Source organism: Streptomyces sp. PA03-5A, assembly GCF_033792725.1.
Lineage (GTDB): Bacteria > Actinomycetota > Actinomycetes > Streptomycetales > Streptomycetaceae > Actinacidiphila.
On record NZ_JARAVL010000006.1, the window covers coordinates 170,991 to 228,661 of the forward strand.

At 73.8% G+C, this 57,671-nt stretch carries 34 protein-coding genes and 1 pseudogene (2 of these 35 cut by a window edge); 15 read left to right on the plus strand and 20 right to left on the minus strand.

Annotated elements, in window-relative coordinates:
- Positions 1 to 600: the 3' portion of a GNAT family N-acetyltransferase gene (locus PV410_RS09475; RefSeq protein ID WP_500323591.1), read on the plus strand. The gene continues 309 nt to the left of window position 1, outside the view; the window shows 600 of its 909 coding nt (coding positions 310–909); its start codon lies beyond the left edge, outside the window; it ends in the stop codon at positions 598 to 600.
- 151 nt (positions 601 to 751) lie between these two features.
- Here the strand turns inward: PV410_RS09475 and PV410_RS09480 are convergent, their stop codons facing one another.
- The 3 genes from PV410_RS09480 to PV410_RS09490 form a co-directional block, all read right to left on the minus strand.
- Complete coding sequence (locus PV410_RS09480; protein ID WP_500323593.1) at positions 752 to 1,144, minus strand: hypothetical protein; 393 nt, start codon at positions 1,142 to 1,144, stop codon at positions 752 to 754.
- Positions 1,145 to 1,286: 142 nt separating this feature from the next.
- Positions 1,287 to 2,006, minus strand: coding sequence for an FAD binding domain-containing protein (locus PV410_RS09485; RefSeq protein ID WP_500323595.1), 720 nt, complete (start codon positions 2,004 to 2,006; stop codon positions 1,287 to 1,289).
- Between the two features lie 193 nt (positions 2,007 to 2,199).
- Complete coding sequence (locus PV410_RS09490) at positions 2,200 to 3,021, minus strand: siderophore-interacting protein (RefSeq protein ID WP_500323597.1); 822 nt, start codon at positions 3,019 to 3,021, stop codon at positions 2,200 to 2,202.
- A 78-nt stretch (positions 3,022 to 3,099) separates the two neighbouring features.
- On the opposite strand from PV410_RS09490, the gene PV410_RS09495 reads away from it, so the two are divergent.
- Genes PV410_RS09495 through PV410_RS09510 form a run of 4 tightly spaced genes read left to right on the plus strand, consistent with a single transcriptional unit; the run spans position 3,100 to position 7,359 of the window.
- Positions 3,100 to 3,972: an ABC transporter ATP-binding protein gene (locus PV410_RS09495; RefSeq protein WP_500323599.1), complete on the plus strand. Its 873-nt coding sequence runs from the start codon at positions 3,100 to 3,102 to the stop codon at positions 3,970 to 3,972.
- Positions 3,969 to 4,940 (plus strand): iron-siderophore ABC transporter substrate-binding protein, encoded by a 972-nt coding sequence (locus PV410_RS09500; protein WP_500323600.1) that lies wholly within the window; start codon positions 3,969 to 3,971, stop codon positions 4,938 to 4,940. The genes PV410_RS09495 and PV410_RS09500 overlap by 4 nt, the downstream gene beginning before the upstream one ends.
- A gap of 6 nt (positions 4,941 to 4,946) precedes the next feature.
- Positions 4,947 to 7,013, plus strand: a complete 2,067-nt coding sequence (locus PV410_RS09505; RefSeq protein ID WP_500323601.1) for an iron ABC transporter permease — start codon at positions 4,947 to 4,949, stop codon at positions 7,011 to 7,013.
- Between the two features lie 16 nt (positions 7,014 to 7,029).
- Positions 7,030 to 7,359 carry a maleylpyruvate isomerase N-terminal domain-containing protein gene (locus tag PV410_RS09510; RefSeq protein ID WP_500323603.1) on the plus strand — a complete coding sequence of 110 codons (330 nt, stop codon included), beginning with the start codon at positions 7,030 to 7,032 and terminating at the stop codon, positions 7,357 to 7,359.
- A gap of 140 nt (positions 7,360 to 7,499) precedes the next feature.
- Here the strand turns inward: PV410_RS09510 and PV410_RS09515 are convergent, their stop codons facing one another.
- Positions 7,500 to 8,843: a lysine N(6)-hydroxylase/L-ornithine N(5)-oxygenase family protein gene (locus PV410_RS09515; protein WP_500323605.1), complete on the minus strand. Its 1,344-nt coding sequence runs from the start codon at positions 8,841 to 8,843 to the stop codon at positions 7,500 to 7,502.
- Between the two features lie 84 nt (positions 8,844 to 8,927).
- Here PV410_RS09515 and PV410_RS09520 point away from each other — a divergent pair, with 84 nt between their 5' ends.
- Positions 8,928 to 9,875 carry a methionyl-tRNA formyltransferase gene (locus tag PV410_RS09520; RefSeq protein WP_500323607.1) on the plus strand — a complete coding sequence of 316 codons (948 nt, stop codon included), beginning with the start codon at positions 8,928 to 8,930 and terminating at the stop codon, positions 9,873 to 9,875.
- Complete coding sequence (gene argB / locus PV410_RS09525) at positions 9,872 to 10,732, plus strand: acetylglutamate kinase (RefSeq protein ID WP_500323609.1); 861 nt, start codon at positions 9,872 to 9,874, stop codon at positions 10,730 to 10,732. Before PV410_RS09520 ends, argB begins: the two co-directional genes overlap by 4 nt.
- 36 nt (positions 10,733 to 10,768) lie before the next feature.
- Here the strand turns inward: argB and PV410_RS09530 are convergent, their stop codons facing one another.
- From PV410_RS09530 to PV410_RS09545, 4 genes are all read right to left on the minus strand, one after another.
- Positions 10,769 to 11,044 carry a tautomerase family protein gene (locus PV410_RS09530; RefSeq protein ID WP_500323611.1) on the minus strand — a complete coding sequence of 92 codons (276 nt, stop codon included), beginning with the start codon at positions 11,042 to 11,044 and terminating at the stop codon, positions 10,769 to 10,771.
- Between the two features lie 228 nt (positions 11,045 to 11,272).
- Entirely contained in the window at positions 11,273 to 12,118 is an 846-nt protein-coding gene (locus tag PV410_RS09535; RefSeq protein ID WP_500323613.1) for an ABC transporter ATP-binding protein, read from the minus strand.
- Positions 12,119 to 12,122: 4 nt separating this feature from the next.
- Positions 12,123 to 13,184 carry a FecCD family ABC transporter permease gene (locus PV410_RS09540; RefSeq protein WP_500323615.1) on the minus strand — a complete coding sequence of 354 codons (1,062 nt, stop codon included), beginning with the start codon at positions 13,182 to 13,184 and terminating at the stop codon, positions 12,123 to 12,125.
- A 2-nt stretch (positions 13,185 to 13,186) separates the two neighbouring features.
- Positions 13,187 to 14,212: a FecCD family ABC transporter permease gene (locus PV410_RS09545; protein WP_500323616.1), complete on the minus strand. Its 1,026-nt coding sequence runs from the start codon at positions 14,210 to 14,212 to the stop codon at positions 13,187 to 13,189.
- Between the two features lie 202 nt (positions 14,213 to 14,414).
- Here PV410_RS09545 and PV410_RS09550 point away from each other — a divergent pair, with 202 nt between their 5' ends.
- The 3 genes from PV410_RS09550 to PV410_RS09560 all read left to right on the plus strand — a co-directional run bounded on the left by PV410_RS09550 (position 14,415) and on the right by PV410_RS09560 (position 37,473).
- Positions 14,415 to 36,308 (plus strand): non-ribosomal peptide synthase/polyketide synthase, encoded by a 21,894-nt coding sequence (locus PV410_RS09550; protein WP_500323713.1) that lies wholly within the window; start codon positions 14,415 to 14,417, stop codon positions 36,306 to 36,308.
- On the plus strand, positions 36,305 to 36,511 hold the full coding sequence (locus PV410_RS09555; RefSeq protein ID WP_500323618.1) for an MbtH family protein: 207 nt from the start codon (positions 36,305 to 36,307) through the stop codon (positions 36,509 to 36,511). The genes PV410_RS09550 and PV410_RS09555 overlap by 4 nt, the downstream gene beginning before the upstream one ends.
- Positions 36,512 to 36,621: 110 nt before the next feature.
- The gene (locus tag PV410_RS09560) at positions 36,622 to 37,473 is read left to right on the plus strand and encodes a tetratricopeptide repeat protein (RefSeq protein WP_500323619.1); all 852 of its coding nucleotides are present in this window, start codon (positions 36,622 to 36,624) and stop codon (positions 37,471 to 37,473) included.
- A 106-nt stretch (positions 37,474 to 37,579) separates the two neighbouring features.
- Here the strand turns inward: PV410_RS09560 and PV410_RS09565 are convergent, their stop codons facing one another.
- Genes PV410_RS09565 through PV410_RS09575 form a run of 3 tightly spaced genes read right to left on the minus strand, consistent with a single transcriptional unit; the run spans position 37,580 to position 42,165 of the window.
- Positions 37,580 to 38,653 (minus strand): iron-siderophore ABC transporter substrate-binding protein, encoded by a 1,074-nt coding sequence (locus PV410_RS09565; RefSeq protein ID WP_500323620.1) that lies wholly within the window; start codon positions 38,651 to 38,653, stop codon positions 37,580 to 37,582.
- A 60-nt stretch (positions 38,654 to 38,713) separates the two neighbouring features.
- On the minus strand, positions 38,714 to 40,486 hold the full coding sequence (locus tag PV410_RS09570; RefSeq protein ID WP_500323621.1) for an ABC transporter ATP-binding protein: 1,773 nt from the start codon (positions 40,484 to 40,486) through the stop codon (positions 38,714 to 38,716).
- Entirely contained in the window at positions 40,483 to 42,165 is a 1,683-nt protein-coding gene (locus tag PV410_RS09575) for an ABC transporter ATP-binding protein (RefSeq protein ID WP_500323622.1), read from the minus strand. Before PV410_RS09575 ends, PV410_RS09570 begins: the two co-directional genes overlap by 4 nt.
- A 218-nt stretch (positions 42,166 to 42,383) precedes the next feature.
- Here PV410_RS09575 and PV410_RS09580 point away from each other — a divergent pair, with 218 nt between their 5' ends.
- From PV410_RS09580 to PV410_RS09590, 3 genes and pseudogenes are all read left to right on the plus strand, one after another.
- Positions 42,384 to 42,827 (plus strand): MerR family transcriptional regulator, encoded by a 444-nt coding sequence (locus PV410_RS09580; RefSeq protein ID WP_500323623.1) that lies wholly within the window; start codon positions 42,384 to 42,386, stop codon positions 42,825 to 42,827.
- Positions 42,828 to 42,840: 13 nt separating this feature from the next.
- Positions 42,841 to 43,032, plus strand: a pseudogene (locus PV410_RS09585) (NAD-dependent epimerase/dehydratase family protein); the annotation flags it as partial.
- A 68-nt stretch (positions 43,033 to 43,100) separates the two neighbouring features.
- The gene (locus tag PV410_RS09590; protein WP_500323624.1) at positions 43,101 to 43,880 is read left to right on the plus strand and encodes an NAD-dependent epimerase/dehydratase family protein; all 780 of its coding nucleotides are present in this window, start codon (positions 43,101 to 43,103) and stop codon (positions 43,878 to 43,880) included.
- 13 nt (positions 43,881 to 43,893) lie between these two features.
- Here PV410_RS09590 and PV410_RS09595 read toward each other — a convergent pair whose 3' ends face one another.
- On the minus strand, positions 43,894 to 44,478 hold the full coding sequence (locus PV410_RS09595; RefSeq protein ID WP_500323625.1) for a hypothetical protein: 585 nt from the start codon (positions 44,476 to 44,478) through the stop codon (positions 43,894 to 43,896).
- A gap of 200 nt (positions 44,479 to 44,678) precedes the next feature.
- Here PV410_RS09595 and PV410_RS09600 point away from each other — a divergent pair, with 200 nt between their 5' ends.
- Positions 44,679 to 45,521, plus strand: a complete 843-nt coding sequence (locus PV410_RS09600; RefSeq protein WP_500323626.1) for an aminoglycoside phosphotransferase family protein — start codon at positions 44,679 to 44,681, stop codon at positions 45,519 to 45,521.
- Positions 45,522 to 45,540: 19 nt separating this feature from the next.
- Here the strand turns inward: PV410_RS09600 and PV410_RS09605 are convergent, their stop codons facing one another.
- From PV410_RS09605 to PV410_RS09640, 8 genes are all read right to left on the minus strand, one after another.
- Positions 45,541 to 45,936, minus strand: a complete 396-nt coding sequence (locus PV410_RS09605) for a YciI family protein (RefSeq protein WP_500323627.1) — start codon at positions 45,934 to 45,936, stop codon at positions 45,541 to 45,543.
- Positions 45,937 to 45,987: 51 nt separating this feature from the next.
- On the minus strand, positions 45,988 to 48,981 hold the full coding sequence (locus PV410_RS09610) for a glycoside hydrolase family 2 TIM barrel-domain containing protein (protein WP_500323628.1): 2,994 nt from the start codon (positions 48,979 to 48,981) through the stop codon (positions 45,988 to 45,990).
- Positions 48,982 to 49,070: 89 nt separating this feature from the next.
- Positions 49,071 to 51,800 carry a glycoside hydrolase family 38 N-terminal domain-containing protein gene (locus tag PV410_RS09615; protein WP_500323630.1) on the minus strand — a complete coding sequence of 910 codons (2,730 nt, stop codon included), beginning with the start codon at positions 51,798 to 51,800 and terminating at the stop codon, positions 49,071 to 49,073.
- A 75-nt stretch (positions 51,801 to 51,875) separates the two neighbouring features.
- Positions 51,876 to 52,673 (minus strand): carbohydrate ABC transporter permease, encoded by a 798-nt coding sequence (locus PV410_RS09620; protein ID WP_499517036.1) that lies wholly within the window; start codon positions 52,671 to 52,673, stop codon positions 51,876 to 51,878.
- A gap of 56 nt (positions 52,674 to 52,729) precedes the next feature.
- Positions 52,730 to 53,680, minus strand: a complete 951-nt coding sequence (locus PV410_RS09625; protein WP_500323631.1) for a carbohydrate ABC transporter permease — start codon at positions 53,678 to 53,680, stop codon at positions 52,730 to 52,732.
- Between the two features lie 7 nt (positions 53,681 to 53,687).
- Entirely contained in the window at positions 53,688 to 55,025 is a 1,338-nt protein-coding gene (locus tag PV410_RS09630; protein WP_500323632.1) for an ABC transporter substrate-binding protein, read from the minus strand.
- A 277-nt stretch (positions 55,026 to 55,302) separates the two neighbouring features.
- A complete protein-coding gene (locus PV410_RS09635) occupies positions 55,303 to 56,307 on the minus strand; it encodes a LacI family DNA-binding transcriptional regulator (RefSeq protein WP_500323633.1) in 1,005 nt (334 codons plus the stop codon).
- Between the two features lie 148 nt (positions 56,308 to 56,455).
- On the minus strand, positions 56,456 to 56,932 hold the full coding sequence (locus PV410_RS09640) for a MarR family winged helix-turn-helix transcriptional regulator (protein WP_500323634.1): 477 nt from the start codon (positions 56,930 to 56,932) through the stop codon (positions 56,456 to 56,458).
- A gap of 134 nt (positions 56,933 to 57,066) precedes the next feature.
- Between PV410_RS09640 and PV410_RS09645 the strand changes: the two genes are divergently transcribed.
- Positions 57,067 to 57,671: the 5' portion of a sigma factor-like helix-turn-helix DNA-binding protein gene (locus PV410_RS09645; RefSeq protein WP_500323635.1), read on the plus strand. Its footprint extends 175 nt past the window's final position; the window shows 605 of its 780 coding nt (coding positions 1–605); it begins with the start codon at positions 57,067 to 57,069; the stop codon falls past the right edge of the window.

The window sequence follows — 57,671 nt, forward strand, 5'->3', positions numbered from 1 at the left end:
CTGGGGCCCGGCTGGCGCGACGTGCCCGCGGTCCGGGAGCAGGCCCAGGCCCGGATCGACGCGGCCGTCGCCGCGGGTCTGTCCCCTCTGGTCGAGCGCTTCCGCTACCGCTGGACGCCGGACTGCGGCGTGCCCGCGCGCCCGGGCCGCCTCGAATTCCGTCCCGAGCCCGACGACGCGGCATTCCTCGATGTCTTCCGCCGCATCCACCGGGGCAGCCTCGACGCCCATGTGCGCCGCACCGTCGCCACCTCCGGGCTCGAGGCGGCCGCCCAGGAGGAACTGGATTATCTGCGCTGGTTGCCGAGCCCGCGCGAGTGGTGGCGCCTGGCCTACGACTCCGCCGGGGAACTCGTCGGGCTGAGCGTCCCCGGCCGCCACTACGGGGACCCCCTGATCGGCTACATCGGCGTCGTGCCCGAGCACCGAGGCCAGGGATACGCCTACGACCTGCTCGTCGAGGCTACGCACAAGCTCGCCGACGAGGGCGTGGACCGCATCGTGGCGGGGACGGACCAGACCAACGCACCGATGGCCGCCCACTTCGCCAGGGCCGGTTACCCGATCGCCCAGGAACGCATCGACCTGATCTGGCCCTGACCCCGCTCGCCGGAGGCGGGGTGCGGGACCCGGGTGCACGACCGGGTTCCGCACCCTGCATCGGCTCACGGGCGTGGCCGGCAGCCGGGAGGCCGCGTCAGTACCCGGCGCCTCCTTCCGCCCGCCGCCGGCTGACCTCACCCGTCGGCGGTCACAGCTGCGCCTCGCAGGCCTCCAGCCTGGCGAGCAGGCTCGCCAGGGCGTCGTTCCACCGCTCGGTGCCCCGCTGTTCCTCCAGGAGGGCGCGCAGCGCCCGGACCTCGTCGGCGGCGAAGGACTCGTGACCGGGGTTGTACTCGAACTGCAGGAACGCGATCCGCAGCTCGAAGTACCGGGAGGGGTCCGCGTCGTGGAGCCACCGGTTCAGGGCCAGTGCCGCGGCGCCCTCCATCCGGGCGCACCGGAGGCCGACCGACGGCTCCAGGACGAACTCGACCGTGGAAACGCCGCCGGGCGTGATGAGGCACATCCGCGCCGGGGCCGGCCCGCTCCGGACCATGCCGAACGACGCCCCGTGCTCTGGGTCTTCCGGCGTGTCAGCCATCTCTGCTCTCGCCTCTTCCGATCCGGTGGGAGATGGGCGAGGTCCCGCGCCAGGGTGGGCGCGGGCCCTCGCACTCATCAACAACCGGGAGCGCCGGGTCATACCCGATGCGGCGGGCGAGATCGCGGGGCCCGTGCGGGGGTCAGGAGCCGGGGAGCCGTCCGGCGAGTCCGGTGACCTGCCGGCGCACCACGTCCCACGCCGCGGGGTGGAGCGCGGCGAGGTCCGTCTCCTCCAGCGCGTGCAGGGCCGCTGCGGTGCCGCCGCCGAACGGGGCGCTACCGCCGAGCACTTCGTAGCCGTCGCGGACGGCGACGCGCAGACGGTGCCCGTCGTCGGCGGCGTGCACCGCGGCGGCGACGACGAGGGGCGGAGGCCCGCCCGCCTCGCCGGACTGCTTCTCGTACGTGCTCACCAGCGGCTCCCGCCAGCGGATGCCGAGCAGGAGGTGCTGCTTGGCCACGGCCTCGACGAGATCGGTCTCGTGGGTCCGGTCCGGCTCCAGCGTGATCGCGCGGGCGCCGAGGACGAGGGCGGCGGGCAGCAGGCAGCGCAGGGTGCTGCCGACGAGGTTGCCGCCGACGGTGGCCGTCCGCCGCACGGCACCGGTGCCCACACCGGCGGCCGCCCGTCGCAGCACCTCCGGAACCCGGTCGTCGATCCGGTTCAGCACCACCGCCGCGCCCAGCGCCTCGCGTCCGACCGTGTTGGCCTCGGGCAGATCGCGCAGCGACATGGCCTGCTCGGGGAAGCCGTCGCGCTGCCAGGTGGCCCACACGAGCGTCGCCCCGCCGACGGGCACCGCCCCCTGGGCCATGAACTCCTGTGCTTCGGGCACGGACGTGGGCAGATGCAGCAGCACGGCTGTCGACCCGCCTTCCGGGAGTCGGCGACCGGACGGCGCGCGTGCCGGTCGCATGATCGCTTGCGCTACGCATTCTCCCCGTACCTGAGGGAGCGCGTACAGGGCTCAATTGTTCCCTTTGTGCGCCCTCCGTGCGCGAAGTGCCCTGCGTGCGCGGGGCCGAGGCGGCGCTTCCGTCCCACGGCGGGGGTCAGGCGTCCTCGTGGCGTGCCTCGTGCCGCCAGAAGCCGGAGAAGGTGATGCGGTCCTTGGGGAGGCCGGCGCGGTGCAGGTGCCGGCGTCCCTTGGTGGCGAGGCTCTGCTCGCCGACGACGAAGGCGTACCCGGTGGCGTCCACCGGGGTGTGCTTGCGCAATTCGGCGAGTGCGACGGAGCCGGGGACCGCGTGCGGGTCGTCGCGCACGACCCAGGTGACGGCGATCCCGGGGGGCGCGTCGAGGTCGCGCCGGTCGTCCGGGGTGGGGATCTCCTGGATCAGTCGGCCCACGGTGCCGCGGGGGAGGGAGCGCAGGATGCCCGTGGCGGCGGGCATGCCGCTCTCGTCGGCCACGACGAGGACCTCGGAGGCGTCCTCGGGGCAGTCGAACATGACGCCCTGGTCGAGGAGCGCCAGCGCGTCCCCGGGCCGGGCGTCGCAGGCCCATATCGCGGCACGGCCCTCGAGTTCGCCGTCCGGGGCGCGGTGCACGACGAACTCGATGTCCATTTCGGCCGCTTCGGGACGGAACGCGGCGACGGTGTAGTTCGAGTAGTGCGGACGCTCGGCCGTGGGGATGGCGAGGTAGGGCTGCCACCAGCGCGCCCCGGAGAACTCGGGCAGCCGCAGGGCGTCCTGGTGGGGGAGCTGCATGAAGAGGCGGAACCAGTGGTCGTAGCCCAGCCACGGGAAGTCGGCGAGGTCCGCGCCCCTGACGGTCACGCGGTGCAGGGAGGGGGAGACCCGCTCGGTCCTGACGACCTCGGCGCGGAACATCCTGGGGTTCTGCGGCATGAGCCGCGGGGTCTTCGCCATGCAGGAAGGTTAGCCTAAGTTTACCGAAGTGAGAGGGAGGTGGTCCGGGCAGAGATTAGGTTAGGCTAACCTTCGTTTGTGAGTTCTACGGAAGACACTGCCGCGGCCTCAGGCCTGCGTGGTCACCGGCTGACGGCGTACGACGTGACCGTGTCGTACGACGGGGTCGACGTCGTCCATGACGCGGCGATCACCCTCCGGCCCGGTGAGGTGACCGCCCTGGTGGGCCCCAACGGCAGCGGCAAGTCGACGCTCCTGCGCACCGTGGCACGCCTGCAGCGGGCCCGCCGCGCCACGTTGACGATCGACGCGCACGACGGGACCGGCGCCGACGGGCTCGCCCTGACGGCACGTGAGTTCTCCCGCCGGGTGGCCCTGCTGACGCAGGGGCGCCCCACGCCGAGCGGGCTGACGGTACGGGACGTCGTGGAGTTCGGCCGCTACCCCTACCGGGGGCGCTGGGGCCGGCCCGACCCGGACGGCCCGGCCGCGGTGGACCGCGCGCTGGCGCTGACCGGAGTCGCGGACCTCGCCGCCCGGGGCGCCGAGCACCTCTCCGGCGGCCAGCTCCAGCGCGTCTGGCTCGCGAGCTGCCTCGCCCAGGAGACCGGTGTGCTCCTCCTCGACGAGCCCACGACCTACCTCGACCTGCGCTACCAGGTCGAACTGCTGGACCTGATCCGGGACCTGGCCGACGACCACGGCATCGCCGTCGGTGTCGTCCTGCACGACCTGGACCAGGCGGCCGCCGTCGCCGACCGGATCGCCCTGCTGCGGGCGGGCCGGATCGCCGCCGACGGCAGCCCCCAGGACGTGCTGACACCGCAACGCCTCACCGACGCCTACGAGATACGGGTCGAAGTCGACACCGATCCGCTCACCGGCCTGCTGCGCACCCGCGCCGTCGGCCGCCACCACGCACGCAACGAAAGGCCCGTCACCACCCCATGAGACGCTCCATCGTCATCGCCGCCGCTGCCGCCGCACTCGCCCTCGCCGGCTGCGGCACGACCGAGCCGGCCGCGGACGGCGCCGCCAAGGACGACACCAAGGGCCTCACGCTCACCGACGCGAGCGGAGCCGAGGTCAGCCTCGACGGGCCCGCCAAGAAGGTCGTCGGCACGGAGTGGAACGTCGTCGAGTCCCTCGTGACGCTCGGGGTGGACCCGGTCGGCGTCGCCGACGTCAAGGGCTACGGCACCTGGGACACGGTCGTCCCGCTGAAGAACCAGCCCAAGGACATCGGCACCCGCGGCGAGCCCAGCATGGACACCATCGCCTCGCTCTCCCCGGACCTGATCGTCGCCACCACCGACCTCCCGGACGCCGCCGTCAAGCAGCTGAAGAAGATCGCCCCGGTCCTCGAGGTGCGTTCCGCCGACGCCGCCGACCCGGTCGGGCGGATGAAGGAGAACCTCGACCTCATCGCCGAGGCGACCGGCACCACCGCCAAGGCCGACGAGGCGAAGAAGGCCTACGACGCCAAGGTCGCCGAGGGGAGGAAGGCCCTCGCCGACGCGGGTCTGGCCGGCACGCGGATCGCGTTCGCCGACGGCTACGTCGCCTCCAACCAGGTCTCCGTCCGCCCCTACACCGCCGGTTCCCTGATCGGTGGCGTCAACACGGCGCTCGGCCTGGAGAACGCCTGGAAGATCGAGGGCGACAAGGACTACGGCCTGGCCGCCACCGACGTCGAGGGCCTCACGGGCCTCGGTGACGTGCAGTTCGCCTACATCGGCAGCGACAGCGAGGGCAGCGACCCGTTCGCCGACGACCTCGCCGGGAACTCCGTGTGGAAGTCCCTGCCGTTCGTGAAGAAGGGCGAGGTGCACCGGCTGCCCGACGGCATCTGGATGTTCGGCGGCCCGCAGTCGATGGAGTCGTACGTCGACGCCGTCGTCGGCGCCCTGACGAAGTAGCGCGCCGTGGCCGGCACCGCAACGACCCCCGCCACCCGTCCGCACGCGGTCGGCTCCCGGACGGGAGCGGCCGCGGTGACGGCCGCGCTCGTGCTCCTGGTCGCCGTCCTCGCGGTCGTCGACATCACCCAGGGCACCGCGGCCGTCGGCCCTGCCGAGGTCTGGAAGGCCCTGACGGGCGGGGCCGGTCCCGGCGACGCGTCCGTCGTGATCGCCTCGCGCCTGCCCCGCATGACCGCCGGCCTGCTGGTCGGCGCCGCCCTCGGGACCGCCGGCGCGGCCCTTCAGTCCGTCAGCCGCAACGTGCTCGCCGCGCCCGACACCCTCGCCGTGAACGCCGGTTCGTACCTGGCCCTCGGCATCCTCATGGTCACCGGGACGTCCCTGCCGCTGCTGGCCTCCTCCGGCGTGGCCTTCGCCGGCGGGCTCGCGGCAGCCGCCGTCGTCCTGTCGCTGTCGGGGCTGGGCGCCGGGACCGTGCGCCTCGTCCTGGCCGGCAGCGCGCTCACCCTCGGCCTGACCTCCGTCACCGAGGGGCTGATCCTGCTCTTCCCGCAGCAGACCAACGGCCTCTACCAGTGGAGCCAGGGCAGCATCAGCCAGAACGGCTTCGACGGTGTGGTGCAGATGGCGCCGGTCGCCGTGGCCGGTGTCGCCGGACTGCTGCTGGTGGCCCGGCGCGTCGACGCCCTGGCGCTCGGCGACGACGCCGCCCGCGGCCTCGGCGTCCCCGTGCGCGGCACGCGGATCACCGTCGTGGTGTGCGCGTCGCTGCTGTCCGCCGCGGCGGTGACCCTCGCCGGGCCCATCGGCTTCGTCGGCCTGTGCGCGCCGGTCCTCGTACGGCCGCTGGCGCTGCGTCACCGGCCGCTGGTGCGCACGCGCCTCGGCCTGCCCGTCATGGGCCTGACCGGCGCGGGCCTGGTGCTCGGCGCGGACGTCCTGCTGCGCGCGGTGGTGCCGGAGCAGACCGCCGTGGCGGTGCCCACCGGCGTCGTCACGAGCCTGGTCGGCGCGGTGTTCCTGGTCGTCATGGCGCTGAGGGCCCAGGACTCGGCAGGGGCGGGCGCGCCGGACCGGATGCGCATCCCGGGCCGTGTGACGTTCCTGGCGACCCTGGCCCTCCTCGTCGCCCTCCTCGTGGGGGTGGCCGTCGCCGGAGTGCTGCTGGGCGACACCAAGCTGCTCCTGGGCGACGTGGCGAACTGGGCGCAGGGCAGGGCCGGTCAGGCCGTCTCCTTCGTTCTGGACACCCGTGTCCCGCGGGTGCTCGCGGCACTCCTGGCGGGGGCGGCGCTCGCCCTGTCCGGCACGCTGGTGCAGGCCGTCACCCGCAACCCGCTGGCGGAGCCCGGCATCCTCGGCGTCTCGGGCGGCGCCGCGCTCGGCGCGGTGCTGTTCGTCACAACGGTCCCGGTCGCCGGGGCGTGGAGCGTGGCGGGAGCCGCGTTCGCCGGCGCCGCGGTGAGCGCGGTCCTCGTGTTCGGGCTCGCGGCGCGGGGCGGCTTCCGGCAGACCCGGCTGGTCCTCGTCGGCGTCGGCGTGTCCGCGGCCGCATCGGCCCTGATCAGCCTGCTGATCGTGCTCACCGACCCCTTCAACGCGACGAAGGCGCTCACCTGGCTGTCCGGCTCCACCTACGGGCGGACCGTGCCCGACACACTGCCCGTGGCGGCGGCCCTCGTCCTGGGCCTGGCGGTGGCGGTGGCACGGCGCACCGAACTCGACCTGCTGTCGGTCGACGACGACACCCCAGCCCTGCTGGGGCTGCGCCGCGGCCCGGCCCGGCTCGGGTTCCTCGTGACGAGCGTGCTGCTCACCGCCACCGCCGTGGCCGCCGCGGGCACCATCGGCTTCGCCGGGCTGGTCGCCCCGCACGCCGCCCGGGCCCTGGTGGGCCGCCGGCACGTACGGGTCGTACCGGTCGCGGTGCTCCTGGGAGCCTCGCTCGTCTGCGCCGCGGACCTCCTCGGGCGGACGGTGATCGCCCCGGCCCAACTCGGCGCGGGCTTGATGACCGCCGTCATCGGCACGCCGTACTTCCTGCACCTGCTGCTGCGCACCCGGCGCTAGGCGCAAGTGGGCCCCCATGGTTGCCGTAGGGCCTGCCGACGCTCCCCCGGACACGTCCAAGTGGGCCTCCCAGGCCGTGCCTGGGGAGCGTCAGGCCCTGCTGGACTGGTGGGTGCCGTCGGCGCGGCAACTACTGGACGCGCTGTGGGAGTCCGGCCCGGGGCGCGCCTGCTGGAGCTGGTGGGGTACGTCGCAGTGGCCGCAGACCTCCGGAGCCGCCGCCCGGCACCAGCTTCACGAGAGCGCGGTGCACACCTACGGCGCACAGATCGCCGCGGGCGCCCCGCAGCCGCTGCCGGGGAGCACCCGGACGCAGCCTACGCCTCCCTGGGGGCACGGCCGGTGAGCTGGTCCTGGCCCCGTACGGCCGTGTTCCGGCGGACTCCCTGGAGGTCGGCGGTGACCGCCGGAGGCGTAGCACCTGGGCCCGAAGCCGAGCGGACGCCTTTGGGGGCCGCCGGACGACCGGCGGCCCCCGAAGGCGTCTCAGGCGCGGGCCGTGACCGCCGCGGCCGGCTCGTCCTGACGGGCGACGAGCGAGGCGACGATCTCGCCGGCCCGGATCGCGGTGGTGGACAGCAGGGTGGAGGTGAGCCCGTGCGTGTGCTCGGTGCCGCCCTGCACGTAGATGCCCGCCCGCACCTCGGGGGCGACCTCGACGCGGTGGTCGCGGCCGACGCGGAGGGCGTCGCCGTCGTCGCGCAGGCAGATCTTGGCGGACTCCCCGAGGAGCGTGCCGACGTCCTGCGAGCGGTACCCGGTGGCGTGCACGAGGACGTCCGCCTCCAGGACGTGCCGCTCGCCGGTCGGCAGGAACTCCACCGTCACGTCGAGGCCGTCGTCCGCGGCGCTCACCTCGCGGATGCGGGAGACGTTGAGGAAGCGCAGCCGTTCGCGGCCCTGCACCTTCTCGCGGTAGGAGGTCGCGTACAGGGCCTCGATGAGGTCCATGTCGACCACCGAGTAGTTGGTGCTGCGGTGGTAGTCGACGAGGGACTGCTTCACCTCGGACGGGGAGCCGAAGTAGAGGTCCACCGCCTCCGGGTCGAAGATCCGGTTGGCGAAGGGGCTGTCGTCGGCGGGCGTGTAGCCGTACTTGGCGAACACCGCGCAGATCTCCGCGTCGGGGAAGGTGCGGTGCAGGAAGTCGACCGCCTCGGCCGCGCTCTGGCCGGCGCCGAGGACGACGGCCCGGCGCACCGGGGTGCCCGTCGCGGTGAGCTCGGCGACCCTGGGCAGCAGCTGGCTGCTGTGCCACACGCGGTCCGACAGCTCGGTGCCCGGCGGCAGGTGCGGCTCGAGCCCGACGGCCACGCTGATGTTGCGGGCCCGGTGGGTGACCGTCCGCGCGGGGTCCTCGGGGTCCCGGCACGTCACGTCGAGGTGGTCGACCTCGCCGTCGGCGTCGCGGACCGGTGTGACCGACAGCACTTCGCAGGAGTAGTCGACGACGCCGGCGACGCGGGCGGCGGCCCACTCGAAGTAGTCGTGGAACTCCACGCGGAGCGGGAAGAGCGTCTTCTGGTTGAGGAAGTCGACCAGCCGGCCCTGTTCGCGCAGGTAGCACAGGAAGCTGAAGTCGCTGGTCGGGTTGCGCATGGTGACCAGGTCCTTCAGGAACGAGACCTGCATCGTCGCGTCGTCGATCAGCATGCCGCGGTGCCACCCGAAACGGGGCTGCCGCTCCAGGAAGCGGGCGTTGATCCGCCGGGAGGCGGGGACTTGTGCGTTGTGCTCCTCGATGGCTATCGCCAGAGCCAGATTTGACGGACCGAAACCGATTCCCAGGATGTCGTGGATCGTGTCCGGCTCGTTGAGCGGTGCTGTCACCGTTGCATCGCCTCCCTATGCGCGCCACATACTAGATAAGGTAAGCCTAACCTTGCAATAATCACTGAAGGAGAGGCAGAGCCCATGCGGGTCGTCATGTTCGGTTACCAGACCTGGGGACACCGGACGCTGCAGGCCCTGCTGGAGTCGGATCACGAGGTCGTCCTCGTCGTGACCCACCCCAGGAGCGAGCACGCGTACGAGAAGATCTGGGACGATTCGGTGGCGGAACTCGCCGAGAAGCACGGCGTGCCGGTGCTGCTGCGCAACCGCCCCGACGACGCCGAACTGCTGGAGGCCGTCCGCGCCGCGGCACCCGACATCATCGTCGCCAACAACTGGCGCACCTGGCTGCCGCCGGAGATCTTCGACCTCCCGCCGCACGGCACCCTCAACGTGCACGACTCCCTGCTCCCCGCCTACGCGGGTTTCTCCCCGATCATCTGGGCGCTGATCAACGGCGAGGAGCACGTCGGCGTCACCGCCCACCGCATGGACGGCGAACTGGACGCCGGCGACATCCTCCTGCAGCGTTCGGAGCCCGTCGGCCCGCACGACACCGCGACCGACCTCTTCCACCGCACCTGCGACCTGATCGCACCCCTCGTGCGCGAGTCCCTGGACCTGATCGCCTCCGGCCGCGCCGAGTGGACGCCCCAGGAGCGCTCCCGCGCCAGCTTCTTCCACAAGCGCTCCGTCGAGGACAGCCGCATCGACTGGAACTGGCCGGCCGAGGACCTGGAACGCCTGGTGCGGGCGCAGTCCGACCCCTACCCCAACGCCTTCACCTACCACCGCGGCGAACGCATCAGGATCGTCTCCGCCGCCGTCTCGCAGGCCCGGTACGGCGGCACGCCCGGCCGCATCTTCATCCGCGAGGGCGACGGGGTCGTCATCGTCGCCGGCGCGGACGCCCGCGGCGGTCACCGCAAGGGACTGCTGGTGCGCACGGTCCGCACGGACGACGGCACCGAGTACGCGGCCGGCGACTGGTTCCGCACCATGGGCGGCTACCTGACCGCGCGTCCGTGACGACGGCCCTGGCCGGCCCCGGGCCGCTGCCCGCCCTGCGCGCGCTCGGGGGCCGCACCGTCGTCGTGAAGGTGGGCGGCAACGCCATGGGCGACGGCTCCCTGCTGCGCACCTTCGCGCAGGACGTCGTCCGCATCCGGGAGGCCGGGGTGCGGGTCGCCGTGGTGCACGGCGGCGGCCCGCAGATCAGCGCCCAGCTCGACCTGATCGGCATCGAGGCCCGCTTCGTCGGCGGGCTGCGGGTCACCACCCCCGAGGTCCTGGACGTCGCGCGGATGGTCCTGGCCGGCAAGGTCCAACGGGACCTGGTGGGGCTCCTCAACGAGCACGGCCCTTACGCCGTGGGGCTCACCGGCGAGGACGCGCACACGCTGACCGCGGTGCGCCGCTACGCCGAGGTCGACGGCGAGATCGTCGACATCGGCCTCGTCGGCGAGGTGACGGAGGTCAACACGGCCGCCGTGGACGTGCTGCTGGAGCACGGCCACATCCCCGTCGTCTCCTCGCTCGGCCGGGGCACGGACGGCCAGATCTACAACGTCAACGCGGACGCGGCGGCCGGGGCCCTGGCCGCCGCGCTCGACGCCGAGGCACTGGTCGTCCTCACCGACGTGCCCGGGCTGTACGCCGACTGGCCGCGCCGCGGACGGGTCCTGGACCGGCTCACCGCCGCCGAACTGGAGGCGATGCTCCCGGCGCTGGGGGGCGGCATGGTGCCGAAGATGGAGAGCTGCCTGCGGGCCGTCCGGGCGGGCGTCCGCACGGCCCGTGTGCTGGACGGCCGCGCCCCGCACGCCCTGCTGCGCGCGCTGTCCGTCGGGCCGGGCGGCGCCGGCACGACCGTCCTGCCCGGCTAGGCGAGGTGTGCCGGGGCGGCCGAAGCCGGCAGCAGGTCAGTCGGTTCCTGCGAGCCAGTCGCCCTCGTCTCCCGGTTCGGGCAGGATGCGGCCCCCCTCGGCGGCGAACCGGGCGGGGCTGTCCTTGACGATCACGAGGACGTGCGACTCCGGGACGCCGGTCACTCTGCTGCCGGCGGCCGAGATGTCCTTGGCCGGCTGTGTCTTCTCCGTGTCCGCGTGGCCCGCCCGTGTGGTCGCCTCGATCAGCAGGGGACGTGAGGGAACCGAATCCGTGAACACGCTGCCGTCGGGCAGTTCGGCGAACGTCACGTGCACGAAGGAGATGGGCGCCCCGGTGATCGACGCGTGGAGACGCGTGGATCTCCGCCGCCAACCCGGCCTTCTGCTGCGCCGAGACCGTGTTCTGCGTGGTGACCACGTGGTAGACGGGCATGGCCGGCTCCGATCAGCCGTGCGAACCCCGTACCAACACCGTGGGCCGCCGCCGTACGGGCCGCAGGTCGACGGTGTCCGGCTCCCCGATCTCCGCCCGCCGGGTCACTCGGCGGCGACGGGGACCGCCTCGTGGTGGCGGCCCATGGGGATCACCAGCGGGGTGCCGCTCACCGGGTCGGTGGTGACCTGGCAGCGCAGGTCGAAGACGTCCTCGACGGTCCCGGCGGTGATCACCTCGGCCGGTGTGCCCTCGGCGGCGATCCGCCCCGACTTCATCGCGATGACGTGGTCGGCGTAGCGGCAGGCCTGGTTGAGGTCGTGCAGGACCATCACCACCGTGCGGTTCTCGCGGCGGTTGAGGTCGGTGACGAGGTCCAGGACGTCGATCTGGTGGGCCAGGTCCAGGTAGGTGGTCGGCTCGTCCAGCAGGAGGACGGGGGTGCCCTGGGCGACGGCCATGGCGATCCAGGCCCGCTGGCGCTGGCCGCCGGACAGCTCGTCCACGGCCCGGTTCGCGAGCTCGGTCATGCCCGTCGCCGCCAGCGCCTCGTGGACCGCCAGCTCGTCGGCCTTGGACCACTGCCGCCACCACGTCTGGTGCGGCGAACGGCCCCGGCTGACCAGGTCGATGACGGTCAGCCCCTCCGGGGCCACCGGGGTCTGCGGCAGGATGCCCAGCCGCTGGGCGAGTTCCCTGGTCGGCACCGACCGCAGGGCGCGGCCGTCGAGTTCGACGACGCCCTGACGGGGCGCGAGCAGCCGTGCCAGGGCGCGCAGGAGGGTGGACTTGCCGCAGGCGTTGGCGCCGACGATGGCGGTGATGCGGCCGGAGGGTACGACGAGGTCGAGGTCCTCGACCACCAGCCGGTCGTCGTACGCCAGGTGCAGCCCGCGTGCCCGCAGGTCGGGGCCCGCGGCGGCGGTGGGGGCGGGGTCGGTGGTCGCCATGGGTTCAGCCTCCTGAGCCCGCGCGGTTGGCGCGGATGAGCAGCCAGAGCAGGACCGGCGCGCCGATGACGCCGGTGACGATCCCGACCGGGAGTTCCGTGCCGGGGATCGCTTCGCGCGCGATGAGGTCGGACCCCAGGACGACCAGCGCGCCGGTCAGTCCCGAGGCGGCCGGCGGTGGCCACGCCGTGCCGGCCATCCGCTGGGCGATCTGCGGGGCGGCCAGCGCCACGAAGGCGACCGGTCCGGCCGCGGCCGTGCCGAAGGCGATCAGCCCGACGCCGATGAGCAGCAGGGCCAGCCGCACCGGCTGCACCGGCGTGCCGAGGCCGGCCGCCACGTCGTCGCCCAGTTGCAGGGTCCGCATCCAGCGCCCCATGCCGAGCGCGAGCGGCACGAGGACGGCCATGGCGACCGCGAGCTGCGTGACCTGGTCCCAGGTGCGGCCGTTGAGGTTGCCCACCAGCCAGCCGAGGGCGGCCTGCGCCTCGAACCGCTCGCCGCGCGCGACCAGGTAGTCCGTGGCGCTGGTGCACATCCAGGACACGCCGATGCCGACCAGGATGATGCGGTAGCCGGTGGCACCGCCCTTCCACGCCAGCGCGTACACCAGCAGCGCCGTGACCAGCGCTCCGAGCAGGCCGAAGCCCTGGGTGCCCAGGCCGCCGTCCCAGCCGAGCACGATGCCCGCGACCACGGCGGTCCCCGCGCCCTCGGTCAGCCCGATCATGTCGGGGCTGGCCAGCGGGTTGCGGGTCATGGTCTGGTACAGCGCGCCGGAGATGCCGAACGCGATGCCGACGAGTAGTCCCGCGAGCGCGCGCGGCAGCCGCAACTCCCGTACGACCAGCACCGTTCCGGGGTCGCCGGCGCCGGTGAGGGCCTTGACCACGTCGGCGAACCCGATGGGGTAGTCCCCGAGGGACACGCCCCAGCAGAAGAGCAGGAACACCGCGACGGCCAGGGCGGCGCACACGGCGACCAGCCGCGGCCGGAGCACGCCGGAGACCGGTGGGGCCGCCAGGCGGAAGGGCCGGCGGCCGCGGAGGGGGGCGAGGGCGGTCATGCTCAGACCTCCGCGAGTTTGCGCCGGCGGACGAGGGCGACGAAGAACGGGCCGCCGATGAAGGCGACGAGCACTCCGGCCTGGACCTCGGTGGGCCGTGCGACGACCCGGCCGAGGATGTCCGCGGTGAGCAGCAGGCACGGGGCGAGCACCGCCGAAAGCGGCAGCAGCCAGCGGTGGTCGGGGCCGATGCCCGCGTGCTGGGCCAGCACCCGGGCGACGTGCGGTACGACCAGGCCGAGGAAGACCACCGGGCCGATCACGGCGACCGACGCGCCCGTGAGAAGCATCACCGCGACGACCCCCTGCAGGCGTACGAGGCCGAGCCGGCGTCCGAGGGAGGCGGCCACGTCGTCGCCCAGGGCCAGGCTGTTGAGCGCGGGGGCGGCGGCGAGCGCGAGCACCGCCCCGACCGCCAGGAACGGCAGGATGCTCCGGACGACGGTGCCGTCCTGGTCGGCGAGGGTGCCCGCGGACCAGAAGCGGTAGCGGTCCAGGGCGTCGGGATCGGTGAGGACGATCGCGTTGGTCAGCGAGAACAGCAGGAAGGTGACGGCGACTCCGGCCAGCGCCAGTTTCACCGGCGTCGCGCCCGAACGGCCCGTCCGGCCCAGCAGGAAGACCAGCACGCTGGTGCCGAGCGCGCCGGCGAAGGCGAACCAGATCGTGCCGTACAGCGAGCCGAGCCCGAACAGGGCGATGGCGACGACGATCCCGAAGGACGCGCCCGCGCTGACCCCCAGGATGCCGGGGTCGGCGAGCGGGTTGCGGGTCAGGGCCTGCATGAGCGCGCCGGACAGCCCCAAGGCGGCGCCCGCGGTGAGGCCGAGGACGGTGCGCGGTACGCGGACGGTCCAGACGATGTTGTCCACGAGATGGCTGGAGGGGTGGCCGAAAAGCGCCCGGACGACCTGGTCCGGGGGGATGTCGACGGCACCCAGCCCGATCGACAGCACGCACAGTCCGGCCAGGGCGACGACCGGCAACACGACGAGCAGGGCGGGGCGCAGGTGTCCGCGCGCGGTCACCGGCCTGGCTCCACGGCCAGCATCCTTAGGTTAGGCACACCTTAACCCTACCGCCGTGAACTGTGCGGTCACGCCCCGCCGGGGAGGTCTATCAAGTTAGGTAATGCTTACCTTAATATGGCGAGCGGTCGCGGCTCGGTCGAGTCGATTCCGCACATAAGGGAAGGCACGGGCACCGGTGTCGGGTAACGAAGAACTGGCGATGGCGGCAAGGGACTTCTGGCGCGAGCGGCTGATTCCGCTCGCACAGGAGACCGTTCTCCCCGTCGACTTCCCCTATCCGCAGCGTCCCGCGGGACCGGCCGCGGTGCGCTCCCGTGCCCTGCCCGGCACGGCCGCGGGTCAGGAACGGCACCTCGCGGCGTACGTCGCCCTGCTCCACTACTACGGCGGCGGGGCCACCGACCTCGTCCTCGCCCACGACGGCGTGCCGCTGCGCGTCGCGCTCACCGCCGACACCACCTTCGCCGGGCTCACCGCGCAGGTGGCCGACGCCGCGGAGCGGGCCCACGCCCACCGCGTCCCGGCCACCGTGCTCGCCGCCGAGCTGGGCGCCGCGGCGACCCGCGGTGGCGGTCTGCTCTGCAACACCGGCTTCGCCGCCGGTGACTGGGCGGGCGGCCCCCTCGACCTCGAACTGCGGGTGGTGTCCGGCGAGATCCACGCCGCCTACCACCCCGGCCTCTTCGAGGCCGCCACCGTCGACCGGATCCTCGGCCACTACGCCACCCTCCTCGCCGACGCCACCGCGCACCCCGACCGCGTCGTCGGCGACCTCGCAACCCTCGACGGGCCGGAGCGGCACCGCGTCCTCCACGAGTGGAACGACACCGGCCACGACGTGCCGCTCGCCACCTGGCCCGCCCTGTTCGCCGAGCAGGTCCGCACCCGGCCCGACGAGACCGCCCTGGTCTTCGAGGACGTCCGCCTCACCTACGCCGAACTCGACGCCCGCGCCAACCGGCTGGCCCACGCCCTCGTCGCCCGGGGCGCCGGCCCCGAGACGGTGGTGGCACTGGCCGTGCCACGCTCGGCCGAGCTGATCGTCGCCGAGGTCGCGGTGCTCAAGTCCGGCGCCGCCTACCTGCCGGTCGACACCGACTACCCCGCCGACCGCGTCGCCTACATGCTCGCCGACGCCACGCCGGTGTGCCTCGTCACCACCGCCGAGGTCGCCGCCGACCTGCCCGGCGAGGTGCCCACGCTGCTCTTGGACGCCCCGGACACCGTCGCCGAGCTCGCCGGGCTGCCGGCCCACGACCCCGAGTCCGGCGGCCGGCTGACGGTCGCGAACGCCGCGTACGTCATCTACACCTCCGGCTCCACCGGCCGGCCCAAGGGTGTCGTCCTCTCCCACGCCGGCGTCGCCAAGCTCGTGGCCACCCAGAGCGAGCGCTTCGGCATCGGCCCCCACAGCCGGGTGCTGCAGTTCGCCTCCCCGAGCTTCGACGTCGCCTTCTGGGACCTGTGCCTCGGCCTGCTCTCCGGCGGACGGCTCGTCGTCGTACCCTCCGAACGACGCGTCCCCGGCCCGCCGCTGGCCGACTACGCGAACGCCCACGGCGTCACCTTCATGATCCTGCCGCCCGCGCTGCTCGCCGCCATGCCCGACGACGTGCACCTGCCCGCGGAGGCCACGCTGCTCGCCGGCACCGAGCGCGTCTCGCCCGAACTCGTCGGCCGCTACGCGCGCGGCCGCATGATGTTCAACGCCTACGGCCCGACCGAGGCGACCACCAACTCCACGCTCGGCCTGTGCGATCCCGACACCCCGGCCGGCACCATCGTGCCCATCGGCGTGCCCGACCCCGGCACCCGCGCCTACGTCCTCGACGCCCGGCTGCGGCCGGTCCCCGCCGGTGTCGCGGGAGAGCTCTACCTCGGCGGCGCCGGGCTGGCCCGCGGCTACCTCGGGCGGCCCGACCTGACGGCCGAGCGCTTCGTCGCCGACCCCTTCGGCGAGCCGGGGGAGCGGCTGTACCGCACCGGCGACCTCGTGCGCTGGAAGTCCGACGGGCGGATGGAGTTCCTCGGCCGCGTCGACAGCCAGGTCAAGATCCGCGGCTTCCGCATCGAGCCCGGCGAGATCGAGTCCGTGCTGCGCGCCCACCCCGGCGTCGCCCAGGCAGCCGTCGTCGTCCGCGAGGACCGGCCCGGCGACCGGCGGCTGGCCGCCTACGTCGTGCCGTCGCTCGACGGCGACGCCGAGGTCGCCGAGTGGAAGGACCTGCACGAACTCCTGTACTCCGCCGCGGGTTCCGAGGGCTTCCGGGAGAACTTCGCCGGCTGGAACAGCATGTACGACGGGCTGCCCATCCCGCTCGCCGACATGCGCGAGTGGCGGACGGCCACCATCGAGCGCATCGCCGCGCTCGCGCCGCGCCGCGTCCTGGAGATCGGCGTCGGCAGCGGCCTGCTGCTGTCCCGCCTGGCCCCCGGCTGCGAGGCGTACTGGGGCACCGACGTCTCCGAGGAGGCCGTCGCCGCGCTGCGCGCCCAGATCCGCGACGTACCGGAACTCGCCGGGCGCGTCGAGCTGTCGGCCCGCCCCGCGCACGACACCACCGGACTGCCCGCGGGCCACTTCGACGTCGTCGTCATCAACTCCGTCGCCCAGTACTTCCCGGGCGCCGACTACCTCCAGGACGTGCTGCGCAAGGCCGCCGCGCTGCTCGCCCCCAGTGGTGCGATCTTCGTCGGCGACGTGCGCAACCTGCGGCTGCTGCGCACCCTGCGCGCCGCCGTGGAGAGCCGCCGCGGTGCCGGCGACGAGGGCGCCGCCGGTGACGCCGCCGACAAGGAGGCGTTGCGCGCCGCCGTCGACCGCTCGGTGGCGTGGGAGGGCGAACTCCTCGTCGACCCGGACTGGTTCACGGGCCTCGACGGTTTCGCCGCCCAGGTGCGCGTCAAGCGCGGCGTCCACCACAACGAGCTGACCCGCTACCGCTACGACGTCGAACTGCGCCCGGCACCCACCTCGGTGGAACCGGACACGAGTGACGAGATCGCATGGGCGGCCCTCGGCGGCCTCGACGCCCTGGACGCCCGGCTCGCCGCGCGCCCGGAGCGGCTGCGCGTCACCGCCGTGCCCAACGCCCGCCTCACCGAGGACCTCGACGCCCTCGCCGTCCTCGACGACAGCAGCCGCCCCGGCGCCGACGGCGCCGGCAGCGTCGATCCTGAATCGCTGCACGAACTCGCCGCGCGGCACGGCCTGTCCGCCGCCCTGACCTGGACCGGGGACGCCGACGACGGCAGCGTCGACGCCGTCTTCACCACAGAGGGCGCCGACCCGGGCCCGCTGTACCGGCCCGGCGGCGGCCGCCCGCTCGCCAACCGGCCCGCCCCCTTCCGCGACGTCACCGCGCTGATGCGCACGCTGCGCGCGCACGCCGCCGCATTCCTGCCGGAATACATGGTCCCCGCGGCGCTCGTGCCCCTGGACCGACTGCCGGTGACGCCCAGCGGCAAGCTCGACGGCGCCGCCCTGCCCGTCCCCGACTACGCCGCCCTCAGCTCGGGCCGCGCCCCGCGCGACGCCCGCGAGGAGCTGCTGTGCGCCCTGTACGCGCAGGCCCTCGGTGTGCGGACCGTCACGATCGACGACGACTTCTTCGCGCTCGGCGGCGACAGCATCGTGGCGATCCAGCTGCTCGTCCTCGCCCGCCGCGCCGGCCTGCGCCTCACCCCGCGCGAGGTCTTCCGGCACCGCACCGTCGCCGCGCTCGCCGAAGTCGCCCAGGAGGGCGGCCCGGACGACGCCACCGCGGAGGAGCAGGCCGCGCCCCTGCTGTCCCTGACGGACGCCGAACTGGCCGCGCTGCGCGGCGAACTCGCGGTCACCGTCGACGAGGTGCTGCCGCTCGGCCCGCTGCAGGAGGGCTTCTTCTTCCACGCCCTCGTCGACGGCGCCGACCACGACGCCTACGTCGTGCAGCAGGCCGTGGAGCTGTCAGGACCGGTCGACGGCGCCGCCCTGCGGCGCGCCATGGAACGTCTCCTGGAGCGGCACGCCCCGCTGCGCGCCTGCTTCCGCCAGCTCCCCGACGGCCGGCCCGTCCAGGTCGTCACCAGTGGCGCCGTGCTGCCCTGGCGCGAGGTCGACCTGTCCGCGCAGGAGGACGGCGTGCGCCGCGGCCTCGCGGACGCCGTCGCCGCCGACGAGCGGTCCCGGCTGTTCGACCTCGCGCGGCCGCCGCTGCTGCGCTGCGCGCTCGTCCGCCTGGGCGCGGACCGCAGCCGCCTGCTGCTGACGTTCCACCACATCGTCGCGGACGGCTGGTCGCTGCCCGTCCTCCACCGCGAGCTGATGGCCCTGTACGCGGACGACCCGGCGCCGCTGCCCGCGGTGCCCGCGTACGCCGGCTACCTGCGGCGTATCGCCGCCGCCGACCGGGACGCCGCCCGCGCCGCGTGGCGTACCGCGCTCGCGGATCTCGAAGGCCCCACGCGTCTGGTGGACGCGCCCGCCGACGGCGGCCCGGTCGAGCCCGCACAGGTCCGCGTGGAGCTCTCCGAGCGCGTCACGGCCCGCCTCGCGGCCCGTGCCCGCGAGCTCGGCGTCACCCTCGGCACCGTCGTGCAGGGCGCCTGGGGCCTGCTGCTGGGCCGGCTGACCGGACAGCAGGACGTCGTCTTCGGCACCACCGTCTCCGGCCGCGACGCCGCCGTCGACGGCATCGACTCCATGGTCGGCCTGTTCATCAACACCCTGCCGACCCGGCTCGCCTGGGACCCGGCCGCCGGCCTCGGCACGCTGCTGCGCCGCCTCCAGGACGAGCAGAGCACCCTGCTCGACCACCAGCACCTCGGCCTCGCCGAGATCCAGCGGGCCGCCGGGCACGCGGGCGGCGGCGAACTCTTCGACACCCTCGTCGTCTTCGAGAACTACCCCGCCGAGACCGGCCTCGCCGACCCCTCGGGCACCGTACGCGTCAGCGGCCACGCCTTCCACGACACCGTGCACTATCCGCTCGCGCTCATCGTGAAGCCCGGCCGCCGCATGGACCTGCGGCTCAAGCACCACGCGCGCCGGATCGACGCCGAGGCCGTCCGCGCCCTCGGCGACCGGCTCACGCTGCTGCTGGAAGCCATCGCCGACGATCCCGGCCGCCCGGTCGGCTCCGTCGACCTGCTCACCCCGCACGAGCACGCCACCGCCCACCTCGACGGCGCCGTCCGCGACGTCCCGGCCACGACACTGCCCGCCGCCATCGCCGCGCAGACCGCCCGTACCCCCGGCGCGACCGCCGTCGTGTACGGCGACACCACCCTGACGTTCGCCGAACTCGACGCGCGCGCCGAGGCGCTGGCCGCGCGGCTGCGCGCCCGCGGCGCCGGACCGGAGGGCTTCGTCGCCGTCGCCGTCCCCCGCTCGGCGGACCTCATGGTGGCGCTGCTCGGCGTCCTCAAGTCCGGCGCGGCCTACCTGCCTGTCGACCTGGACTACCCCGCCGAGCGCGTCGCCTACATGCTCGCCGACTCCGGCGCCACCACCGTCGTCACCACGGCGGCCGACGCCCCGCGGCTGCCCGCCGTGGAGGGCCTGACGCCGCTGCTGGTCGACGCCCCCGCCGAAGATGCCCAGGGGAACGGTGCCGGTGCGGCGGCCCGGCCCGACGACCCGGCGTACCTTATCTACACTTCCGGCTCCACCGGCCGCCCCAAGGGCGTGGTCGTCACCCACCGCGCCGTGGTCAACCGCCTCGCGTGGACGCAGGGCGAGTACGGCCTGACGGCCGACGACCGCGTCCTGCAGAAGACCCCGTCCAGCTTCGACGTCAGTGTGTGGGAGTTCTTCTGGCCGCTGTGCGAGGGCGCCGCCGTCGTCCTCGCCCGGCCCGACGGGCACCGCGACCCGGCCTACCTCGCCGGGCTCGTCCGCGAACAGGGCGTCACCACCCTGCACTTCGTGCCCTCCATGCTGGAGGCGTTCCTCAGCACGCCGGAGGTGACCGCCGACGCCTCGTGGGCGGCGAGCCTGCGCCGCGTGCTCAGCAGCGGCGAGGCCCTGCCCGGCGCCGCCGCCGCGCGCTGGCAGGCGCTCACCGGGGTGCCGCTGCACAACCTCTACGGGCCCACCGAGGCCGCCGTCGACGTCACCCACCACGCCTTCGACGGCGCCCCGGACACCACCGTGCCCATCGGTCGCCCGGTGTGGAACACGGGCCTGCGCGTGCTGGACGCCTGCCTGCGCCCGGTGCCGGACGGCGTGCCCGGCGAGCTCTACCTGACCGGTGTGCAGCTCGCCCGCGGCTACCACGGCCGCTCCGCGCTCACCGCCGAGCATTTCGTCGCCGACCCGTACGGCGCGCCCGGCGAGCGGATGTACCGCACCGGCGACCTCGTGCGCCGGCGTTGGGGGTCCCCCCGGCCGGAGGCCGGGGGAGGTGTCGTGGAGTACCTGGGCCGCACCGACCGCCAGGTCAAGCTGCGCGGCAACCGCATCGAGCCCGGCGAGACCGAGGCCGCCCTCGTCCGGCTCCCGGAGGTCGCCCAGGCCGCGGTGACCGTCCGCGAGCAGCGCCTCGTGGCGTACGTCGTCCCGACGCGCGACTCCCGCCCGGACACCGCCGCCCTGCGCGCCGCCGTGGCCGAGCTGCTGCCCGCGCCGCTCGTCCCGGACGCCTTCGTCGTGCTGGACGCGCTGCCGCTGACCCCCAGCGGCAAGCTGGACCGCGCCGCGCTGCCCGCGGCCGAGGCCGAGCGCGCCCCCGCCCGCGCTCCGCGCACCGGCCGCGAGCGCACGCTGACGGAGGTCTTCGCGGCCGTCCTCGGCCTGCCGGACGCCGGCCCCGACGACGACTTCTTCCTCCTCGGCGGCGACAGCATCAGCTCCATAGGCGTCGCCAGCCGCGCCCGCGCCGCCGGTCTCGAACTGACCCCGCGCGACGTCTTCGAGCACCGCACCCCCGCCGCCCTCGCCCTGGCCGCCCGCACCGGCGCCGCCGCCGTGGAGCGCACCGGGCCGGTCCGCCCCGAGCTGACGCCCGGGGAGACCGAGCGCGTCCACCGCACCGCCGGGGGAGCGGTCGCCGGGATCTGGCCGCTCGCCCCGCTCCAGGAAGGCCTGTTCTTCCACTCCGCCTACGACGACGGCGCCCTGGACGTCTACACCGTCCACGAGACCTTCGATTTCGCCGAGCGCCTGGACGAGGACCGGCTGCGCGCCGCCGCCCGCACCCTGCTCGACCGCAACCCGGGGCTCCGCGCCGGGTTCACCAGCGACGGGCTGCGCCAGCCCGTGCAGTTCATCGTCGCCGAGCCCGAAGTGCCGCTGGAGACGGTCGACCTGTCGGCGCTGCCCGCCGCCGAGCAGGAGGCGCGGCTGCGCGCCCTGATGGACGAGGAGCGCACCCGCCGCTTCGACCTGTCCGCGCCGCCCCTGTTCCGCATGCTGCTCGTACGCCGCGGCGCGGAGCTCGGCGACCGCCTCGTCATCGGCCGCCACCTGATCCTGTGGGACGGCTGGTCCGCCTGGCTCTTCCTCGACCAGCTCTTCGCCCTCTACGCGACCGGCGGGGACGACACCAGCCTGCCGCGCCCCGGCTCGTACGGGGACTACCTGGCCTGGCTCGGCACCCAGGACGACGCCGCCGCGACCGCCGCCTGGCGCGCCGCGCTGGCCGGCCTGGAGGAGCCCACCCTGCTCGTGCCGGCCGTTGCCGACGCGGGCCTGGAACCCGTCATCCCCGAGCAGTTGGACGCTCTGCTCCCCGCGGAGCTCGGCGACTCGCTGCGCGAGCGGGCCCGCGCCCACGGCCTCACCCTCAACACGGTGCTCAACGCCGCCTGGGGCGTGACCCTGGCCTCGGCGACCGGCCGCACCGACGTCGTGTTCGGCACGACCGTCGCGGGCCGGCCGGCCGAGGTGCCGGACGTGGAGAACGTCATCGGCATGTTCCTCAACACGGTGCCCGCCCGCGTCGCCCTCGACCCGGCGGAACCCGTCCTCGACCTGCTGCGGCGCATCCAGGGCGAGCGCCTGGAACTGATGCCGTACGAGTACCTGGGCCTGGGTGTGCTGCAGGCCGAGACCGGACACCGGCGGCTGTTCGACACCCTCTTCGTGCTGCGCAACAACGACACCGAGGACCGGCTGGAGCGGCTGCGCGCCGAGCACGGCGCCACCGCCGTCGCCAACGCCGACGCCACGCACTACCCCGTCAACCTGATCGTGACGCCGGGGCAGCGCGTCCTGGTCACCCTCGCGCACCGGCCCGACGTCGTCCCGCACGAGGCCGCCCGCGCGCTGCTGGACCGCTTCACCGTCCTGCTGGAGGGCATGGCGCAGGACCTGACGGCCCCCGTCGGCCGTCTCGACCCGCTGCTGCCCGCCGAACACGCGGCCCTGGAGCGGGAGTGGACCGGCAGCCGGGTCCCGGAGCCCACCGAGACCATCGCCGACCTCCTCGCCGCGCAGGCCGCCCGCACCCCGGACGCCACCGCCCTCGTCTTCGGCGAGCGCACCCTCACCTACGCCGGACTCGACGCCGCCGTGAACCGCACCGCCCGGCTGCTGCTCGCCCGCGGCGCGGGCCCGGAGAAGGTCGTCGCGCTCGGCCTGCCCCGCTCCGCGGAGATGGTCGTGGCCCTCTTCGCGGTGCTGCGGACCGGCGCCGCCTACCTGCCGCTGGAGCTGGACCACCCGGCCGACCGGCTCTCCCTGATGCTGGAGGACGCCCGGCCCCTGCTGCTCCTGACCCACGCGGCCGTCTCGGCCACCCTGGACGCCGGCACCCCGCGGGTCCTGCTCGACGACCCGGCCGTCGCCGACGAGCTGGCGGAGCTGTCCGACGCCCCGGTCGTCGCGGACTTCAGCCTGGAGCACCCCGCGTACGTCATCTACACCTCGGGCTCCACCGGCCGCCCCAAGGGCGTCGTCACCCCCTACCGGGGCCTTACGAACATGCAGCTCAACCACCAGAAGGAGATCTTCGAGCCGGCGATCGCCGCGGCGGGGGGCCGGCGGCTGCGCGTCGCGCACACCGTCTCCTTCGCCTTCGACATGTCGTGGGAGGAGCTGCTGTGGCTCGTCGAGGGTCACGAAGTGCACGTCTGCGACGAGGAGCTGCGGCGTGACGCCCACGCGCTGACCGCCTACTGCGAGCGGCACCGCATCGACGTCGTCAACGTCACTCCGACCTACGCCCGGCTGCTCATCGAGGAGGGCCTGCTCGAAGGGCACGTCCCGCCGCTGGTGCTGCTCGGCGGCGAAGCCGTCCCCGAGACGGTCTGGACGCGGCTGCGCGACACCCCGGGGAGTTACGGCTACAACCTGTACGGCCCGACCGAGTACACCATCAACACCCTCGGCGGCGGCACCCACGACAGCGCCACGCCCACTGTCGGCCGCCCCATCCGCGGCACCCGCGCCCACATCCTCGACGCCTGGCTGCGCCCGGTGCCCGACGGCGTCCCCGGCGAGCTGTACATCGCGGGTGTCGGCCTGGCCCGCGGCTACCTGGACCGGCCCGGCCTGACCGCCGAGCGGTTCGTCGCCGACCCCTTCGGCGAGCCCGGCGAGCGGATGTACCGCACGGGCGACCTGGTGCGGCGCAATGCCGATGGCAACCTGGACTTCCTTGGCCGTACCGACGACCAGGTCAAGATCCGCGGCTACCGCGTCGAGCCCGGCGAGATCGAGACCGCCCTCAGCCGCCACCCGCGCGTCTCGCAGGCCGCCGTCGTCGTCCGCGACGACCGGCTGATCGGCTACGTCGTCCCCGCCCCCGCCGAGGCCGCCGAACGCGAGTCCACCGAGCGCGCCCAGGTCGGCGAGTGGCAGGAGATCTACTCCGACGAGTACGAGGAGATCTCCACCGCCGTCTTCACCGAGGAGTACGCGGGCTGGGACAGCTCCTACGACGGGCGGCCCATCCCCTTCGACGACATGCACGAGTGGCGCGAGGCCACCCTCGCCCGCATCCGCGAACTGCGCCCGCGCCGCGTCCTGGAGATCGGCGTCGGCTCCGGCCTGCTGCTGTCCCGGCTGGCCCCGGAAGCCGAGGCTTACTGGGCCACCGACTTCGCCGCCCCCGTCATCCGCAAGATCGGCGAGGAGCTGCGGCGGGACCCGGAGCTCGCCGCCAAGGTGGAGCTGCGCTGCCGTCCCGCCGACGACCTGCAGGGGCTGCCCATCGGGTACTTCGACACGATCGTCATCAACTCCGTCATCCAGTACTTCCCCAGCGTGGCCTACCTGGAGTCGGTCGTGCGCGGAGCCATGGAGCTGCTCGTCCCCGGCGGCGCGCTCTTCGTCGGCGACGTCCGCAACCTGCGGCTCGCCCGCACCTTCCACACCGAGATCCAGCGCGCCCGGGGCACCGGCGGAGCGGAGTTCGAGCGGGCCGTGGAACGCGGCCTGCGCCTGGAGAAGGAACTCCTGGTCGACCCCGACTTCTTCGCGCACCTCGGCTACGGCCTCGACCTGCGCACCAAGCGCGGACGCCACCACAACGAGCTGACCCGGCACCGCTACGACGCCGTGCTCTACCGCGGCGAGGCCTCCGTGCGGCTGGGCGATGAGTCCGTGGCGGCGTGGTCGCCCGGTCTTGCCGAGCGGCTGCGCGGGGAGCGGCCCGAACGGCTGCGCCTCACCGGTGTGCCGGACGGCCGCGTCCGTCCGGACGGCGTCGACCCGGAGACCCTGCACGAACTGGCCGCCGACCTCGGCTGCCGCGTGCTCACGACGTGGGGTGCCGAAGCCGGCACCTACGAGGCCGTCCTCGTCCCGGCCGGCACCACCGGCACGACCGCCGGCCTGTACCGGCCGGGCGGCGGCAGCGCCCCGTACGCCAACGACCCGGCGGCGGGCCGCGACGCGAGCGCCCTGGTCCGCGTGCTGCGCGAGGACCTGAAGCGCGAACTGCCCGAGTACATGGTCCCGGCCGCCTTCGTCACCCTCGACCGGCTGCCGATGAACGCCAACGGCAAGCTCGACGTGCGGGCGCTGCCCGACGCCGAGCCGGCCGTGGCCCTCGGCGGCGGACGCGGACCGCGCACCCCGCAGGAAGAGGTGCTGTGCCGTCTGTTCGCCGAGGTGCTGGCCCTGCCGTCGGTGGGCGCCGAGGACGACTTCTTCGACCTGGGCGGCCACTCGCTGCTCGCCACCCGCCTGGTCAGCCGGGCCCGCACCGAGCTCGGCGCCGAACTCGCCATCCGCGACCTCTTCGAGGCCCCGACGCCCGCCCGGCTCGCGGAGCGCGCCGACGCCGGACGGCCCGCCCGCCCCGCGCTCACCGCGGCCGCCGAACGGCCCGCCCTCGTCCCGCTCTCCGCCGCGCAGCGCCGCCTGTGGCTGGTGGAACGCCTCACCGGCGGCGGCGCCGCGTACAACTTCCCGCTCGTGTTCCGGCTGCGCGGCGCCCTGAACACCGACGCCCTGCGCCGGGCCCTGGGCGATGTCGCGGGGCGCCACGAGGCGCTGCGCACCCTGATCGGCGAGCAGGACGGCGAGCCGTACCAGCGGATCGTCCCCGCCGCCGAGGCGCTGCCCGGGTTCAGCGTCGCCGACTGCGCCGGGTCCGAGCTCCCGGGGCTGATCGAGGCCGCTCAGCGCCGCCCCTTCGACCTGGCGACGGAACTGCCGCTGCGCTGCGAGGTGTTCCGGGTCGGCGCCGACGACCACGTGGTGGCCGTCGTACTGCACCACATCACCACCGACGAGTGGTCCGACCGCCCCTTCATGGCGGACCTGACCGCCGCCTACACCGCCCGCGCCGCGGGCTCCGCCCCGGCCTGGCAGCCGCTGCCCGTCCAGTACGCGGACTACACCCTCTGGCAGGAGCGCCTGCTCGGCACCGTCGGTGACACACAGCTCGCCTACTGGACCGAGCGGTTGCGCGACCTGCCCGAGGAGCTGGCGCTGCCGCTCGACCGGCCGCGTCCCGCCGCGCCCACCGGCGCCGGCGCGATCGTGCACGGTGAGGTGCCCGTGGAACTGGGCCGGGAACTGCGGGAGCTGTCCACCGCGACCGGCACCAGCATGTTCATGCTGTTCCAGGCCGCGACCGCCGCGCTGCTGCACCGGCTCGGCGCGGGCGAGGACGTCCCGCTCGGCGCGCCCATCGCCGGCCGTACCGACAGCGGCCTCGACGACCTCGTCGGCTTCTTCGTCAACACCCTCGTGCTGCGCACCGACCTGTCCGGCGACACGCTGACGTTCCGTCAATTGCTGGGCCGGGTACGCGAGTCGGCTCTGGAAGCCTTCGAGCACCAGGACATGCCCTTCGACCGGGTCGTGGAGGCGGTGAACCCGCCGCGCGCGGCGGGCCGCAACCCACTGTTCCAGGTGATGCTGGGCTACCACCACCGCCCGGACGGCGACCCCGACGTCTTCGGGCTGCCCACCGAGTGGTTCGACATGGACACCGGCACGGCCAAGTTCGACCTCGACTTCACCTTCGTCGACCACGGCGAGGCACACCCGCTGGCTCTGCTGCTGGAGTACGCGACCGACCTGGCCGACGAGGCCACCGCCGCGCTGCTCGTCGCCCGGCTGGTCCTGCTGCTGCGGCAGGCCGCGGCCCACCCGGACCTCCCGCTGGCGGAGTTCGACCTGCTCACGCCCGCCGAGCACGAGGCCGCCGCCGTCGCCTGGAACGACACCGCGCGGCACGGCGCGGAGACCCGGGCGGTGCCCGAGATCCTCGCCGACACCGTCCGGGCCCACCCGGAGCGGACGGCCGTGGTGACCGCCCCCGGCACGCTGACCTTCGCCGAACTGGGCGACCGGGTCGGCGCCCTGGCCGGCCTGGTCCGTGCGCACGGCGCGGCCGAGGGCACGGTGGTGGCCCTCGCGCTGCCGCGGCACGCCATGGTCCCGGCGATCCTCGGCGTGCTCGCCTCGGGCGCCGCCTACCTGCCGCTCGATCCCGCCCTGCCCGCCGACCGGCTGGAGTTCATGCTCCGCGACGCGGGCCCGGTCTGCCTGCTCACCACCGCCGACCTCGCCGAACGCCTTCCGGCAACGCCGGGCGTCGCGCGGCTGCTGCTCGACGGGCCGCTGCCCGAAGCCGAGTTCGCACGCCCGGCCGGGTACCCGGCGCTGGGGGCCGCATACACCATCTACACCTCCGGCTCCACCGGTACCCCCAAGGGCGTCGTCGGCACCCACCGGGGCCTGTCCAACCTCTTCGGCGCCCACCTGCGCGACATGGTCGAACCGGCGGTCCGTGCCACCGGCCGCGACGTCCTGAAGGCCGCGCACACCGCCTCGTTCAGCTTCGACGCCTCCTGGGACCCGCTGCTGTGGCTGCTGGCGGGCCACGAACTGCACGTCGTGGACGAGACCACGATGACGGAACCGGCCGCGCTCCTCGCGCACCTGGCGGAGACCGGAGCCGACTACGTCGACCTCACCCCGACCTACCTGGGCGAGCTGACCCACCACGGCTTCCTCGCCGCGGGCGGCTACGCGCCCGCCGTCCTCACCGTCGGCGGCGAGGCCACCCCGCCCGCCCTGTGGCAGCGGCTGTCCGAGCTCCCCGGCACCCAGGTGCACGACCTGTACGGGCCCACCGAGGCCTCCGTCGACGCCTACGGACGCCACAGCGGGGCCCGGGAGTGGGCGGCGCCGCTGGACAACACCCGCGCGTACGTCCTCGACGAGCGGCTGCGCCCGGCACCGCTCGGCGTGCCAGGCGAGCTCTACCTCGCCGGAGCGGGCCTGGCCCGCGGCTACCTCGGCCGGCCGGACCTGACGGCCGAGCGGTTCGTGGCCGACCCGTACGGCACCCCCGGCGAGCGCATGTACCGCACGGGCGACCTGGCGCGACGCCGGGCCGACAGCACCCTTGAGTACCTGGGCCGTACCGACGACCAGGTCAAGATCCGCGGCTTCCGCGTGGAGCCCGGTGAGATCGAGTCCGTCCTCACCGCCGATCCCGGTGTGTCCACGGCCGCCGTCGTCGTCTGCGAGGACACCCCCGGTGTGCCGCGCCTCGTCGCGTACGTCGTCCCCGCCCCCGGCCACGATCCCGGCCACGAGCCCGACCCCGCCGCGCTGCGCGCCCGTGTCGCCGCCGCGCTGCCCGAGCACATGGTGCCCGCCGCGTTCGTGCACCTGGCGGCGCTGCCGCGCACCGTCAACGGCAAGCTGGACCGGGCCGCGCTGCCCGCGCCCGACCTGTCGTCGGCGGTCGGCGGACGGCTGCCCCGCACCCCGCGTGAAGAGCTGCTCGCCGAGCAGTTCGCCGCCGTGCTGGGCCTGGAACGGGTCGGCATCGACGACGACTTCTTCGTCCTCGGCGGCCACTCGCTGCTCGCGATGCGCCTGATCAGCCGCATCCGTACCGCGCTCGGTATCGGGGTGACGCTGCGCGCCGTCTTCGACGCGCCCACCGTCGCCCGGCTCGCCGCCCTGCTGGACGGTCAGGGCGCGCAGGAGCGTCCGGCCCTGACCGCGGGCCGCGCCCTGCCCGAGCGGCTGCCGCTCTCCTCGGCCCAGTGCCGGCTGTGGCTGCTGCACCAGGTCGACGCCGCCGACCCCTCGTACAACCTCCCGGCCGCCTGGCGCCTGACCGGCGCCCTGGACCGTGCCGCGCTGGAGGCGGCGCTGAACGACCTCGTCGCCCGCCACACCACCCTGCGCACGCTCTTCCCGGCCGTGGACGGCGTGCCCCACCAGCACGTCCTGGCGCCGGAGCGGGCGCGCGTGACGCTCGGCACCGCGGCCCCGGACGAGCTGCCCCGGATCGCCGTACGGCCGTTCGACCTGGAACGCGAACTGCCGCTGCGCGCCCACCTGTCCGCGACCGGTCCTGACGAGCACCTGCTGCTGCTCGTGCTGCACCACATCGCCACCGACGAGTGGTCCGACCGGGCCCTGCTCGCCGACCTCGGCACCGCCTACGCCGCGCGCGCCGCGGGCCACGGCCCCGACTGGGGGCCGCTGCCGGTGAGTTACGCCGACTACACGCTCTGGCAGCGCGAGCTGCTGGAGCACTCCGGCGACGGCCTGCTCGCCTACTGGACGGAGACCCTGCGCGGCCTCCCCGAGGAACTGGCGCTGCCCACCGACCGGCAGCGCCCCCAGGAGTCCTCGCACACCGGCGGCACCGTGGGCTTCACGATCCGGCCCGAGCTGGAACGCGCCCTGCGCGCGCTCGCCCGCCGCGAGGGCGCCAGCATGTTCATGGTCTCCCAGGCCGCCGTCGCCGCCCTGCTGCACCGGCTCGGCGCGGGCGAGGACATCCCGCTCGGCGCGCCCGTCTCCGGACGCGCGGACGAGCGCCTGGAGGACCTCGTCGGTTTCTTCGTCAACTCCCTCGTGCTGCGCACCGACCTGTCCGGCGAGCCCGGCTTCGCGGAGCTGCTGCGCCGCGTCCGGACGGCCGACCTCGCCGCGTACGAGCACCAGGAGCTGCCCTTCGAGCGGCTGGTCGAAGCCCTCAACCCGGGCCGTTCGCTGGCCCGGCACCCGCTCTTCCAGGTGATGGTCGTCCATCTCGCCGAGCGCGCCGGCACCCCCGTGCTGCCGGGCCTCACCGCACGCCCGGAGCCGGTCGGCCAGGACACCGCCAAGTTCGACCTCAGCTTCGACTTCGTCGAGCAGGGCGAGGGCAACGGCATCCAGGGCTGGATCGAGTACAGCGCCGACCTCTTCGACCGGCCGACCGCCGAACTCCTCGCCCGCCGCATGGAACGCCTGCTGGAGCAGGCCGCCGCCGCACCCGAGCGGCCCGTCGGGCACCTGGACGTACTGGAGGACGACGAACGCACCCGCGTCCTGGGGGAGTGGAACGCCACCGGCCACGCCGTGCCCGGCCTCACCCTCCCCGAGCTGTTCCGCGCCCAGGCCGCCGCGACCCCGTCCGCGCCCGCGCTGCTGGTGGAGGACACCCCGGTCGGGTACGCGGAGCTGGAGGCCCGCGTCGAACGCCTCGCCCACGTCCTCGCGGGCGCGGGCGTCGGCCCGGAGTCCACGGTGGCCGTCGCGCTGCCGCGTTCGGCGGCCCTGGTCGTCACCCTGCTCGCCGTCCACCGCGCGGGCGGCGCCTACCTGCCGCTCGACACCGACTACCCGGCGGAGCGGCTGGCGTTCATGCTCGCCGACGCCCGTCCGGTGTGCGTGGTGACCACCGACGGCGTCGACCTGCCGGACACCGACGCGCCGCGCCTCCTGGTCGACGCCGACGGCGCCGCGGCGGCGGACGCCGCCACCGGCCCGCTCCCGCAGGCGTACGACCCGCGCCGGCCCGCCTACGTCATTTACACCTCCGGCTCGACCGGCCGCCCCAAGGGCGTCGTCATACCGCAGGAGGGCATCGTCAACCGCCTGCTGTGGATGCAGGACACCTACGGCCTGACCGCCGACGACCGCGTGCTGCAGAAGACGCCGTCGAGCTTCGACGTGTCGGTCTGGGAGTTCTTCTGGCCGCTGATCACCGGCGCGACGCTCGTCGTGGCCCGCCCCGAGGGCCACAAGGACCCGGCCTACCTCGCCAGGCTGATCCAGGACAGCGGCGTCACCACGGCGCACTTCGTGCCGTCGATGCTGCGCGCCTTCCTCGACGAGCCGGCCGCGGCCGGCTGCACGGGGCTGCGCCGTGTGGTCTGCAGCGGCGAGGCGCTGCCCGCCCCGCTCGCCGCCCGTTTCCACGAGGTGCTGGGCACGGCCGGGCTGCACAACCTGTACGGCCCCACGGAGGCGTCCGTCGACGTCACCGCCCGGCACGTCACGCCGGGGGCCACCGCCGTCCCGATCGGCCGCCCGGTGTGGAACACCCGCACCTATGTGCTGGACGCCTCGCTGCGCCCGGTTCCCCCGGGCGTGCCGGGTGAGCTGTACCTCGCGGGCGTGCAGCTGGCGCGCGGCTACCTCGGCCGGCCCGGGCTGACCGCCGAAGGGTTCGTCGCCGACCCGTACGGGGAGCCAGGGAGCCGGATGTACCGCACCGGCGACCTGGCGCGCTGGACGCGCGAGGGAGAGCTGGACTACCTGGGCCGCGTCGACGACCAGGTCAAGCTGCGCGGCTTCCGCGTCGAACCGGGCGAGATCGAGGGAGTGCTGACCGGGCATCCCGCGGTCGCCTCGGCAACCGTCCTGCTGCGCGACGAGCGCCTGGTGGCGTACGTCGTCCCCGCCCCGGGACGGGACGCCGGCACGGCGGCGCTGCGCGCCCACGCGGCCGCCGCGCTGCCGGAGCACATGGTGCCCGCCGCCTTCGTGGTCCTGGACGAGCTCCCGCTCACGCCGAACGGCAAGCTCGACCGCGCGGCCCTGCCCGCGCCGGACTTCGCCGCCCAGGTCACCGCGACCGCGCCCCGCACCCCGCGCGAGGAGCGCATGTGCGAGCTCGTCGCCGCCGTCCTCGGCCTCGAACGGGTCGGCGCCGACGACGACTTCTTCACCCTCGGCGGCGACAGCATCGTCGCCATGCAGCTCGTGGTCCGGGCCCGCGCCGCCGGGCTGACGATCACGCCGCGCGACGTCTTCCGCCACAAGACCCCCGCGGGCCTGGCGGCCGTCGCCGTCGACACCGTCCGCGAGGACACCGCCGACGACAACGAGCTGCTGCCCGGCCTCACCGACGCCGAGCGCGCCGAACTTCCCGGCGCCGGAGCGGCCGAGCTGCTGCCGCTCACCCCGCTCCAGGCCGGCCTGCTCTTCCACGCCTCCTTCGACTCCGGCGACCAGGGCCCCGATGTCTACACCGTCCAGGTGTCGTACGACATCGAGGGCGAGCCCGACCCCGAGCGGCTGCGCGCCGCCGGGCAGGCCCTGCTCGACCGGCACGAGAGCTTGCGCGCGGGCTTCCGCTACTTGTCCTCCGGCCGCCCGGTGGCCGTCGTGCCGCGCTCGGTGCCGCTGCCGTGGCGCCACGTCGACCTCACCGCCGTCCCGGACGCCGGGCAGGAGTGGGAGCGTCTGCTGCTGCAGGAACGCCGCCGCTTCGACCCCGCCGAACCGCCGCTGCTGCGGCTGCTGCTGGCCAGGACGGGCGAGGGCGCCCACCGCCTCGTCCTGTCCCACCAGCACCTGCTGCTCGACGGCTGGTCGGTGCCCCGCCTGATGGCGGAGCTGACCGCCCTCTACGACGGGGCCACCCCGCCCGCCGGCGCCCCCTACCGCGACTACCTGCGCTGGCTCGCCGCGCAGGACACGGCGGCCTCCGCGGCCGCCTGGGCCGCGGCCCTGGACGCGCTGGAGGAGCCCACCCACCTGGTGCCCGCCGACGCAGGCCGGGCGCCGGTCGTGCCGCTCACCCACACCGTCGAGGCCGACGAGGAGCTGACGGGGGCGCTGGGCGCGCTCGCCCGGCGCCGCGGGCTCACCGTCAACACCCTCGTGCAGGCCGCCTGGTCGGTCGTGCTGTCCCGGCTGACCGGCCGCGACGATGTGGTGTTCGGCGCGACGGTCGCGGGCCGTCCGCCGGAGCTGGACGGCGTCGAGTCCATGATCGGCCTGTTCATCAACACCGTGCCCGTACGCGTCCGGCTGCACCCGCAGGAGCCGGTCGGCGCCCTGCTGGACCGCCTCCAGGACGAGCAGTCACGCCTGCTGCCGCACCAGCACCTGGGCCTCGCCGACATCCAGCGCGGCGCCGGGCTCGGCGACCTCTTCGACACGCTGATGGTCTTCGAGTCCTACCCGGTGGCGGAGGAGACGGGGGGCGTCGACGAGGCAGCCCTGCGCCTGTCGGTGCGCGAGCACGAGGACTCCACGCACTACCCGTTCGCCTGGGCCGTCGAACCCGACGAACGCCTGCGCCTGACGGCCGAGTTCCGCCCCGACCTGTTCACCCCGGCCGCCGCCGGGCGCATCGCCTCGGCGATGCTCTCCGTCCTGTCGGCGATGGCCGCCGACCCGGACGCCGCCGTCGGCCGCATCGACATCCTCAGCGACGCCGACCGGCGCCTGCTGCTGGAGACCTGGAACGACACGGCCCTGCTCCCGCGGGCCGGCCACGCCACCGTCCCCGCCCTCTTCGCGGCGCAGGCCGCCGCGTCCCCGGACGCGGTCGCCGTCACCGACCCGTCCGTGACGTGGACCTTCGCCGAACTGGCCGCACGCACCGACCGGCTGGCCCGCGTGCTGGCCGGCGCGGGCGCGCGCCCCGAGGGCATCGTGGCGCTGGCGCTGCCCCGTACCGCCGACCACATCACGGCGATCCTGGCCGTCATGACGGCGGGCGCCGCCTACCTGCCCGTCGACCCCGACCTGCCCGCCGACCGCGTGCTCGACATGCTCGCCGACGCGGCGCCGCGGCTGATCCTCACCACGCGGGAACTCGCCGCGTCCCTGCCGGACACCGGCGTCCCGGTGCTGCACCTGGACGCCCTCGACGGGCTGCCCGAGGCGGCCCCGCAGGCACCGGCCCCCGACCACCCGGCGTACGTCATCTACACCTCGGGCTCGACGGGCCGCCCCAAGGGCGTCGTCGTCACCCAGCGCAGTCTCGCCAACCTCTTCCACAGCCACCGCCACGACCTCCACGACCGCGCCAAGGAGCTGACCGGGCGCCGCCACCTGCGGGTCGGCCACGCCTGGTCGTTCTCCTTCGACGCGTCCTGGCAGCCGCAGCTGTGGCTGCTGGACGGGCACGCGCTGCACATCGTGGACGACGAGACGCGCCGCGACGCGGAGCAGCTCGCCGCCCTGATCCGCGCCGAGGGGCTGGACTTCATCGAGGTCACCCCGTCGCTGCTCGCCCAGATGGCGGAAGCCGGACTGATCCGCGACGGGAACTGTCCGCTGGCGGTGGTCGGCGTCGGCGGCGAGGCCGTGCCGGACGCCCTCTGGTCGCGCCTGGCGGCGCTGGAGTCCACCGAGGCCTTCAACCTGTACGGGCCCACCGAGGCCACCGTCGACGCCCTCGTCGGGCGGGTCGCCGACAGCGACCGGCCCGTCGTGGGCCGCGCCGTGCGGGGCACGCGGGCCTACGTCCTGGACGGCTCGCTGCGCATGGTCCCGCCCGGCGTCACCGGCGAGCTGTACCTGTCCGGCGCCGGGCTCGCCCGCGGCTACCTGGGCCGCCCCGACCTGACGGCCGAGCGCTTCGTCGCCGACCCGTACGGCCCGCCCGGCGCCCGGATGTACCGCACCGGCGACCTCGCGCGGTCGACGGAGGAAGGGCAGCTGGAGTACGCCGGCCGCTCCGACGACCAGGTCAAGATCCGCGGCTACCGGGTCGAGCTCGCCGAGGTCGAGACCGCCCTCGCCGCGCACGGCACCGTCGCCCAGGTCGTCGTCACCGCCCGCGAGGACCGCCCCCGCGTACGGCAGCTGGTCGGCTACGTCGTCCCCGCCGGGGGCCGCACCGCCGACCCCGCCGCCCTGCGCGCCCACGTGGCGGCGGGCCTGCCGGAGTACATGGTCCCGGCCGCCGTGGTCGTCCTGGAGCGGCTGCCGCTGCTGTCCAACGGCAAGCTGGACCGCAAGGCGCTGCCCGCCCCCGACTTCACCGCGGGCACGGGCGGCCGCAGGCCCGGCAACGACACCGAACGCACCCTGTGCGGCCTCGTCGCCGAGGTACTGGGACTGCCCGCCGAGGCCGTCGGCACCGACGACGACTTCTTCGCCCTCGGGGGCGACAGCATCGTCGCGATGCAGTTCGTCAGCCGGGCCCGGGCGGCAGGGCTGCGGATCACCCCCCGTCAGGTGTTCCAGCACCGCGACGTGGCCTCGCTCGCCGAGGTCGCCGTCCCGCTCGCGGGCGACGAGCTGGTCCGCACCCACGACGACGGCACCGGTCTCGTCCCGCTCACCCCGATCATGCACGCCCTGCGCGAGCGCGGCGGCCCCATCTGGGGCTACCACCAGGCCGCCTTCCTGCAGACCCCGGCGGACCTGGACGAGGACGGCCTGCTGGCGGTCCTGCGCGCCGTGGCCGACCGGCACGACATGCTCCGCGCCCGCCTGGAACGCACCCGCACCCAGCCGTGCCACAGGGGCGACAGCGGCGAGCAGTGGGCGCTGCGCGTGCCCGCCCCGGGCACCGTCGACGTGGCGTCCTGGCTCGCCCGCGCAGACGTCTCCGGCGCGGACGACACCGCGCTGCGGGAGGCGATCTCCGCCCACGCGGTCACCGCGCGCGCCGGACTCGACCCCGACACCGGCGACATGGTGCGCGCGGTGTGGTTCGACGCCGGGCCCGGACGTCCGGGACGGCTGCTGGTGCTCCTGCACCACCTCGTCGTCGACGGCGTGACCTGGCGCATCCTGCTCCCCGACCTCGAGACCGCCTGGGCGGCCGTCGCGGCGGGCCGCGCACCGGAGCTGCCCCCCGTGGACGTCTCCTTCCGCCGCTGGTCCGAACTTCTCACCGCCCGCGCCCTCGACCCCTCCCGCGAGGACGAACTGCCCCGGTGGACCTCGGTCCTCGCGGACGGCGCGGGCCTGCCGCTGGCCCGGCCGCTGGACACGGCACGCGACACCGTGGAGAGCACCCGCTACCTGTCGCTGACCCTGCCCGCCGAGGTCACCGGGCCGCTGCTCGGGCGCGTGCCCGCAGCGTACGGCGCGAGCGTCAACGACGTGCTGCTGACCGCCTTCGCGCAGGCCGTCGCCGACTGGCGGACCCGCCTGCTCGGCGCGGAGCCCGGCACCGCCGTCCTCGTCGACCTCGAAGGCCACGGCCGCGAGGAGGAACTCGCCGGCAACGCCGACCTGTCCCGCACCATCGGCTGGTTCACCAGCGTCGTACCGGTCCGCCTCGACCCGGGCCCGGCGGGCCCCGACCCCGACGAGGCAGTCGCCCGCGTCCGCGAGCACCTGACGGGCCTGTCCACCGGCGGCGTCGGACACGGCCTGCTGCGGTACCTCAACCCGGTCACCGGTCCGGAGCTGGCCCGGCTCGCCGAGCCGCAGATCGAGTTCAACTACATGGGCCGCTTCGACGTCCCCGAGGCCGCCGACTGGTCGTACGCGCCGGAGGGCGACGCCGCCGACCTCGACGCCGACCCCGGGATGCCGATGTCCCACGCCCTCACCCTCAACGCCCTCACCGAGGACCGCCCCGGCGGCCCCGAGCTGAGCGCCCACTGGGCCTACGCCGGCGAACTCCTCACCGAGGAGGCCGTCCGGGATCTGGCGCAGACCTGGTTCCGGGCCCTTGAGGCCCTGGTCACACGGAAGGAAACCACCCGATGAGCAGCAACCCCTTCGAGAACCCCGACGGCGTCTACTCCGTCCTGGTCAACGCCGAGGGCCAGCACAGCCTGTGGCCGGACTTCGTCGCCGTCCCGGCCGGCTGGACCGTCGCCCACGGCCCGGCCGCCCGCCAGGAATGCCTGGAGTACATCGAGACCAACTGGACGGACCTGCGCCCGAAGAGCCTCGTCGAAGGCCGCTGACCGGGAACGCACGGAAAGAGGCCGGGAGGGGCCGCCCCGCGGGGCGGCCCCTCCCGTACGTCCCTGCACCACATGGGGAGGTGCGGGCGCTTGATCCGTACGCTTCGGGCATGAGACTCTTCCGGCCGCGCGGCCGACACGAGGCGGATCGGCCCACGAGTTCCCCCGTGGACGAGGTCATCGCGCTCTACACGGCGGGGCGTTACGCCGAGGCGGAGACCGAGGCCCGTGCCGTGGCGGCTGCCTGGACCGGGCAGCGCGGCACCCCGTACGCACCGCTGGCCCTGAGCTTCGCCGCCCTGGCGGTGGGGGCCCAGGGCCGTCACGCCGAGGCCGTCACCGCGTACGACGAACTGCTGCCCGTGTTCGGAAGGACCCTCGGCGCCGAGCACATGCTGACCCTGAAGCTGCGTTCGGATCGCGCGCAGGCACTCAGCGCGCTCGGCCGGCACGCCGAATGCGAGGCGGAATGCCGGGCCGTCGTAGGGGTAGCGGCCCGCGGCACCGGCCCGGACATGCTGAACACGGCGGCGGCCGCACGCAACGGACTGGTCTTCGCGCTCACCGCGCAGGGCCGTCACGCGGAAGCGGAGGCCCTCGTCCGCGACGCCCTCGCGGCCCATCCGGAGCATGACCGGTTCGCTCTGGTCCTGCGACTCGGCCTGGCCCGCAGCCTCAACGCCCAGGCCCGTCACGAAGAGGCACTCGCCGAGGCGGAACGCGCCGACGACCTGCGCCGCGGCATGTCCGCGCAGCAGCACCGAGCGGAGACCGGTGCGGTCGAACTGGCCCTGGCCACCGCCCTCCAAGGGCTCGGCCGTGAACGCGAAGCCCTCAGCAGGGCCGTGACCGCGCATGATGCGTGCCTGGCGACGTTCGGCCCGGACCACCGCCGGACCGCCGAGGCTCGGGACCTGCTCGAACGTATCGCCGGGGACGTGCCGGACACCGACGCCCGGTAGCGCGTGGCACACGGGCCGGGGCCCGCTCTGCGTGCAGAGCGGGCCCCGGCCCCGGGTTGCCCGGCCTCGGCCCGGCGGCGCACGGAGCACCGCAGGACGGCGGTGATCAGGACGCGGGCTGTTCCACCTTCGTGGCCGGGTCGCCGTCCACCGCGGCGGCGAGCTGCGGGACGAGGCGGTCGAGGACGTAGGGGATGCTCAGCACGGTCGACAGGGACACCGCGTTGCCGTAGTCGCCGGACTCCTCGACGAAGACCTCGCGGCCTTCCTTCACGACCTTCAGGTCGGCGTACAGCTTGTCCTCGTGCAGCTTCGCGACGGCCGTGGTGGTGTCGGGCACGATCCACACCGCGACGCTCTGGTCGAGCAGGTCGGTGCGCTCCTTGCTGATGTTGGCGCCGAACTGGTCGCCGATCACCTTGTCCAGGTCGGCCGGGAGCTTCAGCCCGAGGTCGGCCAGCAGCCGCGAGCGGGCGTCCTGGCTGCCGTAGACGAAGGTGCCCTCGTACGGGGTGGCCATCACCGTGGTGGCGCCGGCGAACTCGGGGTGCGCCTTCTTGGCCTCGGCGAACTTCGCCTCGACGCCTTCGACGAGCTTCGTGGCCTCCCCGGGCTTGCCGAGCGCCTTGCCGATGGTCTCGGTCTGCTGCTGCCACGGGATGCCGTAGTCGTTGAACTCCTTGGGCTGGGCCACGACCGGAGCGAACTTCGACAGCGTGTCGTACTGCGCCTTGGTCAGGCCCGAGTACAGGGCGAGGATCAGATCGGGCCTGAGGGCGGCGATCTTCTCGACCTGCGGCCCGGTGCCGGTGTCCTTCAGGACCGTGGGCGCCGCGGCGGAGCCCAGCTTGTCCTGCGCCCAGGGGCCGAAGGCGCCCTTGTAGCCGCCGATCCACTCGGTCGTGCCGACCGGGACGGTGCCGAGCGCGAGGACGGCGTCCTGGTCGGTGAGGCCCACGGTGACCACGCGCTTGGGCTCGGACTTGATCGTGGTGCTGCCGTACTTGTGGGCGATCGTGACGGGGAAGGCGTTGCCCGCCGACGCCTTGGTGGAGCCGGAGCCCGGCTTCGACGCGTCGGAGGGCGAGTCGGAGGAGCCGCAGGCGGCTACCGCACCGACGAGCATCAGTACGGAGGCGAGCAGTCCGGCGAACCGGGTGGCTCTGTTGGCGCGGGGCATCGGGTGATCCTTCTGTTCGTTTCGGTTCTGGACGGGTTGGTTCAGGGGCGGCGGCGGCCGCTACGGCCGGGGGGTGCTGCGGTGCTCCGCCCAGGCCTGCCACAGGGCGGCGTACGGCCCCCCGGCGGCGCGCAGTTCGTCATGGGTGCCGCTCTCGGCGATGCGGCCCTCCTCCATCACCACCACCCGGTCGGCGGCGGCGGCCTGACTGAGCCGGTGCGCGACGACCAGGGCCGTACGGCCATCCAGCGCGCGCTCGGCGGCCTCCTCCAGCCGCGCGGCGCCGGCGCTGCCGGCCTCCGCGGTGGCCTCGTCGAGGACGGCGACCGGCGGATCGGCCAGCACCAGCCGGGCGAGCGCGAGTTGCTGCGAGCGGTCGGCGGTCAGGCGGTGGCCGCCCTCGCCGACGACGGTGTCGAGGCCCTCGGGCAGCGCCTGTGCCCAGCCGAGCGCACCCACCCGCTCCAGGGCCTCGCGCAGTTCCTCGTCGGTGGCGTCCGGTCGGGCCAGGCGCAGGTCGTCGCAGAGCGGCCCGGAGAAGACGTGCACCTCCTGCGTGACCAGAGCGACCGTGCGCCCGGTCTCCGCGGGTTCGCCGCCGCCGACGTCGACCCGACCGGACGACGGCCGGTGGATGCCGACGACGATCTTGGCGAGCGTGGTCTTGCCGGCGCCGCTGGCACCGACGAGGGCGACCCTCTCCTTGGGCCGCAGCACCAGGTCCACGTCAGTGAGCACCGGCCGTCCCGGCACGTAGGCGTGGCCGACGCCCTCCACGGTCACGGCGGGAACACCGGGAACGTCCTGGGCCGGCGCGGCTCCGGAGGTGGCGGGCGCCGGCTCGTCGACGACGCCGACCAGCCGGGCCAGGGCGGCGGTCGCGGACTGTGCGTCGTCCAGCAGCACCAGCGCGGTGTTCACCGGGCCGAACAGGCTGTGGAAGTACAGGGCCGCCGCCGTCGCCGTGCCGATCGACGCGGAGCCGCCGCGCACCAGCAGGAAACCGGTGACCAGCACGGCGGCCAGCCCGGTGTACTCGGCCACGTGCAGCCGGCTGTAGAAGCGCAGCACCAGCTGCACCCCGCGCAGCGTCAGGTCGACGGCCGCGCGGGAGCGTTCGGTGACCCGCTCGGTGTGCCCGGCCTCGGACCGGTAGGCCCGTACGGTCGCCGCGCCGCCGATGGTGTCGAGCAACTGCTGCTGCTGGGCGCCGGTGGCGATGCGCTCCTTGGCGTACAGCGGGGTGGCGTTGCGGACGTACCAGCGCGCGGTGTGCGCCTGCACGGGCAGCGCGAGCAGCGCCGCCAGCAGGAACCGCCAGTCCAGCACCGCGAGGGCGGCCAGCGTCAGCACGATCGACAGCCCCGAGCGCACCAGTTCCGGCAGCGCGGTGCGCACCGCGTCCGCCACCCGTGACACGTCCCGCGTCACCCGGGAGTTGAGGTCGCCGGAACCGGCCCGCTCCAGGCGCTCCAGCGGCAGCGACAGCGCGCGCTCGACGAAGCGCTCGCGCAGCTCGGCCAGCACGGTCTCGCCGAGCCGTGACACAAGCGACGTGCCGGAGGCGGTGGCCACGCCCTGCGCCACGGCGACCAGCACCAGCAGCACCGCGGGCAGTGTCAGCGCCCCCGCCGGGCGCCGGTCGGTCACCAGGTCGACGATGTGCCCCAGCAGCGGCTGCGTCAGCAGCCCCACCGTCGTGGCCGCCACCATCACCACGGCCCCGCCCACCGCCAGCGCCCGGTGCGGACGCAGCAGTTCCCGTACCGCGGCACGCGTCCGCGCGGGCGTCGCCGTGGGCAGCAGCTCCCGCGCCGCGGATGCCGTCGTCATGCCAGTACCGCCGTCCGGTAGGTCGCGTCGCCGTGCACGAGGTCGCCGTGCGCGCCGTCGGCCGCCACCCGGCCGCCGTCGAGGAGGACGACGCGGTCGGCGACGGACAGCAGGGCCGGGCTGTTGGTGACCAGCACTGTGGTGCGGCCGCGGCGGTGCTCGCGCAGTCCGCCGGCGATGCGGGCCTCGGTGACCGCGTCGACCGCCGTGGTGGGGTCGTGCACGACGAGCACCGGGCGGTCGGCGACGAGGGCGCGGGCGAGCGCGACGCGCTGGCGCTGGCCGCCGGAGAGCGAGCTGCCGCCCTCGGTGACCTCGGTGGCGGTGCCCTGCGGCAGGGCCCGGGCCACCTCGTCCGCGCCGGCGGCGGCCAGCGCGAGGTCGTCGTCCCCGGTGCCGCCCAGGTTGTCGGCGAGGGTGCCCTCGAACAGGTCGGCGTCGTGCGCCGCGACGAGGACCACGGTGCGCAGCCGCGCGGGGTCGAGCTCCGGCAGGGGTACGCCGTCCAGTTCGACGACGCCGGCCTCCGGGTCCGTGGTGCGGCCGAGGCAGGCGAGCAGTGCCTGCGCGGCGGCCGGGTCGGTGCTGGCGACGCCGAGCAGTTCTCCGGGCCGCACGTCGAGGTCGGCCTCGCGCAGGGCGCCGAGGGTGACGCCCCGCAGCCGCAGCCCGCCGCGTACCGGGTCCGGCAGGGCGCGGTCGCCGGGCTGTACGTCGGGCTCCGCGGCGAGCACGGCCGCGATGCGTCCCGCGGAGGCCCGCCCCTGGGCGAACTCGGTGTTGACCCAGGCGAAGACCTCCAGCGGCCCCAGGAGGAACAGCGCCAGGCCGACCGCCGAGACGAGCTGACCCAGCGTGATGTCGCCCGCCGTGGCGAGCCGTCCGCCGATCAGTGCGACCACCGCGATGAAGACCCCGGTCAGGGTGAGCACCACCCCGCTCTGCCAGGCCTCCGCGCGCGCCGCCCGCACCGTGGCGCCGAGCGAGGCGCGGCTGGTGCGCCGGTACCGTTCGACGGCGGCGCTCTGCGCCCCGATCCCCTTGAGCACCCGCAGTCCCGCCACCAGGTCGGCGGCGATCCCGGAGGCGTACGCGGCGCGCTCCTGCTCGGCCTCGCTGCGCCGCTCCAGGGGCTTGCTCAGCAGGTGCCCGAGCCAGAGCAGCAGCGGTGTGCCGAGGAGGACGACCAGGCCCAGCAGGACGGAGATCCGCAGCAGGGCCACGGCGCTGACCAGGAGTCCGGTGAGGGCCGAGATCCCGGTCATGACCGCCATGTTGACGGCGCCGACCCGCTTGGCGTCCTCGGTGGCGATGTTGGCCAGCTCACCGGGCAGATGGCCGCGCTCGGCACCGCCGCGGGGGTCGAGGACCCGGCGTACGAGGGTGATCCGCAGTGCGTGCGCGGCCTGTTCGGCGGCGCGTTCGCCGGCGCGGGCGCCGAAGCGGAAGCTGAAGGAGAGTCCGACGTACACGACGGCCAGCACCGCGAGCCAGCCGAAGAGTGCACGTCCGTCGCCGTCGGACACGGCCTGGTCGATGACGATGCCGATGAGGACGGGGACGAGCGCCTCCCCGAACTGATGGCCGGCGCCGAGCACGGCGCCCACGGCGACGTCCTTCCGCCGGCCCTTGACCGTCCTCAGCAGGACATCCCGCCCCGACGGCACCCTCGTTCCCACCCCGCGACCCCTCCGGTACCCAGCCGACGGCGACCAGCGCGCCCTGTCTGAAGCTTAGGTAAGGCTACACTAAGTTCCCCTCGGGGGTGAGGTCCCCCGGAGACGTCCCGGAGCCCGCGGCAGGCGACGCGCCGGGGCCTGGCGAAGTGACCTCGGCCACGTCCGCACCCCACGCTTGACCTCAAGCGCTTGAGGTTCCGAAGACTGAGGACGTGGCAATGACAGACGCCCCGCCGGTGTCGATCCAGGAGGTGTCGCGACGCAGCGGCCTCTCCGAGCCGACACTGCGCTACTACGAGAAGATCGGCCTCATCGGCCCGGTCCCCCGCCACGAGAGCAGCGGCCACCGCCGCTACGGCGCTTCCGCGGTGGAGAGGATCGAGGCCCTGAGCTGCCTCCAGGCGACCGGGATGAGCGTGCGCGACATGCATGCCTACCTCCGTCACCTCGACGGGGAGGCGGACGCCGACCGGGCCGTGCAACTGCGCGACCTGTTCCGGCGCAACGCCGACCGGGTGGTCGAGGAGGTCGAGCGGATGCGGGTCCGCCTGCGGTACCTGCAGCTCAAGACCGACCTGTGGGACGCGCGGGAGCGGGGCGACGACGACGCGGAGCAGCGTGCCGTGGACGAACTCACGCGCACGGTGCCCGATCTGAGATAGGGAAGAGAACACCATGTACGACCTGAACCCCGGCTCCGGACCCGTCCTCGTGACGGGCGGCAGCGGCTACCTCGGCTCGCACGTTCTCGACGCGCTACTGCGCGCCGGCCACCGGGTGCGCACCACCGTCCGGTCGCCGGACCGCGCGGAGGGCGTCCGCGCGACGGCGGCCCGGGCGGGCGCCGACCCCGGACGGCTGGAGATCGTCGTGGCCGACCTGGGTGCGGACGAGGGCTGGGCGGAGGCGGTGAAGGGCTGCGACACGTCCTGCACGTGGCGTCGCCCTTCCCGGCCCGGCAGCCCCGCCACGAGGACGAGGTCATCGTCCCGGCCCGGGACGGAGCACTGCGCGTGCTGCGGGCGGCGCGTGACCACGGCGTCCGGCGCGTGGTGATGACCTCGTCCTTCGCCGCCGTCGGCTACAGCCGTACGGGTGGCGGAGCCTACGACGAGAGCGACTGGACCGACCCCGGGGACGACCTGACCCCCTACGTCAAGTCCAAGGCGGTCGCCGAGCGCGCCGCATGGGACTTCACGGCCGCCGAGGGAGGCGGGCTCGAACTGGCCGTGATCAATCCGCCCGGGATCTTCGGCCCGGTGCTGGACCGGCACCTGTCCGCCTCGGTGGGGCTCGTCAAGGCGATGCTGGAGGGGGCCCTGCCGGTGGTCCCGCCGCAGTACGTCGACGTGGCCGACGTGCGTGACGTGGCGCAGGCCCACCTGCGGGCGATGACGGAACCGGCCGCCGCGGGCGAGCGCTTCCTCATCGGCACCGGCACCGCGACGAGCTTGTACGCGATGGCCCGGATCCTGGCGGAGGGGCTTGGCGAGCGCGCCGCGAAGGCGCCGGCCAGGGAACTCACCCCCGAGGAGGTGCGGGAGGGCGCGCGCACCGACCCGGCGCTGCGGGAGGCGGCGGGTCGGCTGGGCAAGGTGCCGGTGCTCCGCACCGACAAGGCGCGCGCGGTGCTGGGCTGGGAACCCCGGTCCGTGGAGACGACCGTCCTCGACACCGCCGGGAGCCTGTTCCGGCTGGGACTGGTCGAGGCCTGACACCCCGTACGGGTCAGGTCGGCCAGTGGTACCCGAGGGTGAAGTCGACCACCACGGCGAAGGTCAGGTACAGCAGCCAGGCGGCGGTCAGCAGCCGGAACAGCCCCATCACGCGTTCGGCGACGGGCACGCCGACCGACATGACGAACTTGCTGAGGTAGACGGCGAAGAGCCCGATGAAGACCAGCCCGACGGGCCAGTCGTCGACCGCGAAGAACACCGTCGCGCCGAGCGCCGACAGGACCATGTAGGCCACGCCGACCCCGGCGTTGACGCGTGCGTCGTTGCCGCGGTAGCGGTCCCAGCCGAGCGCGAACCAGTGGATGCCGTACGCGGTGAAGGCCAGGGCGGCCATGTAGAGCGGCGGCTCCTTGAACACCTCGAACCAGGTGAGCCCCACGAAGAGGATGACGCCCGCCATGAGCTGGCAGAGGCCCGGGAGCCAGATGCCCCAGACGCCCATCGCCCGGTCGACCCGCTCGTCCCGCTTGGGCCAGCCGAACAGTTCCTGGGACCCCCAGATCAGATAGCCGGTCGCCAGGCCGAAGAAGCCGAGGGCGAGCGGCGGGTACACCGACGGTTCAAAAATTACATCCATTAGTCCATTATTCACCCAAATGAGTCATATTGCCCATTCGGCCCACGCGCGAGGGTGACGGACCGGCTCTCACCCGTCACCCTCCGTCGCGTGGTGCCGCAGCGGCCCGAATGATGTTGCCGCGGCGCGCCGAGCTGGAGAAGGATCTACAGCTGTCGCCCCGAGGCGTGTACGTGCAATCAGCGATGAGGGAGGACGATATGGAGCCACGGGAACTCCGTGGCGCAGTTGAGGCAGGACGTGCCACCGCATCGGAGCTGGGCCTTCAGGCCGACGACGTGGTCGTCATCCACAACTCGGACCGCGTTGCGCTGCGCCTGGCCCCTTGCGATGTTCTGGCCCGGGTCGCCCCTTCTGGCCATCTGGCTGATTCCGAGTTCGAAGTGGAGGTTGCCCGCCGCCTCGCCGACGTCGACGCTCCCGTGGCCGGGCTCGACCCTCGGGTCGACCCCCGGGTCCATGTGCGTGATGCCTTCGCCATCTCGCTCTGGACGTACTACGAACCCGTGGGACCGCGGATCGCTCCGGCCGACTACGCGGATGCGTTCCTGCGGCACCATGCCGCACTGCGCCGGATCGACCTGGACGCACCGCATGTCACCGATCGAATCGCTGCGGCACTGGGAGAAGTCGGCGACCGGGAGCGATCCCCCGAGCTGTCGGATGCCGACCGGGAATTCCTCCGCGGCACACTGGCCGGGCTGAGCGCGGCGGTCGGCATCGGCAGGGCCGGCGAGCAGCTGCTGCACGGCGAGCCGCATCCGGGCAACCTCCTCAACACGAAGAGGGGGCCGCTCTTCGTGGACCTCGCCACGTGCTGCCGTGGGCCGGTCGAGTTCGATCTCGCCCATGCGCCCGATGAAGTGGGAAAGCACTATGCGGGGGCCGACCACGACCTGATTCACCGGTGCCGCGCCCTGAACTGGGCGATGTTCTCGGCCTGGCGCTGGCGCCGAGACGACCAAATGCCTGACCGGGACCACTGGAGGGTGGAGGGGCTCCACCAGGTTCGTGCCGCACTCGACCGCTGCGAACCGGGCTGAACCCGGGACGGAGGGGCCCTCACGCCTGCTGCGCCGGGGTGCCGTCCGGTCGGCTCGCGTCCATGCCGAACGAGTCGTGGACGGGGCGCACCTCGACCGCCACGACGTGGAAGTCGACGACGCGTCGGGCGATCTCCCGCGCGCGCTCCGGGCTCGTGCAGTCGACCACGTAGTAGGCGGTGACCTGCTCCCTCGCCTCCGTGAGCGGTCCGTCCGCCGTCGTCGGGCCGTCGCCGCGCAGCCGGATCGTCGTGGTGTCCCTGGGGTAGGCGAGTCCGGCCCCGTTCAGCAGCTCGCCGGTGCCCGCGAGATCCTTGTGCAGCTCGTCGTGCCGGCGGAACACCTCGGCGCGTTCCTCGGCGGTCATCGCCTCGGTCGCCGCGGGGTCGGCGTACATCAGCACCAGGTACTTCATGCCACCACCCTGGCAGAAGGCCGCTCGTCGCGGCCTTCTGCCAGGGGAACCTCAGCCCGCCGTGATGCGGAGCCTGATCGTCCGGGACTGCGGGCGCAGCGCGAACTCGGGCCACACGTCGGGCCCGCAGGCCCGGGAGCCGAGGCCGTGCTGGGCCGCGTCGACGAACAGGTGGCTGGTCGCCGACTCAGGGAGCTCGAACGGGTGCGCCGCCCGGGCGATCTGCTGCGGTGTGTGGCGGCTGAGCGTGAAACCCGGGAGGCGCCCCTGTGCGTCCGGGACGGTCACCAAGCGGAGCACTCCGGCGCCGCCACTGGTCAGTTCCAGCCGTCGCAGGCGGGAGCGGTGCCCGGTCTCCTGGGGGCGCGCGTAGGCGACGGAGAGTTCGTCGACGCCGGCGGAGAAGCGGCCGGTGCGCGCCGCGCGGAGGCTGTCCGGGTAGGACTCGTGCGGGCCCATGCCGAACCACTCGGCGCCGTCGACGGGGGCGCCGCCGTCGGGCAGGTCGAAACGGACGCCGATGCGCGGCCACACCGTCGCCCAGCCGCCCGACGGCTCGATCTCCACACGCAGTTCGAGCTCGTCCCCCTGCAGGGACCAGACGGTCTCCACCGTCACCGACGACGCGGTGTTCGCCGCGGACACCTTGGCGACGGTCCGCAGCGCGTCCGGGGCGGTCTCCACCGACAGCACCCGCGTGGTCAGCCGGTCCAGGCCGTCGCCACGCCACAACTCGGCGTTGGAGACCCCGGGGACGTGGGCGTCGCTCTCCTCGGCCACCCCCGAGGTGCCCTCGTCGTTGTCGGTCGGGGCACGGAACAGTTCCAGCCGCGGGCCCGCCACGGCGCGGCCGGCGAGCCGTACCAGGTCCCCGCCGGCGAACTCGGCGATGCCGAGCGTCAGCGTCCCCTCGCTCCGCCGCCAGTCGGCCGGAAGCCGGACGGCGGGCACGGCACGTCGCGCCGAGCGGTCCAGCTGGGCGGTCGCGACCACATGGCCCTCGCTCGCCCACGCGGTGCCGGCCGCCAGGACCGCGTCCAGGGTGAGCCAGGTCTCCGCGTCCCGCGACACCGCGATCCGCGGCAGCGGCACGCGCGCCGACCCGCCCGCCACGACGACGGGCACGTCCAGGTCACCGGCGTCCACGGGCGTCCCGTCGTGCTCGACGCGCCAGCGGAAGCGCAGGTCGGCGGTGTCGGCCGAGTGCCGCAGATTGGTGATCGTCACCACGCCGCCGCCGTCGTCGTCGCCCGCGGCGAAGGTGAAGCGGACCGGCTGCACCACCGCCTTGAACTCGTGGAGGCCGGGGGTCGGGACGTCGTCGCTGAGCACCATCCCGTCCATCACGAAGTTGCCGTCGTGCACGACCTCCCCGAAGTCACCGCCGTAGGCGTAGTAGGGCGTGCCGTCCGGGGCCGTCGTCAGGATGCCGTGGTCGCGCCATTCCCACACGAAGCCGCCGTGCAGGCGCGGATGCCGGTGCACCAGCGCCTCGTACTGGTCGAGGGCGCCCGGCCCGTTGCCCATCGCGTGGGCGTACTCGCACAGCAGGAACGGCTTGGTGCGCTGCCGTGCGCCCTGCGAGGGGGTGCAGTCCTGCAGCGGGGTGCGCGAGCCGTCGGTCCCGATCTGCTCGGTCTCCGGCACCGAGGCGTACATGCGCGAGTAGACGTCCGTGTACGCGCCGGTGTGGTCGCCCTCGTAGTGCACGGGGCGTCCCGCGTCGCGGGCGTGCACCCAGGCCGACATCGCGGCGAGGTTGGCACCGGTGCCCGCCTCGTTGCCGAGCGACCAGAGCACGATGCTGGGGTGGTTCTTGTCCCGTTCGACGGTGCGCCGGATCCGGTCCAGGTACGCCTCCCGCCACGCCGGGTCGTCGCTGGGGTTGCCGGCCCAGCCGACCTTGTCGAAGCCGTGCGTCTCCAGGTCGCACTCGAGGACGACCCAGAACCCGAGTTCGTCGGCGAGGTCGAGCAGCCGCGGATGCGGCGGGTAGTGGCTGGTGCGGATCGCGTTGACGTTGAACCGCTTCATCAGGGCCAGGTCCTCGCGCGCGTGCTCCTCGTCGAAGACACGGCCGCGCTCGGGGTGGGTCTCGTGGCGGTTCATCCCGTGGAAGACGACGCGGCGGCCGTTGACCAGGAACCGGTCGCCGCGGATCTCGACCGTGCGGAAGCCCGTCCGCACCGTGACGGTCTCCGCCGCCGAGGCCACCGTGACCTCGTACCGCCGCGGTACCTCGGCCGACCAGGGTTCCACGCCGTCGACCTCGAACGCGGTCACCTCGGCCGCGGAGCCCCAGACCCGCTCGACGCCGAGCTCGGGGATGCGGAGGGTGACCGGGAACGCCGCCGCCTCCGCGGTGACCTCCGGGTCGATCCGGCCGCGCCCCCGCTCGAACCCGGTGCGCAACCAGACGTCCTCGATCCCCCCGACAGGCCGAGCGATCAGGGTGACGTCGCGGAAGATGCCCGGCAGCCACCACTGGTCCTGGTCCTCGAGGTAGCTCGCCGCCGACCACTGGTGCACGCGCACGGCGACGACGTTGTCGCCCGGGCGCACGGACGCGGTCACGTCGAACTCGTGGGCCAGCCGGCTGCCCGAGGCACTGCCGACCTCGTCGCCGTTCACCCACACCTTGAAGAGCGACTCCACGCCGTCGAAGCGCAGCACGACCCGCTCGGCCCGCGACCAGTCGGCGGGCAGGTCGAAGTGGCGGCGGTAGTCGCCGGTCGGGTTCTCGTCCGGCACGTGGGGCGGGTCGATGGGGAAGGGGAACTGGATGTTGGTGTAGATGGGCCGGCCGTAGGCCCCGTCCCCCTGGAGCACCCAGTGGGAGGGCACCGGGATGTCGTCCCAGCCGCCGTCGTCGAAGCCTTCGGCCGCGAAGTCGTCCGCCGCCGTCGCCGTGGGCGACAGACGGAACCGCCAGTGCCCGTTGAGCGAGCGGGAGGGGGCGTCGGAGTGCAGCCACGAGCGCGCCGGACGCAGCGCGCCACGCCCTGGTGTGGTGTCCGAAACATACGCGGAGAGCTCGGAGGGCAAGAGGTCACAACTCTTTCTTGGTAGCGAAAGGGGGATCCGGTGTGCGGTCACGGCCGCGGTCGGGGTCACGGCCGCGACCGCGACCGCGGCTACCTGAGCACGATCGTCCGGATCTCCCACGGGCCGAGGGCGAGTTCGAGTGCGCCCTCCGCGGGTGCGGTGGCCAGCGGCCGGCCGAGCAGGTCGACCGTGGTCACCCGGCCGAACGCACCGGTGACGCGGGCGGTGGAGCCCGTGTCGCTCATCGCCACCAGCCGCACCTCGGTGCCGGCACCGAGCTCGTCGCCGGTGACACGGCGGACGCTGGAGACGAAGACGTCCGTGCCGTCGACCCGCACGCCGGCCGTGTCGGGGGGCAACTGCCCACCGGCGGGCGCCGTACCGCGGGTGACCAGCACGTCGTTGCGGAACTCCTCGGCGAGGGCGACCGCGTCCGCGGCCTGCCAGCCGGTCGCCGACGGCAGGACGGCGAAACGGTTCTCGATGCGCACCCCGAGGTCCTGCGCCCCCGGCGCGGGGATCTCGCTCGCCGCCGGTTCGTCGCGGAGCGGATGGATGTTGACGCTGATCGAGCCGATCGCGCGCAGGAGGGTCACGGCGAGTTCGGCGCCCCCGGCGGTGAGTTCGTACTCGGTGGCGTGGTCGAGCAGCACCGTGGCCGCGCCGGCCGACACGAAGCTGCTCGCGGGGAAGGTCGGGATCGGGTACTCGCCCCAGCCGCCCTCGGCGGTCAGCCCGCGCTCGGTGACGGCGAACTGCCCGGCCGACGCCGAGCCGGCCGCCGGCCGGGGGAGCGGGACGTGGAAGCGCAGCCGGTGGTCGGCGGCCTGGTTCAGGAACGACGTGGTGACGCGCACGAAGGGCTCGCCCGCGCGCAGCTCCACCAGGGTCTCCACCGGCGTCGGCACGGTCCGGTCGCCGCGTACGTCGCGGTCGGGCGAGAGCGCGGCGGGCCACGGGTACACGCGGGTGATGCGCACCCGCGACCGCAGCGGGCCGTTCTCCAGGAGTTCGACGGCGACCTCCGTCGGCTCCGAGACGAGCAGGTCGTGGGCCGGCGGGCCGTAGTTGTAGCTGTCGCCGCGGTCACCGCCGTCGACGAGACGGCCGACCCCGCGCAGCACGGTTCCGTCCGCCCCGGTCACCTCCAGGGTGCCGTCGGCGGCGATCACGACCTCGGCCAGCCCGTTCGACAGCGACCCGGCCGTCGCCGTCGCCGGCACGAAGGCGGTCCCCGGTGCGGGCGCCTGCCCGGCGGGCGCGACCGTGAAGCTCGCGAGCCCGGAGGCGGGGACGGCGACCGGAACCAGCGCGGTGGCCCGCGCCTCCTCCAGCGTCAGCACCCGCCACTTGCCCGGGTGCGCGGCGGCAGCGGCGGCGACCTCGCGGCGCAGGATCAGCAGGTCGAACGGACCGCTGGAGGGCACCTCGGCGAGGTGGAAGACGAGCGAACCCGCGGTGAGTTCGTAGTGGTCGATCTGGCGGCCGAACAGCTCGCGGCGGTGGATGCGACGCAGCACCCGCTCGAGCTGCGAGGCGTCCATGCGCTCGTCGCTGAGCACGGTCGGCGCCTGCGCGACCAGCTGTACGGGGTGCTCCGAGCCGTCGGCCGCGGTCGCGACGAGGACGGTCCCCTCGGGCGGGGCCACGACGTCGACCTCGACCAGCGTCGTGCGCGGGACCGTCAGCGGGTTGGCGACCAGGTGGCCGTCGCTCGGCACGCGGGCGGCGGGTCCGGCCAGCGCCGCGTCCCGTACGGCGCGCGCGGCGTGCGCGGCCTCGGCGAGCCGCGCCTCGACCTGGTCGGCGGTCTCGTCCGTGCCGGAGCCGACGACCGAGTCGTGGGCGCTCGACTCGATGATCTTGTGCCACGCGAGCGAGAGGAACGGCGTGTCGTCACGCCCGGACCACAGCGCGTTCAGGCGCTCGGCGTGGTCGACGGTGCGTTCGGCGACGGCCATCCGGTGCTTGAGCCCGCGCCGCACCGAGAGCACGCCCGGGAGGATGTTGCCGCGTACGTGGCTGCGCAGTTCACCGGTGACGACGGCCGGGACCTCGTCGCGCACGTGCTTGCGTACGTACTCGTCGAGCGTGGCGATGGTGATGGTGCGCCCCTCGCCCGAGGCCTGCCGCAGCCACTCCGCGAGGCGCGGGTCCGGTGCGTTGTGGTCGGTGCCGGCCATCGCGAGCACCGGGTCGTCGCCCCACCGTCCGGCCGTCATCTCCGCGTACTCGCCCAGCGCGCGACCGATCTGATCGGGCACCAGCAGGACGTCGAGGCCGTTGTCGTAACCGTCGAAGAGGAACTCGGTGCGCACCTCCGAGCCGTCGGGGGCGCGCCAGCGGAAGGCGTGGCCGTCGACGGAGCCGGGCACCCCGCGCCACAGCGCCGCGTGCTCGATCCCGGCGCGCGCCAGGATCTGCGGCATCTGGGCGACGTGGCCGAACATGTCCGGGAGGTAGCCGATGGGCATGGAGCCGCCCAGCTCCGCCGCGGCCGCCCACCCCATCTGCAGGTTGCGGACGATGGTCTCGCCCGAGCAGAGGAACTCGTCGAGCAGGATCAGCCACGGCCCGATGGCGAGCCGGCCCTCGGCGACCAGGGCCGTGACGCGCCCGCGGTTCTCCGGCCGCATCTCCAGGTAGTCCTCGACCGCGGCCATCTGCCCGTCGACGGTGAAGCGGAAGTCCGGGTTCGTCTCGGCCGTCTCCAGCACGGTGTCCAGGGCGGTGACGAGCCGGTGCCGGAACACCTGGAAGGGCTCGTACCATTCCCGGTCCCAGTGGAAGTGGGGCACGAAGACGGCGGATCGGGGCATGGCAACGGGACCTTCTGTGCTGGCGGGGCGGCGGGGGGAGGGAGGACGGGGGAGGGCAGGGGTGCCGGCGCGGGGCTAGCGGAGCGAGCCGGCGGCCAGTCCGGTGCGCCAGAACCGCTGGAGGAGGATGAACACGACGATCACGGGCACGATCGAGACCAGCGAACCGGTGATCACCGACTCCTGCAGCAGCGGGGCGCGGGCGGTCTGGCCGTTCCACTGGTACAGGCCGAGCGTGATCGGGAAGAGCGACTCCTTCTGCAGCATCACCATGGGCAGGAAGAAGTTGTTCCAGATCGCGACGAACTGGAACAGGAAGATGGTCACCAGTGAGGGCGTCATCAGCTTGAACGCCACCGAGAAGAACGTCCGGAACTCCCCGGCCCCGTCGAGGCGCGCCGACTCCAGGATCTCCTGGGGGACGGCCGACGCGGCGAAGATCCGGGCCAGGTAGACGCCGAACGGGCTGACGATGCTGGGCAGGAACACCGCGAGGTAGGTGTTGACGAGCCCGGTCGCCGAGAACAGCAGGAACAGCGGCAGCGCGAGCGCGGTGGTCGGTACGAGGATCCCGCCGAGGATGACGGAGAAGAGGAACTCGCGGCCCCGGAAGGGGAACTTGGCGAGCGCGTAGCCGCACAGCGCCGAGATCAGGGTGCCGACCGCCGCGCCCAGCACCGCGTACAGCACGCTGTTCAGCGCCCAGCGCCCGAAGATGCCGTCGCTGCGGGTGAAGAGGGTGTCGAGGTTGGCGAAGAGGTCGAAGTGCGAGAACGCCAGGCCGTTGGTGGAGGCGAGGTCGCCCTGCGGCTTCGTCGCCGCCACGACCAGGAAGTAGACCGGCAGCAGGAAGTAGACCGCCAGCAGGAACATCAGGGCCGTGGCGGCCGTTCGGCTGACGCGGCTCTCGCGGATCGGGGTCTGGTCGCTCACAGTCCGGCCCTCTTCGAGGTCAGTCGCATGAACCCGAAGCTCAAGACGAAGGTGATCACGGCGATGACCACGGAGATCGCCGCCGCCTGCTGGTAGTTGTTCCCGGAGGCCACCGTGTACGCGAGCATGTTCGGGGTGAAGGTGCTCGGGATGTTCGAGGAGATCTGGCGCAGCACCGCCGGCTCGGCGTACAGCTGCAGCGTGCCGATGATGGAGAACACCGTGGTCAGGACGACCGATGGGGCGATGATCGGCACCTTGATCCGCCACGCGATGGCCCAGTTGCTGGCGCCGTCGAGCCTGGCGGCCTCGTAGAGCTCCTGCGGGATCGACTGCAGCGCGGAGAACATGATCAGCATGTTGTAGCCGGTCCACAGCCAGGTGGACACGTTCGCCGTCGACCACAGCACGGCGCCCGGACCGAGGAAGTCGGGCTGGAGGCCGACGCCCTTGAGCAGGTCGACGACGGGGCTGATCTGCGGCGAGTAGAGGTACGACCACATGATCGCGGCGATGACGCCGGGCACGGCGTACGGCATGAACGCCGAGATGCGGAAGAACGCCTTGAGCTTCAGCAGGGGGGTGTCGAGCAGCAGCGCCATGACCAGCGCAACGAAGAGCATCACCGGCACCTGCACGATGCCGAACAGCCCGATGCGGCCGATGCTGCCCCAGAACTCGGTGTTCTGGAAGACCTGCGTGTACTGCTCCAGACCGCCGAAGGTCGTGTACGACGTGCCGTACTGGCCGCCGGTGCGGCGCACGACGAGCAGGCTCTGCCAGAACGCGTAGCCGATCGGCACCAGGTAGAAGAGGACGAACGGCAGGAAGAACGGGGTCACGAACGCGGCGATGGTGCCCGCCCGGGGGCCGCCGCCGTTGTGGCGGCGACGGCGGCCCTCGGTGGTCGCCACCCCGCGCGTCGCGCGGGTTGCGAGGTCGGTCATGCGACGGTCACTTGCCCGCCGTGGCCGGGATCGCCTGGTCCTTCATGGACTTCAGCGCGGCGTCCTGGGCGGCCGTGAGGGCGCCGGCGACGGTGCCGTCACCGGCGGTCGCCTTGGCCATCGCGTCCTGGAGCGCCAGGTTGACCGTCTTCTGGGTCGGGCCCCAGGTGAAGTCGGTGTCGATGTTCTTGGACGACTCGGCGAAGACGTCGAAGATCTTCTCGTTGTCGTAGTAGGCCACGCCCTGGGAGAGCGCGGGGAGCGCCAGACCGGCGGTGGCCGCCGGGTAGAGGCCGCCCAGCTTGTTCTCCAGCGCGAGGGCCTCGGGGTCGGTGTTCAGCCAGGTGTTGAACTTGACTGACTCGTACGGGTGCTTGCCGCCCTTCATGAAGGCGACGGTGGAGCCGCCCCAGTCACCGGACGCGGCGCTCGAACCCCAGGTCGGCATGGGCACGATCGACCACTTGCCCGCCTGCTTGGGCAGGTTGTCGCGGAACATGCTGTAGCCCCAGGCGGCGCCGACGTAGGTGGCGATCTGGTCCTTCTGGTACGCCGTGTACATCTGCGTCGAGCCGTGGGCGAGGTCGGTCCGCACCAGCTTGGCGTCGATCAGCTTCTGCCAGTAGTCGGCGACCTGCTTGCTCTGCTCGGACTCGACCGCGACGTGCCACTTGTCGCCGGAGTAGGAGTACATCTCGGCGCTGTTCTGCCAGAGGAGCCCGTTGAACCACTCGGCGTTGTTCGGGTCGAAGAACGTCATGCTGAGGTTCGGGTCGGCCTTGTGCAGCTTCTGCGCCTCGGTCGCGTACTCGTCCCAGGTCTTGGGGATCTCCAGGCCGTGCTTCTTGAAGATGTCGCTGCGCACGTACAGGGCCATCGGGCCGGTGTCCTGCGGGATGGCGAACACCCCGGTGCCGCCGAAGCTGGCCTGCGACCAGGTCCAGGGCACGAACGCCGACTTGGCGTCGGTGGCCGCCTTGCAGGCGGAGGCGTCCGCGAAGGCGTCCTGGCTGCGCAGGTTGGGCAGTTCGTCGTAGCCGACCTGGGCGAGGTCCGGCGCCTTGCCCGCCTTGAGGGCGTTGCCGATGGTGCCGTACTGGTCGTTGGAGATGTTCTTCGTCTCCACCTGGATGTTCGGGTTCTTCTTGTTCCACAGCGCGACGACTTCGTCCATGCCGGGAACGGTGTTCCAGTACTGGAGGGTGACTTTGCCCTTCGCGGGCGCGCAGGCGTCTGCCGATGCGCTGTCACCCGAAGGGGCCGGCGATGAGCATCCGGCGAGTACGGCGATGCTGGCTGCCGCGGCGACGGCGGCGACGCGGATACGCGTGACTGTGCTGCTCATGGTTTCCGTTCCGGAGGACGGCTGGCGTGGGCGCCAGCCGGGTCGACGTTGACACCTCAGGCGGGCCGTGCTGGAGAGAAGGGACAGGGGGAGCGACGGGTTCCGGTGCACGCACCGAGCGCCGTCGCAAGGTTGGGCAAAACCACGTGTTCCGGTCCCGTGAGCGTTCACGTGAGCGTTCACGTGAACGCTCACGGGGCCATTGAGAATTGTTCGGAAGTGTGCGCTCCGGTGCCGTCAAGTGTCAAGACTTTGCGGCGCACACGGGTCCGGCAGGTTAAGCGGAGCCGCTCAGCCGCAGTTCGGCGCGGACGACGAGGTCGTCGGCCCCGAGCGGCTCCAGCCCGGTCAGCAGCCGAGCGACCTGGTCGATGGCGAGCGCGCCGAGCCGGCGCGTGTCGAGCGCGACGCTGGACAGCGGGGGCTCCACGAGCGTGCCGAGCTGCAGTCCGTCGAAGCCGACCACGGCGAGGTCCTCGGGGACGGCCCTGCCGAGCCGGCGCGCCTCGCGCAGGGCGCCGATGGCGATGATGTCGTTGAAGGTGAAGACCGCGGTGACGTCGGGATGCGCGGCCAGCAGCTTCCTGAGCGCCGTCCCGCCGCCGTCGGCCGACTGGGCGGCCCCGACCACTCTGCCCGCGTCGATCCCGTGGGCCGCCGCGGCCGTGGCGAACCACTCGCGCCGGACGCTCGGCTCGGCGCGGCCGTCGTGGTCGAGCATGCCGACGTGCCGGTGGCCCGCGGCGACCAGGTGTGCGACCGCGGCGTTGACGCCCTCCTCGCCGTCGATGCGGATCGAGCTGAACCGCGCCGTGTGGTGCTCACGCCCGATGAGCACCACGGGCACTCCGCGGGTGAAGCGTTCGAGGTCGTGCTCGGAGCAGCTGAAGTAGCCGACGACCGCGTCCACTTGCGAGGCGATCACCTGCAGGGTGCCGAACTCCTCCTCGGCCCTGTCCCCGGTGTCGTAGACGACGACGTGCCAGCCGCGCGCCCGGGCCGCCTCCAGCGCGGCCGCGGCGACCTCGGTGAAGAACGGGTTGAGCAGGTCGGGGATGACCAGCCCGATCGTGGTGGTGTCCTGCCGGACCAGGCCGCGGGCGAAGCGGCTCGGCCGGTAACCGAGCTCGCGGGCGGCCTCCAGCACACGCTGCTTGGTGGTGCCGTCGATCTCGTCCTTGTCGTTGAGCGCCCGCGACACGGTCTGCCGGGACACCCCCGCGGACCGGGCGACGTCATGGATCGTGACCCTCCGGGATTCCGTCCCTGACGACGACACCATCGCGTACCTCCCGATCGTCGCGGGTGCCGGCGCGCCCGCAGGGCCTGAGTATGCACGTCCCCTACGGGGCGGCGCGAGATCAGGTCGCCGCACGGCTGCGGGGGTACGGGCCCGTCGGTGCGGCTCTGACCTCGGGAAAGAGGCGGGTTCAGGTTGCCGCGGTACGCAGCGCCGCGCTGAGCGCCCGGAGGTCGAGACCGGCGAGGTGGTCCAGGAAGTGGCGGCGCATGGAGGCCAGATGGGTCGGCCAGGCCTCCTCCAGGCGGGCCAGCCCGGCGTCGGTGAGGACGGCGTTCGAGCCCCGGGCGTCCCGCTCGCACCTGACCCGCCGGATGAACCCCTGGCCTTCCATCCGGCGGACCACGCCCGTCATGCCGCTGAGCGACATCTCGCAGGCGGCGGCGAGGTCGCTCATCCGCAACCGCCGCCCGGGCGCCTCCGAGAGGTTCATCATCGCCCGGTACTCGATGAGGGGGAGCCGCTGCTCGCGGGTCATGTCGGCGTCCAGAGCGCGGGGCAGGGCGTAGATGACACGGCTGAGGGACCGCATGAGGGCTTCTTCGTCCGGATTGAGGGGATCCAGCAGATCCGGTGCGGATTCCGGGCGGTGTGCGGCATCGTGCATGCCCCCCACTTTACTTGCTTCGCGAAGGATATATATTTGCTGCGCGAAGCAATTAACGCCGAGCCGTGCGGTGTGGCCACCCCTGCCCGCGCGACCGTACCGACCAAGCAGGTCATCCCGGAAAGAGACGCAACATGCCTCAGTCGCTGACGAACGCCCAGTCCACCGCAGGAATCCGCTACGCGGTGTCCGGCCAGGGCGGTGGCCGGCACCGGGGCCGGAGCGTCGACGGTGAGCCGTACGCGCGGGGGAGCAGTACGGCGCCCGGGAGCGGCCGTCACCGCAGGACCGTCCGCGCCCCGCAGGCCCGGCAGGCTGCCGAGGCTCCGGTGCGGGCGGCCGTCGGCGACGAGGACGGTTCCGCCGGGCGTGAGGCACGCTTCGAGCGTGACGTGCTGACCCTCCTCGACCCCGTGTACCGGGCCGCGTTGGGCGTCACGGGCGACCCGGCCGAGGCGGAGGGACTCGTCCTGGAGGTGTTCACCCGGGCGTACGCCGCGTTCCCGCGCCTCCTCGACGGCGTCGACCACCGGGCCTGGCTCTACGACCTCCTGGCCGCGGCGTTCGTCGGCCCCCATCCGGAGGTGTGCGTGCTGCCGCCGGAGTCCGGGATCCCGCAGGGGGTGCGGGGGTCCGCGCTGGACGAGTTCGTCCTGCTGTCCGAGGCGGACGTCCGGGCCGCCCTCCTCACGCTGCCGAGGGAGCAGCGGTTCGCCGTGTACCTCGCGGCCGTTGAAGG

Coding starts and splice junctions, on each gene's coding strand:
- PV410_RS09480 (WP_500323593.1), bottom strand. CDS start 1,144: ATGGCTGACACGCCGGAAGACCCAGAGCACGGGGCGTCGTTCGGCATG.
- PV410_RS09490 (WP_500323597.1), bottom strand. CDS start 3,021: ATGGCGAAGACCCCGCGGCTCATGCCGCAGAACCCCAGGATGTTCCGC.
- PV410_RS09500 (WP_500323600.1), top strand. CDS start 3,969: ATGAGACGCTCCATCGTCATCGCCGCCGCTGCCGCCGCACTCGCCCTC.
- PV410_RS09510 (WP_500323603.1), top strand. CDS start 7,030: ATGGTTGCCGTAGGGCCTGCCGACGCTCCCCCGGACACGTCCAAGTGG.
- PV410_RS09520 (WP_500323607.1), top strand. CDS start 8,928: ATGCGGGTCGTCATGTTCGGTTACCAGACCTGGGGACACCGGACGCTG.
- PV410_RS09535 (WP_500323613.1), bottom strand. CDS start 12,118: ATGGCGACCACCGACCCCGCCCCCACCGCCGCCGCGGGCCCCGACCTG.
- PV410_RS09540 (WP_500323615.1), bottom strand. CDS start 13,184: ATGACCGCCCTCGCCCCCCTCCGCGGCCGCCGGCCCTTCCGCCTGGCG.
- PV410_RS09550 (WP_500323713.1), top strand. CDS start 14,415: ATGGCGGCAAGGGACTTCTGGCGCGAGCGGCTGATTCCGCTCGCACAG.
- PV410_RS09555 (WP_500323618.1), top strand. CDS start 36,305: ATGAGCAGCAACCCCTTCGAGAACCCCGACGGCGTCTACTCCGTCCTG.
- PV410_RS09560 (WP_500323619.1), top strand. CDS start 36,622: ATGAGACTCTTCCGGCCGCGCGGCCGACACGAGGCGGATCGGCCCACG.
- PV410_RS09565 (WP_500323620.1), bottom strand. CDS start 38,653: ATGCCCCGCGCCAACAGAGCCACCCGGTTCGCCGGACTGCTCGCCTCC.
- PV410_RS09570 (WP_500323621.1), bottom strand. CDS start 40,486: ATGACGACGGCATCCGCGGCGCGGGAGCTGCTGCCCACGGCGACGCCC.
- PV410_RS09580 (WP_500323623.1), top strand. CDS start 42,384: ATGACAGACGCCCCGCCGGTGTCGATCCAGGAGGTGTCGCGACGCAGC.
- PV410_RS09595 (WP_500323625.1), bottom strand. CDS start 44,478: ATGGATGTAATTTTTGAACCGTCGGTGTACCCGCCGCTCGCCCTCGGC.
- PV410_RS09600 (WP_500323626.1), top strand. CDS start 44,679: ATGGAGCCACGGGAACTCCGTGGCGCAGTTGAGGCAGGACGTGCCACC.
- PV410_RS09605 (WP_500323627.1), bottom strand. CDS start 45,936: ATGAAGTACCTGGTGCTGATGTACGCCGACCCCGCGGCGACCGAGGCG.
- PV410_RS09615 (WP_500323630.1), bottom strand. CDS start 51,800: ATGCCCCGATCCGCCGTCTTCGTGCCCCACTTCCACTGGGACCGGGAA.
- PV410_RS09620 (WP_499517036.1), bottom strand. CDS start 52,673: ATGTTCCTGCTGGCGGTCTACTTCCTGCTGCCGGTCTACTTCCTGGTC.
- PV410_RS09625 (WP_500323631.1), bottom strand. CDS start 53,680: ATGACCGACCTCGCAACCCGCGCGACGCGCGGGGTGGCGACCACCGAG.
- PV410_RS09630 (WP_500323632.1), bottom strand. CDS start 55,025: ATGAGCAGCACAGTCACGCGTATCCGCGTCGCCGCCGTCGCCGCGGCA.
- PV410_RS09635 (WP_500323633.1), bottom strand. CDS start 56,307: ATGGTGTCGTCGTCAGGGACGGAATCCCGGAGGGTCACGATCCATGAC.
- PV410_RS09640 (WP_500323634.1), bottom strand. CDS start 56,932: ATGCACGATGCCGCACACCGCCCGGAATCCGCACCGGATCTGCTGGAT.